This window comes from Blautia sp. AF14-40 (assembly GCF_003479665.1).
GTDB lineage: Bacteria > Bacillota > Clostridia > Lachnospirales > Lachnospiraceae > Fusicatenibacter > Fusicatenibacter saccharivorans.
Genome location: NZ_QUHK01000008.1, coordinates 1 through 57,250 on the forward strand (window position 1 = coordinate 1; position 57,250 = coordinate 57,250).

General features: G+C 48.2%; 60 protein-coding genes and 1 riboswitch (1 of these 61 cut by a window edge). Of the genes, 50 read left to right on the top strand and 10 right to left on the bottom strand.

The window, feature by feature from the left end:
• Positions 1–209: 209 nt before the first annotated feature.
• The 3 genes from tnpA (at position 210) to DWW13_RS19335 (ending at position 3,343) form a co-directional block, all read left to right on the top strand.
• Positions 210–638: an IS200/IS605 family transposase gene (gene tnpA, locus DWW13_RS07760; RefSeq protein WP_118719776.1), complete on the top strand. Its 429-nt coding sequence runs from the start codon at positions 210–212 to the stop codon at positions 636–638.
• Positions 639–1,033: 395 nt separating this feature from the next.
• Positions 1,034–2,614, top strand: a complete 1,581-nt coding sequence (locus DWW13_RS07765) for an ATP-binding cassette domain-containing protein (protein ID WP_117812755.1) — start codon at positions 1,034–1,036, stop codon at positions 2,612–2,614.
• Positions 2,615–2,719: 105 nt separating this feature from the next.
• Entirely contained in the window at positions 2,720–3,343 is a 624-nt protein-coding gene (locus tag DWW13_RS19335) for a prolyl oligopeptidase family serine peptidase (RefSeq protein ID WP_117812756.1), read from the top strand.
• A 38-nt stretch (positions 3,344–3,381) separates the two neighbouring features.
• On the opposite strand, the gene DWW13_RS20130 is transcribed toward DWW13_RS19335, so the two are convergent.
• On the bottom strand, positions 3,382–3,456 hold the full coding sequence (locus DWW13_RS20130) for a DUF6783 domain-containing protein (RefSeq protein ID WP_373141018.1): 75 nt from the start codon (positions 3,454–3,456) through the stop codon (positions 3,382–3,384).
• 51 nt (positions 3,457–3,507) lie between these two features.
• On the opposite strand from DWW13_RS20130, the gene DWW13_RS07775 reads away from it, so the two are divergent.
• From DWW13_RS07775 to DWW13_RS07785, 3 genes are all read left to right on the top strand, one after another.
• The gene (locus DWW13_RS07775) at positions 3,508–5,037 is read left to right on the top strand and encodes a spermidine synthase (protein ID WP_118719778.1); all 1,530 of its coding nucleotides are present in this window, start codon (positions 3,508–3,510) and stop codon (positions 5,035–5,037) included.
• A 142-nt stretch (positions 5,038–5,179) separates the two neighbouring features.
• Positions 5,180–6,403, top strand: a complete 1,224-nt coding sequence (locus DWW13_RS07780; RefSeq protein WP_118719780.1) for a M28 family metallopeptidase — start codon at positions 5,180–5,182, stop codon at positions 6,401–6,403.
• A 78-nt stretch (positions 6,404–6,481) separates the two neighbouring features.
• Positions 6,482–6,976 (top strand): GNAT family N-acetyltransferase, encoded by a 495-nt coding sequence (locus DWW13_RS07785; protein ID WP_055267834.1) that lies wholly within the window; start codon positions 6,482–6,484, stop codon positions 6,974–6,976.
• Here DWW13_RS07785 and DWW13_RS07790 read toward each other — a convergent pair.
• On the bottom strand, positions 6,945–7,832 hold the full coding sequence (locus DWW13_RS07790) for a LysR family transcriptional regulator (protein WP_117508979.1): 888 nt from the start codon (positions 7,830–7,832) through the stop codon (positions 6,945–6,947). The two genes, DWW13_RS07785 and DWW13_RS07790, sit on opposite strands and share 32 nt — an antisense overlap.
• Before the next feature lie 123 nt (positions 7,833–7,955).
• On the opposite strand from DWW13_RS07790, the gene DWW13_RS07795 reads away from it, so the two are divergent.
• The 4 genes from DWW13_RS07795 (at position 7,956) to DWW13_RS07810 (ending at position 12,023) form a co-directional block, all read left to right on the top strand.
• A complete protein-coding gene (locus tag DWW13_RS07795; RefSeq protein WP_118719782.1) occupies positions 7,956–9,323 on the top strand; it encodes an MATE family efflux transporter in 1,368 nt (455 codons plus the stop codon).
• 114 nt (positions 9,324–9,437) lie between these two features.
• Positions 9,438–9,722, top strand: a complete 285-nt coding sequence (locus DWW13_RS07800) for a hypothetical protein (RefSeq protein WP_118719784.1) — start codon at positions 9,438–9,440, stop codon at positions 9,720–9,722.
• An 87-nt stretch (positions 9,723–9,809) separates the two neighbouring features.
• Positions 9,810–10,655 (top strand): S8 family peptidase, encoded by an 846-nt coding sequence (locus tag DWW13_RS07805; protein WP_055227885.1) that lies wholly within the window; start codon positions 9,810–9,812, stop codon positions 10,653–10,655.
• Between the two features lie 165 nt (positions 10,656–10,820).
• A complete protein-coding gene (locus DWW13_RS07810; protein WP_055217983.1) occupies positions 10,821–12,023 on the top strand; it encodes an NADP-dependent isocitrate dehydrogenase in 1,203 nt (400 codons plus the stop codon).
• A 98-nt stretch (positions 12,024–12,121) separates the two neighbouring features.
• On the opposite strand, the gene DWW13_RS07815 is transcribed toward DWW13_RS07810, so the two are convergent.
• On the bottom strand, positions 12,122–14,047 hold the full coding sequence (locus tag DWW13_RS07815) for an ABC-F family ATP-binding cassette domain-containing protein (RefSeq protein WP_117812762.1): 1,926 nt from the start codon (positions 14,045–14,047) through the stop codon (positions 12,122–12,124).
• 154 nt (positions 14,048–14,201) lie between these two features.
• Between DWW13_RS07815 and DWW13_RS07820 the strand changes: the two genes are divergently transcribed.
• The 13 genes from DWW13_RS07820 to DWW13_RS07875 all read left to right on the top strand — a co-directional run bounded on the left by DWW13_RS07820 (position 14,202) and on the right by DWW13_RS07875 (position 26,671).
• Positions 14,202–14,858, top strand: coding sequence for a redox-sensing transcriptional repressor Rex (locus DWW13_RS07820; protein WP_022462574.1), 657 nt, complete (start codon positions 14,202–14,204; stop codon positions 14,856–14,858).
• Between the two features lie 89 nt (positions 14,859–14,947).
• Positions 14,948–16,456 carry an NAD(P)H-hydrate dehydratase gene (locus DWW13_RS07825; protein ID WP_118719786.1) on the top strand — a complete coding sequence of 503 codons (1,509 nt, stop codon included), beginning with the start codon at positions 14,948–14,950 and terminating at the stop codon, positions 16,454–16,456.
• Positions 16,457–16,507: 51 nt separating this feature from the next.
• Positions 16,508–16,642, top strand: coding sequence for a hypothetical protein (locus DWW13_RS19740; RefSeq protein WP_256372507.1), 135 nt, complete (start codon positions 16,508–16,510; stop codon positions 16,640–16,642).
• Between the two features lie 6 nt (positions 16,643–16,648).
• Entirely contained in the window at positions 16,649–16,996 is a 348-nt protein-coding gene (locus DWW13_RS07830; protein WP_022462572.1) for a type II toxin-antitoxin system PemK/MazF family toxin, read from the top strand.
• Between the two features lie 137 nt (positions 16,997–17,133).
• Positions 17,134–17,862 (top strand): YebC/PmpR family DNA-binding transcriptional regulator, encoded by a 729-nt coding sequence (locus tag DWW13_RS07835; protein ID WP_022462571.1) that lies wholly within the window; start codon positions 17,134–17,136, stop codon positions 17,860–17,862.
• A gap of 83 nt (positions 17,863–17,945) precedes the next feature.
• Positions 17,946–18,605, top strand: a complete 660-nt coding sequence (locus DWW13_RS07840) for a ClpP family protease (protein ID WP_022462570.1) — start codon at positions 17,946–17,948, stop codon at positions 18,603–18,605.
• Positions 18,606–18,726: 121 nt separating this feature from the next.
• On the top strand, positions 18,727–19,593 hold the full coding sequence (locus DWW13_RS07845) for an undecaprenyl-diphosphate phosphatase (protein WP_022462569.1): 867 nt from the start codon (positions 18,727–18,729) through the stop codon (positions 19,591–19,593).
• 24 nt (positions 19,594–19,617) lie between these two features.
• Positions 19,618–22,158, top strand: coding sequence for an FtsK/SpoIIIE family DNA translocase (locus DWW13_RS07850; RefSeq protein WP_118719788.1), 2,541 nt, complete (start codon positions 19,618–19,620; stop codon positions 22,156–22,158).
• Positions 22,159–22,281: 123 nt separating this feature from the next.
• Positions 22,282–23,169, top strand: coding sequence for a sulfide/dihydroorotate dehydrogenase-like FAD/NAD-binding protein (locus DWW13_RS07855; RefSeq protein WP_055217977.1), 888 nt, complete (start codon positions 22,282–22,284; stop codon positions 23,167–23,169).
• Entirely contained in the window at positions 23,169–24,563 is a 1,395-nt protein-coding gene (gene gltA / locus DWW13_RS07860; protein ID WP_118719789.1) for an NADPH-dependent glutamate synthase, read from the top strand. Before DWW13_RS07855 ends, gltA begins: the two co-directional genes overlap by 1 nt.
• A gap of 105 nt (positions 24,564–24,668) precedes the next feature.
• Positions 24,669–25,148, top strand: coding sequence for a 23S rRNA (pseudouridine(1915)-N(3))-methyltransferase RlmH (gene rlmH, locus DWW13_RS07865; protein ID WP_117508974.1), 480 nt, complete (start codon positions 24,669–24,671; stop codon positions 25,146–25,148).
• 26 nt (positions 25,149–25,174) lie between these two features.
• Complete coding sequence (locus DWW13_RS07870) at positions 25,175–25,672, top strand: pyridoxamine 5'-phosphate oxidase family protein (RefSeq protein WP_022462564.1); 498 nt, start codon at positions 25,175–25,177, stop codon at positions 25,670–25,672.
• Positions 25,673–25,729: 57 nt separating this feature from the next.
• The gene (locus DWW13_RS07875; protein ID WP_118640595.1) at positions 25,730–26,671 is read left to right on the top strand and encodes a GTP-binding protein; all 942 of its coding nucleotides are present in this window, start codon (positions 25,730–25,732) and stop codon (positions 26,669–26,671) included.
• A gap of 64 nt (positions 26,672–26,735) precedes the next feature.
• Here DWW13_RS07875 and DWW13_RS07880 read toward each other — a convergent pair whose 3' ends face one another.
• A complete protein-coding gene (locus DWW13_RS07880; protein ID WP_118719790.1) occupies positions 26,736–27,197 on the bottom strand; it encodes a hypothetical protein in 462 nt (153 codons plus the stop codon).
• Between the two features lie 160 nt (positions 27,198–27,357).
• Between DWW13_RS07880 and DWW13_RS07885 the strand changes: the two genes are divergently transcribed.
• A complete protein-coding gene (locus tag DWW13_RS07885) occupies positions 27,358–28,053 on the top strand; it encodes a DNA alkylation repair protein (protein ID WP_118719791.1) in 696 nt (231 codons plus the stop codon).
• A 65-nt stretch (positions 28,054–28,118) separates the two neighbouring features.
• On the opposite strand, the gene DWW13_RS07890 is transcribed toward DWW13_RS07885, so the two are convergent.
• The gene (locus DWW13_RS07890; protein ID WP_055228190.1) at positions 28,119–28,397 is read right to left on the bottom strand and encodes a type II toxin-antitoxin system HicB family antitoxin; all 279 of its coding nucleotides are present in this window, start codon (positions 28,395–28,397) and stop codon (positions 28,119–28,121) included.
• 168 nt (positions 28,398–28,565) lie between these two features.
• Here DWW13_RS07890 and DWW13_RS07895 point away from each other — a divergent pair, with 168 nt between their 5' ends.
• From DWW13_RS07895 to DWW13_RS07955, 14 genes are all read left to right on the top strand, one after another.
• Positions 28,566–29,261, top strand: coding sequence for a YjjG family noncanonical pyrimidine nucleotidase (locus DWW13_RS07895; protein WP_055217965.1), 696 nt, complete (start codon positions 28,566–28,568; stop codon positions 29,259–29,261).
• A 7-nt stretch (positions 29,262–29,268) separates the two neighbouring features.
• Positions 29,269–30,249, top strand: a complete 981-nt coding sequence (locus DWW13_RS07900; RefSeq protein ID WP_022462559.1) for an alpha/beta fold hydrolase — start codon at positions 29,269–29,271, stop codon at positions 30,247–30,249.
• Positions 30,250–30,270: 21 nt separating this feature from the next.
• The gene (locus DWW13_RS07905) at positions 30,271–30,810 is read left to right on the top strand and encodes a DUF2284 domain-containing protein (protein WP_055217961.1); all 540 of its coding nucleotides are present in this window, start codon (positions 30,271–30,273) and stop codon (positions 30,808–30,810) included.
• 93 nt (positions 30,811–30,903) lie between these two features.
• Positions 30,904–31,620: a hypothetical protein gene (locus DWW13_RS07910; protein WP_118719792.1), complete on the top strand. Its 717-nt coding sequence runs from the start codon at positions 30,904–30,906 to the stop codon at positions 31,618–31,620.
• A gap of 130 nt (positions 31,621–31,750) precedes the next feature.
• Positions 31,751–32,044 (top strand): YabP/YqfC family sporulation protein, encoded by a 294-nt coding sequence (locus DWW13_RS07915; RefSeq protein WP_022462556.1) that lies wholly within the window; start codon positions 31,751–31,753, stop codon positions 32,042–32,044.
• Positions 32,045–32,089: 45 nt separating this feature from the next.
• The gene (locus DWW13_RS07920; protein WP_158579760.1) at positions 32,090–33,388 is read left to right on the top strand and encodes a sporulation protein YqfD; all 1,299 of its coding nucleotides are present in this window, start codon (positions 32,090–32,092) and stop codon (positions 33,386–33,388) included.
• Positions 33,375–34,406, top strand: coding sequence for a PhoH family protein (locus DWW13_RS07925; RefSeq protein ID WP_118719793.1), 1,032 nt, complete (start codon positions 33,375–33,377; stop codon positions 34,404–34,406). The genes DWW13_RS07920 and DWW13_RS07925 overlap by 14 nt, the downstream gene beginning before the upstream one ends.
• Positions 34,403–34,906, top strand: a complete 504-nt coding sequence (gene ybeY, locus DWW13_RS07930) for an rRNA maturation RNase YbeY (RefSeq protein ID WP_055228185.1) — start codon at positions 34,403–34,405, stop codon at positions 34,904–34,906. Before DWW13_RS07925 ends, ybeY begins: the two co-directional genes overlap by 4 nt.
• Before the next feature lie 50 nt (positions 34,907–34,956).
• Entirely contained in the window at positions 34,957–36,111 is a 1,155-nt protein-coding gene (locus DWW13_RS07935) for a DUF3048 domain-containing protein (RefSeq protein WP_117760303.1), read from the top strand.
• A 278-nt stretch (positions 36,112–36,389) separates the two neighbouring features.
• Positions 36,390–36,608: a DUF896 domain-containing protein gene (locus DWW13_RS18980; RefSeq protein ID WP_055267865.1), complete on the top strand. Its 219-nt coding sequence runs from the start codon at positions 36,390–36,392 to the stop codon at positions 36,606–36,608.
• A complete protein-coding gene (locus DWW13_RS07940) occupies positions 36,586–37,134 on the top strand; it encodes a 5-formyltetrahydrofolate cyclo-ligase (RefSeq protein ID WP_055228183.1) in 549 nt (182 codons plus the stop codon). Before DWW13_RS18980 ends, DWW13_RS07940 begins: the two co-directional genes overlap by 23 nt.
• Positions 37,135–37,174: 40 nt before the next feature.
• The gene (locus DWW13_RS07945; protein WP_117760579.1) at positions 37,175–38,419 is read left to right on the top strand and encodes a glutamate-5-semialdehyde dehydrogenase; all 1,245 of its coding nucleotides are present in this window, start codon (positions 37,175–37,177) and stop codon (positions 38,417–38,419) included.
• A gap of 396 nt (positions 38,420–38,815) precedes the next feature.
• Entirely contained in the window at positions 38,816–39,025 is a 210-nt protein-coding gene (locus tag DWW13_RS07950; protein ID WP_117761479.1) for a DUF6198 family protein, read from the top strand.
• A 100-nt stretch (positions 39,026–39,125) separates the two neighbouring features.
• Positions 39,126–39,225, top strand: a riboswitch (THF riboswitch).
• Between the two features lie 66 nt (positions 39,226–39,291).
• On the top strand, positions 39,292–39,894 hold the full coding sequence (locus DWW13_RS07955; protein WP_022461732.1) for a folate family ECF transporter S component: 603 nt from the start codon (positions 39,292–39,294) through the stop codon (positions 39,892–39,894).
• Between the two features lie 192 nt (positions 39,895–40,086).
• On the opposite strand, the gene DWW13_RS07965 is transcribed toward DWW13_RS07955, so the two are convergent.
• Together DWW13_RS07965 and arfA are read right to left on the bottom strand one after the other, a co-directional pair.
• Positions 40,087–41,043, bottom strand: a complete 957-nt coding sequence (locus tag DWW13_RS07965; RefSeq protein ID WP_117761480.1) for a glycoside hydrolase family 43 protein — start codon at positions 41,041–41,043, stop codon at positions 40,087–40,089.
• A gap of 80 nt (positions 41,044–41,123) precedes the next feature.
• Entirely contained in the window at positions 41,124–42,623 is a 1,500-nt protein-coding gene (arfA, locus tag DWW13_RS07970) for an arabinosylfuranosidase ArfA (RefSeq protein ID WP_117761481.1), read from the bottom strand.
• Between the two features lie 231 nt (positions 42,624–42,854).
• On the opposite strand from arfA, the gene DWW13_RS07975 reads away from it, so the two are divergent.
• The 12 genes from DWW13_RS07975 (at position 42,855) to DWW13_RS08030 (ending at position 55,073) form a co-directional block, all read left to right on the top strand.
• The gene (locus DWW13_RS07975; RefSeq protein WP_117761482.1) at positions 42,855–43,694 is read left to right on the top strand and encodes a helix-turn-helix domain-containing protein; all 840 of its coding nucleotides are present in this window, start codon (positions 42,855–42,857) and stop codon (positions 43,692–43,694) included.
• An 88-nt stretch (positions 43,695–43,782) separates the two neighbouring features.
• Entirely contained in the window at positions 43,783–45,105 is a 1,323-nt protein-coding gene (locus tag DWW13_RS07980) for a sodium-dependent transporter (RefSeq protein ID WP_055217929.1), read from the top strand.
• Between the two features lie 175 nt (positions 45,106–45,280).
• Positions 45,281–46,033, top strand: coding sequence for a Fe-S cluster assembly ATPase SufC (gene sufC / locus DWW13_RS07985; protein ID WP_055217927.1), 753 nt, complete (start codon positions 45,281–45,283; stop codon positions 46,031–46,033).
• Positions 46,034–46,063: 30 nt separating this feature from the next.
• Positions 46,064–47,470 (top strand): Fe-S cluster assembly protein SufB, encoded by a 1,407-nt coding sequence (gene sufB / locus DWW13_RS07990; RefSeq protein ID WP_117761483.1) that lies wholly within the window; start codon positions 46,064–46,066, stop codon positions 47,468–47,470.
• A gap of 13 nt (positions 47,471–47,483) precedes the next feature.
• Positions 47,484–48,542: a SufB/SufD family protein gene (locus DWW13_RS07995; protein WP_117761484.1), complete on the top strand. Its 1,059-nt coding sequence runs from the start codon at positions 47,484–47,486 to the stop codon at positions 48,540–48,542.
• Entirely contained in the window at positions 48,529–49,746 is a 1,218-nt protein-coding gene (locus tag DWW13_RS08000) for an aminotransferase class V-fold PLP-dependent enzyme (protein ID WP_117761485.1), read from the top strand. Before DWW13_RS07995 ends, DWW13_RS08000 begins: the two co-directional genes overlap by 14 nt.
• Positions 49,736–50,164, top strand: coding sequence for a Fe-S cluster assembly sulfur transfer protein SufU (gene sufU, locus DWW13_RS08005; RefSeq protein ID WP_055217922.1), 429 nt, complete (start codon positions 49,736–49,738; stop codon positions 50,162–50,164). The genes DWW13_RS08000 and sufU overlap by 11 nt, the downstream gene beginning before the upstream one ends.
• 197 nt (positions 50,165–50,361) lie before the next feature.
• Positions 50,362–51,663 carry a phosphopyruvate hydratase gene (gene eno, locus DWW13_RS08010; RefSeq protein ID WP_055217920.1) on the top strand — a complete coding sequence of 434 codons (1,302 nt, stop codon included), beginning with the start codon at positions 50,362–50,364 and terminating at the stop codon, positions 51,661–51,663.
• Positions 51,664–51,870: 207 nt separating this feature from the next.
• Entirely contained in the window at positions 51,871–52,545 is a 675-nt protein-coding gene (locus tag DWW13_RS08015) for an amino acid ABC transporter permease (RefSeq protein WP_022462789.1), read from the top strand.
• 3 nt (positions 52,546–52,548) lie between these two features.
• The gene (locus DWW13_RS08020) at positions 52,549–53,292 is read left to right on the top strand and encodes an amino acid ABC transporter ATP-binding protein (RefSeq protein ID WP_055267879.1); all 744 of its coding nucleotides are present in this window, start codon (positions 52,549–52,551) and stop codon (positions 53,290–53,292) included.
• Between the two features lie 122 nt (positions 53,293–53,414).
• Positions 53,415–54,272, top strand: coding sequence for a transporter substrate-binding domain-containing protein (locus DWW13_RS08025; RefSeq protein ID WP_117804988.1), 858 nt, complete (start codon positions 53,415–53,417; stop codon positions 54,270–54,272).
• A gap of 27 nt (positions 54,273–54,299) precedes the next feature.
• A complete protein-coding gene (locus DWW13_RS08030) occupies positions 54,300–55,073 on the top strand; it encodes a histidinol-phosphatase (protein WP_118719795.1) in 774 nt (257 codons plus the stop codon).
• A gap of 82 nt (positions 55,074–55,155) precedes the next feature.
• On the opposite strand, the gene DWW13_RS08035 is transcribed toward DWW13_RS08030, so the two are convergent.
• The 3 genes from DWW13_RS08035 to DWW13_RS08045 all read right to left on the bottom strand — a co-directional run.
• The gene (locus DWW13_RS08035) at positions 55,156–56,541 is read right to left on the bottom strand and encodes an MATE family efflux transporter (RefSeq protein ID WP_117761486.1); all 1,386 of its coding nucleotides are present in this window, start codon (positions 56,539–56,541) and stop codon (positions 55,156–55,158) included.
• A gap of 129 nt (positions 56,542–56,670) precedes the next feature.
• Entirely contained in the window at positions 56,671–57,150 is a 480-nt protein-coding gene (locus tag DWW13_RS08040) for a DUF6465 family protein (RefSeq protein WP_118719797.1), read from the bottom strand.
• Positions 57,151–57,235: 85 nt separating this feature from the next.
• Positions 57,236–57,250, bottom strand: partial view of an iron-containing alcohol dehydrogenase gene (locus DWW13_RS08045; RefSeq protein ID WP_118719799.1) — the 3' end only. It continues 1,188 nt past the right edge of the window; only the last 15 of its 1,203 coding nucleotides appear in the window; its start codon lies beyond the right edge, outside the window — the gene reads right to left on this strand; the stop codon is at positions 57,236–57,238.

Sequence of the window (57,250 nt, forward strand, 5' to 3'; positions counted from 1 at the left end):
TATATTTTTTCAATTGTCTACTTGACGGGGAGCGGTTCACTTAGTGCGACAGCCCCTTTTACTTAACTCTTAAATGAAAAGTCTAATCCCCCAGCTATGCTGGGGAGAATAGAGTAGTCGGAAGTGGTGAGGATAACAAAATAAAGCCTCCTGTGATAGAATGAGAATGGTGTCGCAAGCCAAACTCAAAATCAAAGGAGGCGGTCCAAATGGACAATAAAAGTTTATCACATACTCGTTGGAAATGCCAGTATCACATTGTGTTTATTCCTAAATACCGAAAGAAGGTATTGTATGGGAGAATACGCAGAGATGTCCGAGAGATAATAGCAACTTTATGCCAGTATAAAAATGTAGAGATAATTGCAGGAGCGGTATGTATAGATCATGTACATTTAAGCGTAGCAATTCCACCAAAACTCAGAGTATCAGATTTTATGGGGTATCTGAAAGGAAAAAGCACATTAGTGATTTATGACAGGCATCCTGAGTTGCAAAGTAAATGGGATAAAGCGTTTTGGGCTAGAGGATATTATGTTGAAACGATTGGCAATATAACAGATGAAGCAGTTCAAAAGTATATAAAAGAGCAAGCAGAAGAATCGAGACGAGAAGATTCGAGTAGTACCGCTTTATAGCGGGCCAGCAAAAGTGCTTGCGATACCGCCCTTTGGGGCGAATAGTAACAATAGCCCTTTGGAGGGCTAATAATAAACCACCAGTTGAACTGGTGGTTGCTAACTAGAAAAAAAGAAAGAACATGAACGTGTAAAGGTGAGGGAATGTATCTGAAATAATTTAAGCTGGAAAACACAATTGTATTTTGATAGGACCTGTTTGAAACAGGTTATTTTGTGTACGCTTAAATTAGATACTCAGACGATTCGTTATGTTCCGACACCAGTGCCATGCACGCTGTGTCTGTTTAGGATGCGGGTCTGTTTTGCGTACGCAAAGCGGGCTCGCTTTTTAAATACTCTAGGCAGAATTTTTTATACGTGAGAAAAAGAAAAACAGGCAGAAGGGAGTTTTTATGGCACAGATCAATGTCAGTAATCTAACTTTTGGGTATGAAGGAAGTTATGATACAATCTTTGAAAATGTATCGTTTTCAATCGACACCAGCTGGAAGCTTGGTTTTGTGGGAAGAAACGGAAAGGGAAAGACAACGTTTCTTCAGTTACTCCTGGGAAAATACGAATACCAGGGAGCGATCACCCGCTCGGTTGTCTTCGATTATTTTCCGTATCCGGTGAAACAAAAAGATCTGGAACGGACAGCAGCGGAGCTGATGGAAGACTGGAAAGCGGGAGTAGAGAGCTGGAGAGTTCTTTGTGAATTGGAAAAACTGGATATGGACGCAGAACTTTTGTACAGACCATTTGGTACGTTAAGCTTTGGGGAGCGGACCAGGGTTATGCTTGCAGTCCTTTTTTCCGGTGAAAATGATTTTCTGCTGATCGATGAACCCACCAACCATTTGGATCAGGACGCCAGAGAGATTATCAAAAAATATCTGGCGTCAAAAAAAGGATTTATTCTGGTATCCCACGACAGGGATCTGCTGGATGCCTGCATCGATCATGTGCTGGTTTTAAACCGGGCCTCGATCGAAGTACAGAGCGGCAATTTTTCCAGCTGGTGGGAAAACAAGGAAAAAGCAGATCATTTTGCCAGAATGGAACATGAAAAACGTGTAAAAGAAATTGGAAAACTAAAGGCAGCCGCCGATTGTTCTTCGCGCTGGGCAGAAAAAAATGAAAATACCAAGATTGGATATGATCCAGCCAAAGAACATGACAGATCGATATCGACACGATCGTATATCGGAGCAAAGACGAAGAAAATGCAGTCGCGCGTCAAAGCGTACGAGGAGAGAATGGACCGGGAGATCGAGAAAAAGGAAGGGCTGTTAAAAGATATCGAAACGGTAAAAGATTTAAAGATTATGCCGCTTTCCCATTACAAAGAACGGCTGATCGAATGCAGGGATTTTTCCTTAAAATACCGGGATGGAAAAGAGAATGTGATCACCGGATTGAATTTTGAACTGAAACAAGGAGACCGTGTTTTTCTGAAAGGAAAAAATGGCTGTGGAAAATCCAGCCTGATCAAGTATATTCTGACGCAGAACCTGCAAAATTCTTCCAATGGCGGAATCGAAAAGCGGAAAATTACGATGTCCGGATGCGAAAATCTTTCCGGCGAAAATATAATGGCAACGGGTACCTGTTCGATTGCCTCAAATCTCGTTATTTCCTATATCAACCAGGATACCTCGCATCTGTCCGGAACGCTGAAAGAATTTGCCAAAAAGCAGGAAATTGATGAGCCAATGCTCCTTTCCATGTTGCGCAGCCTGGATCTGGACAGAGAACAGTTTGTAAAAAACATGGAGGAATTTTCCGAGGGACAGAAGAAAAAAGTATTGATTGCTGCCAGCCTTTTAACACCTGCGCATCTCTATCTGTGGGATGAACCGCTGAATTATATTGATGTATTTTCACGGATGCAGATTGAGAAACTGATTGCGCAGTTCCAGCCAACGATGCTGATCGTGGAGCATGATGCAAGGTTTGCCAAAAAGCTGGCAACGAAAGTGGTAGAGCTTTGACCAGAAGAATAAACGGAAAGGTTATGACTGAAAAAAAACGAGACTTCTTATGGAGGTCTCGTTTTGCTATGATTAAAAATAGTAAAAAAAGGAGGAATTCACATTATGACAAAAAGAAAAATAATGCTGATTACGGTTTGCTTTGCTATTTTTGCTATATCGCTTCTGCTATCCAGACAGTTTTTTAAAAGCGCTGGAAAAAGGAATATGGATGTTCCGGCAGCGGGATCTGAACAGATAGAGGATTCAAAGGATACAGAAGAAAAAAGAAACACAGAAGAAATGACAGAGCTGGAAGAAACAGAAAGAACAGCAGCATCAGAAGGGGCAGCAGAACCGGAAAAAGTATATAGTAACGGCTATTCCGGCGGAGGAGAAACGCTGGCGCTGATCCTGGGAAAAAAGCCGGAACTGTTTACTGCAGCGCTCATGTGCAGCTCCAAATGGGATGGAGCATATGAACCGGTGACAGAGGCAAAAACACCGGTCTATTTTGTGATTGGCGAAAGTGATGAATATTATGGATCAGAACCGTTTAAAGAAGCGTATCAGATTTTATATGAGCTGTATGCAGAGCAGGGTTTAGCAAAATCCGAAATAGACAATTTGCTGGTACTGGATATAAAAGAGAAAAATTACTTTGCAGGAACGAAAGTGACTTATCAGCACGGAGGCGGTTATCTGTTCTGTCGGGATGAAAAAATTATGGGATGGCTGTTTGGACATTAAGAGTCATGGAAAAATATATTGCAAAATTCCAAAGAAGTCTATAGTATGATAGTAGAGCGCGTTTGAAAAATCATTTCCGCATTCTGTGCGTTCCATTTTGCGGTATGTTTCACTCTTTTGCCGGCATGATGGCAGCAAAAAGATAAAATAAAAAAGGAGTCGACATGGAAAGAAAAAATCGTGGCATCTTAAAAAACAAGTTATTTTTGTATCTGACAGAATTTTTTTCCGGAATGTCTGTGATGGCGGTAGAACTTGGTGCGAGCAGGCTGCTTGCCCCGTATTTTAGTTCTTCACAGATTGTATGGACGATCATCATCGGAACCATCATGATTGCTATGGCACTGGGAAATATCTATGGAGGCAGAACGGCGGACAAGTCGCCCAATCCGGACAAGCTCTATGGACGTATCATCGTAGCTGCTTTATGGATTGCGTTAATTCCCGTGGTCGGAAAATATATCATTGTTGGCATTTCTGCGGTTCTGATTTTTTCCGTAAATAACAATTTTCTGATCCTGGCTGCGTTTGTGGCCTGTATGGTAATTTTTGTGTTCCCGTTATTTTTACTGGGTACGGTAACTCCGTCGCTGGTCAAATATTCGGTGAGCAATCTGGATGATAACGGAAAAACGGTTGGAACATCGATCACTTTTCTGATCTTTGCGGGAATTTTACTTGCGTTATCCATCGTGTATTTTGTGATGGAAAAAGCAGGGAAAAAGAAAGTGATTGCATCGGTACTTATTTTCGCGTTCTGCTGTGGAACAGGTTATTCCGATTCCTTCGCATTCTGGGAAAACAACCTGACATATGAGGGAGAGTCTGTATACAACTATCTTCAGGTGTACGAAAATGATGAGAGAGTAGCATTGTCTACCAATGTTCTGTTTGGCGTACAGTCTGTCTATATGAAACAGGATGAACTGACCGGAATGTACTATGATTATGCGATGGCGGCGCCGCTTATGCTCAAAGACAAGCCGACAGATCAGATGGATGTGCTGATCCTTGGCATGGGTACGGGAACCTACGCCACACAGTGTAAGAAATATTTTGGGAACATGAACATTGAGGGTGTAGAGATTGATGAAAAGATCACGGATCTCTCGCGGAAATATTTTTCACTTTCCGAGGATATTCCGGTGACTACTTACGATGGAAGAGCGTTTTTAAATGCATCGCAGAAAACGTATGATGTGATTATGGTCGATGCATATCAGGATATCACAATTCCATTCCAGATGTCCTCCAAAGAGTTCTTTGAACTGGTCAAATCACATCTGAAGGACGATGGCGTTATGGTGGTAAACATGAATATGCGTGGAATGAAGGAAGGAAACATCAATCAGTACCTTTCGGATACGATTGGAAGTGTCTTTGATACAGCGGTTACAGTGGATGTGGCAGGATCGTCCAACCGGGAACTCTTTGCGTCGGACAATCCGGACATCGTAAAGAATCTGACGAAACATACGGGGGAACTTACAAACGCAAACCTGAAAAATATGATGCAGGAAGTTACGTCAAATCTTACAGAATATCAGAAAGGAAATTATATCCTCACAGATGACCAGGCGCCGGTGGAGCTGCTTGGCATGCAGGTGATCGATGAGCTGATCAAGGATGAAGTCCAATACTATAAAGATATCTATAAAGAGCAGGGAATCAAAGGACTGATCGAGTCTCTCTGAGCTCTGGAAAAAACATAAATCATGGGAATGAGAAAGAGGAACAGATACACCATCACAGTTTTAAAAAAAAGTTGTACGAAATAACATGGTTATGTTAGCAAATGATATACAGAAAAAATGGTTATAAAGGAGAACTAAAAATATGAAGCTACAATCTATTTTTGACCAGACAGATTTTGTACATGCAAGCGGTACAAAAGAAGAATTGCAGGTTGCAAACTATTTAAAGGAGCAGTGTGAAACATTAGGAGTCCCGGCAAAACTGGAAGGTTTCCGCGTTGCGATGGGCGAAATCGAAGAGGCACATTTGTATGCAGACGGGATGGAAATTTCATGCAAAGCTCTCACATGCTGCGGAAGCGGAAGTGTCGAAGGCGAACTCTACTATATGCCGGGAACCGATCCGGTTTCCGTTGCCGGTGCAAAAGATAAAATTGTGCTGATGGATACGCAGGGAATCGGATTTTTTGCGTACCAGGATTTGATGAAAGCAGGCGCGAAAGCGATTCTGTTCCAATATGGAAACAGCTATTACCCACATACAGACATTGATCAGAGAGATCTTCGGGAAGCCGTTGTCGGAGAGAAAAAGAAAGTGCTCTGCGCTATGATTCACTCCGCACAGGCAGTAGAACTTGTGAAAAATAAAGTAAAACAGATCCGTCTGGAAATCCGGCAGAAGGAATACGATGGAGAATCCCATAATGTGATTGCAGAATTGCCGGGAAAAAGAGAAGAATGGATCGTTTTAAGCGCGCATTATGATACGACATCGCTTTCGCATGGTGCATATGACAACATGAGCGGATGCGCAGGGCTTCTTGGAATCATGGAGCAGATGAAAGGGAAAGAGCTGAATTATGGTCTTCGGTTTGTATTCTGCGGAAGCGAAGAAAGAGGACTTTTAGGATCGAAAGCGTATGTCAGAGATCATGAAAAAGAACTGAGACAAACAGTACTGAACATCAATCTGGACATGATCGGAACGTATATGGGAAAATTTATCGCCTGTGTATCGGCAGAAGAAAAGCTTACCCATTACATCAGCTATATGGCTGCAGAAGTTGGATTTCCAATTGCGGCAGAAAACGGCGTCTATTCCAGTGATTCCACACCATTTGCCGATCATGGGGTTCCGGCTGTTTCGTTTGCGCGTATTGCCAACGGAAATGTCGCCCCGATTCACTGCCGCTACGATGTCAAAGATGTGATGTCGATGGAGCAGCTGCAAAAAGATATTGATTTCCTGACAGTATTTACCGGAAGATTCGCAAACGCAGCGGTCTGCCCGGTGGCAAGAGAAATACCGGAAACGATTCGGAAACAATTGGATGAATATTTGTTTCGCAAGAGAAAAGAAGCCTGATATACTTCGATCACGGATATGAGCAGCGAGACGAATTGCAAATAGGAAAAAGAACGACAGTGGCAGGAGAGAGAAACCATGAAAAAAATAGAACTGGTAGAAATCAGGCAGGTAAACGATGCCCTTGCAGAAATGGTTGCGCTGTTTCGAGTAGAACTGCGTTCCTATAAAGGAATTGCATCAAAACCGAACGTGGAAGACGGACGGGAAGAAATGAAGGAATACCTTTTAGCAGGATTTCCAGTGTTTGCCGCCACGGTGCATGGCGAATACGCAGGTTATGTTGTCTGTCGTATTGAGAGCGAGGTGGTGTGGGTGGAATCCATCTTTGTCAGAGAAGAGTACCGCCGGCAGGGAGTTGCTGCCGCACTGCATGGCAAGGCAGAAGAAATTGCAGCTTCTTATGGAAACGATACGGTTTACAACTATGTCCATCCCAATAACCACAGGATGATTGAATTTTTGGGAAAGCGTGGTTACACCGTTCTGAATCTAATTGAGATTCGTAAACCGTATCTGAATGAAAAACTGACGCAGACGATTACGGTTGGGGAACATGAATTTGATTATTGAGGGAGTCATTTTCATCCCACAATTCCAGAAAAGCCCGAAGTTCAGACGGAAGGCGCCCCTTGCGCCAGGCAAGCAGGATTTCGGTTGTAAGGTCTGCATCTGTGATGGTGCAGGCCTTTAATTTATGGGTAAGATTCAGCATGGAGGCCGGCAGAAGAGCGATGCCAAGGCCTTTTTCTGCCATTGTCATTGCCGTGCGGGCGTCCTCGCAGGTGAGATAGATATCGCAGAACAGACCCGCCTGCTCGAAAGCGGAGAGCATGTATTTCCGGTAGCGGTTCGACAGAATCAGCGGCTGCTCGGCAAGTTCCGTAAGCGAAAGGGTTTCACGCCCGGCAAAAAGCGGGTGAGAAGGGAGTGCCATGGCGGTGATGCTCTCTTTTAAAAGGGTCTTCGTCTCGCAACCATTTAAAACGATTGGCGTGCGGAGCGTGGTGAGATCCACCATGTGATTTTCGAGCTGGTCTTTTAAAGCAAAGGTAGAACCCTCGTGGACATCAAAATGGATGTGCGGGTATTTCCGGGAAAATCGCAGGAGATAGTCGGCGAGCAGCGAAACGGTGGATGGCGTCATGCCGATGTGGAGTGTCGCAGACTGACTGGATTTTACGACTTCGCGCCTGGTGAGATCCGCAAGCATCAGAAGCGTTCCTGCCTGTTCATACAGTGTTTTTCCTGCCTCGGTCAGGGTGATTTTCTTTGTACCGCGGATGAGAAGAGGCACCTGAAGCTCTTCCTCCAGCATTTTGATCTGATAACTTAACGGCGGCTGTGTCATATGCAGCACCCGTGCCGCCCCGCTGATGGTTCCCGCGTCCACGATGGCGCGGAAGTATTCGAGTTGTCGAAGTTCCATAAAAATCCTCCTGAAAAAACTATATAAAAATTATTCAATTTCAATATAAAAACAATAATTTACATATAGAATACGCCATGCTATACTGAAAAGCAAGTGAAAAAGAAGGGAATGAGGGAACAAATGAAACGAATTGATTTCGAACATGGAACCGTAACCGGAAACATCTTCGGGGCAGCGCTCCCGATGCTGGTTGCTCAGATTTTGAGTCTGCTGTACAATATTGTAGACCGCGTCTACATCGCGCGGATCCCGGAGGTAGGAACGGCGGCACTCGGTGCAGTCGGTCTGTGCTTTCCGCTGATCGTTATCATCACAGCATTCAGCAACTTGTTTGGAAGCGGCGGCGCTCCGCTGTTTTCGATTGAGCGTGGAAAGAATGATCAAAAAAAGGCGGAACGTATTATGAATACGTCGTATTCCATGGTATGTGTCTGTGCTGTCATACTGATGGTGATCGGCTTTTTGTTTGCCCGTCCACTGCTGTCACTGTTCGGTGCATCGGCAGATGCGATGGTATACGCGTATCCTTATATGATGATTTATCTGATCGGAACTTTGCCGTCGATGGTGGCAACCGGCATGAACCCGTTCATCAACGCGCAGGGCTACTCGACCGTTGGTATGCTTTCCGTCACGATCGGAGCGGTCGCAAACCTGCTGCTTGACCCGCTGTTTATCTTTGTATTTGGTTTTGGTGTGCAGGGGGCTGCGATTGCAACTGTGATTTCCCAGACACTTTCCGCAGTGTTCGTTCTGTATTTCCTGACCCGGAAATCGGAACTGAAAGTGCGCTTTGTGCGGAAAGATGAAATTTCTGAGTGTGCAGGCTATGCGAAAAATATTGTCAGTCTCGGTACCGCCGGATTTATCATGCAGCTGACCAACAGCCTTGTCACGATCTGCTGTAACAATGTACTTTCTGTGACCGGCGGTGATATTTACATCTCTGTTATGACGATCGTATCGAGCGTGCGTCAGCTCGTCGAGACACCGATCTATGCAATGAATGAGGGAACTTCTCCAATTTTGAGCTATAATTACGGTGCACGCCGTCCGGCCCGCGTGCGCAAGGCGATGTGTGTCATGAGTGCGATGATCCTCGGCTATACCGCAGTGATGTGGAGCGTGATTGTTCTGGCGCCGCATGCGCTGATCGGTATTTTCAGTTCGGATGCGGTACTGACCGCAGATGCGGTTCCGGCTCTGAAGCAGTACTTTGCAGCATTCATTTTCATGGATCTGCAGTACATTGGACAGACCGTATTCAAATCTCTGAATAAAAAGAAACAGGCGATCTTTTTCTCCCTGCTCCGAAAAGTCTTCATTGTTGTACCGCTCACCTATCTGATGCCGTACGTACTCCACATGGGAACGGACGGTGTCTTCCTTGCCGAACCGGTATCAAACGTAATCGGCGGAAGTCTCTGCTTTATCACCATGCTGATTCTGGTTCTGCCGGAATTGAAGCGAATGGAGCAGCAGAAGTAATGTTTTTGAAAAGTTTCTGAAAAAAGGACAGGAAGATCTTTACCGAAACGGTTTTGGCAGATATCTTCCTGTTTTTTATTGCCATACATACAATATGATGCCTCGGACAATCTGATGCGCATTGGAGTCCCGGCGCTCCGCATTCTGTCGGTCGCCTATCTGCTTTCGATTCCAGGTCTGATCTATCAGGCGGCGTTGCAGGGACTTTCCCTTGGAAAAGAAAGTATGTACATATCCATGATACGCCAGGCAATTCTGCCGCTGGTGTTTGCGTTCCTTTTCAAAGGGATTGAGAACCTGAATCTGATCTGGGGTGCCTTTATCCTGGCTGAGCTCTGCGGCATCCCGCTTGCAGTGGTTCTCTGGAAACAAAAAGGCGAAAAGCAGATTCGGTTTTAGAATAGAAAGGAAAAACAAAAAGGCTGTTCTTTGTGAAAGGCAGCCCTTTTTGCATACCATAAAATAAGAATACACAGGGGCTTATGGATGAAAGAGCAGGAAAATCTGACAGGAAAAGGAATTACAGCCGCCGTGCTGGATACAGGGATTTTTCCCCATATGGATTTTGACGGCCGGATTGTAGCCTTCCGGGATCTTGTGTACGGGCGGGAGACGCCTTACGATGACAATGGACACGGAACGCATGTCTGTGGTATCCTTGGCGGAAGTGGAAGAGCGTCCGGCGGAAAATACCAGGGTGCGGCACCGGGATGCCGGTTTGTCGTAGTGAAGATTCTGGACCGAAGGGGAAATGGAAGAAAGCAGGATATCCTCGCGGCGATTGACTGGGTGTGCAAAGAGCGAATAAGACTTAATATCCGCATTTTAAATATTTCAGTGGGAACAACAGAGCAGGAAAAAACGGTGGATGATCTGCTAGTACAGGCGGTGGAGCGCGCCTGGGATGACGGGATCACTGTTGTGACAGCGGCCGGAAATCTGGGACCCGCTCCGGGCAGTATTACGGCGCCGGGGAGCAGCAGAAAAGTGATCACCGTGGGAGCGGGCGATCTGCTGGAGCCAAGAAGAGGAATCTCCGGATGCGGCCCGACACGGGACTGCGTCTGCAAACCGGATCTTGTCGCGCCTGGAAAACGTCTCATTTCCTGCGCGCCTGGAAGAAGCAGGAAGGAATATGTGGTGAAGAGCGGCACCTCGATGGCGGCACCGCGGGTGTCCGGAGCCGTGGCTTTGGCACTTGAACGGGTTCCGGATCTTACAAATGTCCAGGCGAAAATGCTGCTTTGCGAATCGGCGAGAGACCTTGGCCTTCCGCGCAACCGTCAGGGGCATGGGATGCTTCAAACAGACCGTTTTCTGTCTCTTCTGTGAGGCACTGTGCGGCAGCATAAAAAAAGAAAAATGAAGGAAAACACCTCTCATCCTGCAAAAATTGTGTGAATTTATGGGAAAATACCAAAAAATCAGGCGAATTTTGACTTGACAAGCTATAGGATACTTTATACAATAAACGGGAATAGAAAAAGGAGGCCTACTATGGAAAAAATTCAGATGACCACTCCTCTGGTAGAGATGGATGGAGATGAGATGACCAGAATTCTCTGGAAAATGATCAAAGATGAGCTGCTTCTCCCGTTTATTGACCTGAAAACGGAATATTACGATCTGGGACTGGAACACAGAAACGAGACGAACGATCAGGTAACCGTAGATTCCGCAAACGCTACCAAGAAATACGGTGTAGCAGTCAAATGTGCCACCATTACGCCGAATGCAGCGCGTATGACCGAGTACAATCTGAAAGAAATGTGGAAGAGCCCGAACGGAACGATCCGTGCCATGCTCGACGGAACCGTTTTCCGTACCCCGATTGTCGTAAAAGGCATCGAGCCGTGCGTGCGCAACTGGAAAAAACCGATCACGATTGCCCGTCATGCATACGGAGATGTCTATAAAAATGCAGAAATGCGCATTCCGGGACCGGGAAAAGCAGAGCTGGTTTATACGGCTGAGGACGGCACCGAGACAAGAGAGCTGATCCACAACTTCACCGGCGCCGGTGTCATTCAGGGCATGCACAATCTGGATAACTCCATAGAAAGCTTTGCGAGAAGCTGTTTCGAGTACGCACTGTCCACGAAACAGGATCTGTGGTTTGCAAGCAAGGATACGATTTCCAAGAAGTATGATCACCGCTTCAAGGATATCTTCCAGGAGATCTTCGATGCAGAGTACAAAGAGAAATTTGCAGAAGCAGGCATTACCTACTTCTACACTCTGATCGACGACGCCGTTGCCCGCATCATGAAAGCAGAGGGCGGCTTTATCTGGGCCTGCAAGAACTACGACGGCGATGTCATGAGCGACATGGTATCCTCCGCCTTCGGTTCCCTTGCGATGATGACTTCTGTTCTCGTATCCCCGCACGGATATTACGAGTACGAGGCTGCGCACGGAACCGTACAGCGCCACTATTACCGTCACTTAAAAGGTGAGGAGACATCCACCAACTCCGTGGCCACCATTTTTGCATGGACCGGCGCACTCAGAAAACGCGGGGAAATGGATGGAAACGCAGAACTTTCCGCATTTGCAGACCGTCTGGAAAAAGCAACGATCGCAACGATCGAGAGCGGAAAAATGACAAAAGACCTTGCGCTGATCACCACCATGGAAAATCCGACCGTATTAAACAGCCGTGATTTCATCCTGGCCATCCGCGAGGAGCTGGAGAAATAATTAAACGAAGCAAAAAAGAAAGCCGATCCGGCATTCCCGCAAAAAGGGATGCGCCGGACCGGCTTTTTCTGTTTTGAATTTTCCGGGGAAAACCAGGCCTATTCGGCAAGCTCTTCCCATTTTTCATACAGCTCTTCGAGTTCCGCGGCAATCTCTGCTTTCTCTTTGCTTAATTTCACACACTCTGCCACATTCGTTGCGACTTCCGGTTTCGACATTTCCTCATCAATTTCCGAATCGCGTGTCTCAAGCTCTTCAATTCGTTTCTCCGTCTTTTTCAGCTCGTTTTCTTTCTTGCGGAGACGTGCCTGTTCTTCTTTCTGCGCTTTCCAGTCCAGCTTTGTGGAGGAGGCTTCGGAAGGAGCCGCTGTTTCTTCCGGAGCGGCGGCATCGGCAGCAGGAGCATAGATGCGGGTCAGCTCTTCTTTTTTCTCCAGATAGTAATCGTAATTTCCGATATAGTTGACGAGTGTTTGTCCCGTCAGCTCCAGAATCCGGGTTGCAGTCTGATTGATAAAGTAACGGTCGTGGGAAACGTACAGTACCGTTCCAGTGTAATCCTTCAGCGCGTTTTCCAGAATCTCCTTTGATACGATATCGAGGTGGTTGGTCGGCTCGTCGAGGATCAGGAAGTTGGCGTTCGAGAGCATCAGCTTGGCAAGAGAAATTCGTCCGCGCTCACCGCCGCTCAAGGTATGAATCGGTTGGAAGACATCGTCGTTTGTAAACAGGAAGGCGGCCAGCACATTTCGGATTTCGGTGTTTGTCAGATACGGATACGCGTCGGAAATCTCCTGGAAAATGGTCTTTTCCATGTGGAGCACCTGATGCTCCTGATCGTAGTAACCGATCTGTACACGGCTTCCAAGTGTAAAAGAGCCGGCATCCGGGCGGATGACTTCGTTTAAGATCTTTAAGATCGTCGTTTTTCCCGTTCCGTTGTTTCCGATGATTGCGACGCGCTCCCCGCGCTTGATTTCGAAATTCAGATCCTGGAAAAGCGTCTGTCCCGGGAAGGCTTTGGAGAGGTGCTCGACGGTCAGCACATCGTTTCCGCTTGTGATGCGCGGTTCCAGACGGATCCGCATATCGGAGCGTACTTCGGTCGGCTTTTCCAGCACATCCATTTTGTCCAGCATTTTTTCACGGCTCTCGGCGCGTTTGATGGATTTCTCGCGGTTGAAAGATTTCAGCTTTGCAATGACTTCTTCCTGATGGTGGATTTCCTGCTGCTGGTTGACCCAGGCATGGTAAGCGGCTTCACGGAGCATTGCTTTTTTTTGACTGTAGGCGGTATAGTTTCCCTCAAAAGTTGTTACTTTTTTATTGTCCACTTCAACGACTTTTGTGACAACGCGGTCGAGAAAGTAACGGTCATGGGAGACGATCAGGACGGCTCCGCTGTAATTTAAAAGATACGTTTCGAGCCAGGAGATCGAGTCCATATCGAGGTGGTTGGTCGGCTCGTCGAGCAGAATGATGTCCGGTTTGGTGAGCAGCAGTTTACCAAGTGCCACGCGGGTCTTCTGACCGCCGGAGAGGGAGTCCACCTGTTTTTCAAAATCGCTCTCGGAAAAGCCAAGACCTTTTAAAACACCGACGACTTCACTGCGGTACGCGTATCCGTTTTCCAGTTCAAAGGTATGGGAGAGGCGGGTGTAGGTGGAAAGAAGTTCATCCAGCTCTGCACCGGATTTTGTATTCATATCACTTTCCATCTGACGGAGGCGTTCCTCCATATCGATCAGATTCTGTTTCGCGGTCAGCACTTCCTGGTAAATGGAAAGGTGTCCGGTCAGATCCTGATGCTGGGCGAGATAGCCCATCGTCTTTCCTTTGGAGAGGATGACCTCTCCCTCATCGGCCCTCATTTCGCCGATGATGATTTTTAACAGCGTCGATTTTCCGGCACCGTTGATGCCGACCAGTGCGGTTTTTTCGCGTTCTTCTATATGAAAAGATGCATTTTTGATAATTTCCGTTGTCCCGAATGCTTTCGAGATATTCTGACATGCAAGAATCATGTGGTTCCTCCAGATAACATATTTCTGTATTTTGACATAATACACCATCCTTATTATAGAGAGTAATACACAAAATTTCAAGAAATCTTTGACAATTTTCTATCAACCATATATAATATGAATATATGCAGGTGTAAATAAGGAGGAATTTATCTTGGAAGAAAAAGGAATTTCGCGGGCAGTTATCAAAAGACTTCCTAGATATTATCGTTACCTGGGCGAATTGCTGGAGGACGGAGTAGAACGGATCTCTTCCGGTGAGCTGAGCGAGCGGATGAAAGTGACAGCTTCCCAGATTCGCCAGGATTTAAATAATTTCGGCGGCTTCGGCCAGCAGGGGTATGGTTATAACGTGCGGTATCTGTACAGCGAGATTGGAAAAATTTTAGGTCTGGACAGAGTCCACAATATGATTTTTGTCGGAGCCGGAAATCTGGGACAGGCGCTTGCTAATTATGCGGCCTTTGAAAGAAGCGGATTCAAAACGGTCGGTATTTTTGACGTCAACCCGGTATTAAAAGGAATCTCCGTGCGCGGAATTGAAATCCGCATGGCGGACGAGCTTCCGGAATTTATCAAGGAACACCATGTAGAGATTGCGGCTTTGACACTGCCAAAAGCAAAAGCGGTAGAGATGGCAGAGATTCTCGTGGACAACGGTGTAAAAGCAATCTGGAATTTTGCACATACCGATCTAAACTTAAAACTTCCGAAAGATGTGATCGTCGAGAACGTCCATCTTTCCGAAAGTCTGATGCGTCTCTCCTACAATCTGACCAGATATGAGGCGGAGCATCCAAAGAACAATTAAGAAACCAAAACAAAAGCAGGAGAGTCTTCGGGAAACCGGAGACTTTTTCTGTTCACTTTCCGGATAAGGCAGGAAAAGGAGGAAAAGCGATGAAACGGATTCTTACAGCAGCACAGATGAAGCAGGCAGACCGCAATACGATCGAAACCATGGGGGTACCGTCCCTGGTACTGATGGAGCGCGCAGCGCTGTCCTGCGTGGAGGAGCTTCAAAATGGAACATGGGATACAGGAAAAGTCCTTGCTGTGTGCGGTCCCGGAAATAATGGAGGGGACGGTGCGGCAATTGCACGGATTTTAAAGACGAAAGGGGTGGATGCGGAACTGTTCTGTCTTGGAAATCCGGAAAAATACAGTGAAGGCATGAGAGCACAGAAGAAAATTGCGGAAAATTATGGGGTCCGTGAGGTTAAGAATCCGGATTTCCGGGAATATACTGTTATCATAGATGCCATCTTTGGAATTGGCGTATCCCGTCCGCTGGCAGGGGAGTACCGGAGGGCAGTGGAAGCAATCTGCGCAAGCGGTGTTCCTGTTCTTGCCGTGGACATCCCTTCGGGGATCCACACGGATACCGGAGAGGTCCTTGATGCGGCGGTGAAAGCCAGAGCCACGGTGACATTTGCCTGTGCAAAGCCAGGGCTTCTCTTTGATCCCGGAAAACGATATGCCGGAGAGGTCCTGATCCGTGATATCGGAATCGGCTTTGATGCAGGAGAAGAGGAGACGCCCTGGTACGGTTCAGTGGAAAAAGAAGATCTGGACCGGTTTCTTACCCGCACGCCGATGGGAAATAAGGGAACCTTCGGAAAGGTGCTGGTACTTGCCGGTTCCGGTGCCATGTGCGGAGCCGCTGTTTTGTGTGCCAGGGCAGTCCTTGCATCCGGTGCCGGCATGGTAAAGGTTGTGACAGAGGAAAGAAACCGTACGCCGCTTTTCTGTGCCCTGCCGGAAGCAATGGCGGATTTCTGGAAGGAGGATGAGCCGCTTCCGGAAGAAGCCCTGCTGCAGGATCTCGCCTGGGCGGACGCTGTTGTTGCGGGACCGGGACTTTCCAAAAGCCGGACGGCAAAAGAACTGCTCGTTTTTACGGTGCAGCACACAGAAGTTCCTCTTGTTCTGGATGCAGATGCGCTGAACCTGATTGCAGAAGATGCAGAGATTCTTTCGGGCTGCCGGGCAGAAAAAATTTTAACGCCTCATGTAGGAGAGCTTGCACGGCTGCTGCACATGACCATTGCAGAATGCCAGCGTGACCCGGCAGGAAGCGCCGGAAGGGCAGCCGAAAAATACCAGGCCTGCTGTGTACGAAAGGATTCCGTAACCGTGACAGCAGAGGAAGGGCGTGAGCAGTATTACATAAACACAAGCGGAAGCAGTGCGCTTGCGACGGCGGGAAGCGGCGATGTGCTCGCGGGAATCACAGGCGCCTTTGCAGCAAAACGTCAGTGTGAAAAAAACGAGAAAAAAATCAGCCTTGCCAAAACAGCGGCACTGGCGGCATATGCGCATGGAAAGGCGGGAGAGGCTGCGGAAGAAAAAAGCAGTGCTTCCTATGTAACAGCATCCGAGATTATCAGAGGATTGCAGTCAATCTGAGCAAAGCAGATCAGAATCACGGGTTCCCAAAAGGACTCTGGGCGGACTTTTTTGAAGCGCCGGATGAAATTTGTGAATACCTCCGGAAAAACAGGCAATATTAAATACATGGAAACGATTTTAAAAGGCGTAAAACGCCGGATCGTTATCGTATGGGAAAGCAAAACGGAAAGAATCGGAGAGTGAGCACAAGTGGTAATCAAGCGTGGCGATGTATATTATGCCGACCTGCGGCCCGTTGTGGGAAGTGAGCAGGGCGGTGTCCGTCCGGTGCTGATCATTCAGAATGACATCGGCAACCGGCACAGTCCGACGGTGATCTGTGCGGCGATTACATCGAGGATGAATAAGGCGAAGCTGCCGACGCACATTGAGATCGAAGCGTCCGCCTATGGGATTGTACGGGATTCTGTTATTTTACTGGAACAGCTTCGGACGATCGATAAGAGAAGGCTGAAAGATAAAATCTGTCATCTGACGCCGGAACAGCTGGCCCTTGTGAACGAAGCACTGAAAATCAGCCTGGATCTGCCTACATAAGGGGTATTTTTGGCGCGGTTCACGGTTGACGAATGAGAAAGATCGTGCTATATTCTATATTATATGGGCTTCTGCCGTTTTTCGGGGAAACCTTTTTACAGAAAAGTAATACTTTAAATAAAGGAGACAAAAGAGGTATGTCAGGACATTCAAAATTTGCCAATATTAAGCATAAGAAAGAAAAAAACGACGCAAAAAAAGGTAAAATCTTTACCATCATCGGCCGTGAGATCGTAATCGCTGTCAAAGAGGGCGGACCGGATCCGGCAAACAACAGCAAGCTGCGTGACGTTATCGCAAAAGCAAAAGCAAACAACATGCCGAACGATACCATCGACCGCGGTATTAAAAAAGCTGCCGGAGATGCAAACGCAGACAACTACGAGCGTATCACCTACGAAGGTTATGGCCCGAATGGTATCGCGATCATCGTAGAGACTCTGACCGACAACAAGAACCGTACCGCAGCAAACGTAAGAAGCGCTTTCACCAAAGGAAACGGAAGCGTTGGAACACCGGGATGCGTATCCTACATGTTCGACAAAAAAGGCCAGATCATCATCGACAAAGAAGAGTGCGAAATGGATGCTGACGATCTGATGATGCTTGCTCTGGATGCAGGCGCAGAAGACTTCGCAGACGAAGAGGACAGCTACGAAATCATCACCGATCCGGATGACTTCTCCGCAGTACGTGAGGCTCTGGAGAAAGACGGTATCGCCATGGCAGAGGCAGACGTTACCATGATCCCACAGACCTACGTAGAGCTGACCGATCCGCAGGCATTAAAAGACCTGAACCGTACCCTGGATCTGCTGGATGACGACGACGACGTACAGTACGTATATACCAACCTGGACGAGTAATTTCACTGGAAATTACATAGAATCATAAGAATCTGCGCATACTGATGAAGCTATTTTGGAATAGCAGAAAAGAGGAAATCCGTATGGCAGAATCACAGAAAAACCAGACAGAAAAAGAAAATATTGTAGAACTGAAGACCAACATTTATCTGCTGTCCATCATCGGCGAGGTGGAGGGGCATGAATCACTCGGCGAGCGCACGAAAGCGACGCGCTATGAGCACATTCTCCCTGCTCTTGCCCGTGCCGAGGAGGACAAAAGTATTGATGGTCTTCTGATTCTCCTGAATACCGTAGGCGGAGATGTGGAGGCCGGTCTTGCAATTGCAGAGATGATTGCGTCCATGCGAAAGCCTGCGGTATCGCTCGTTTTAGGGGGTGGTCATTCGATCGGTGTCCCGCTCGCCGTTGCAGCAGACTATTCGCTGATCGTGCCGAGTGCCACCATGGTCATTCACCCGGTGCGTACAAACGGCATGTTCATCGGTGTTGCACAGACGTACCGTAATATGGAAAAGACGCAGGATCGGATCACAGGTTTTGTATCGGCCCATTCTAAAATCACCAAGGAACGGCTCGAGGAGCTGATGCTCGATACGAAAATGCTGGTCAAGGATGTCGGAACAATGCTGGACGGCCCGCAGGCAGTGGAAGAAGGCCTGATCGACGAGGTCGGCGGCATTGCCCGCGCGCTCGAAAAGCTGAATGAGCTGATGAAAAAGGCAGCAGGGACAGAAAATTGACTTCACGGCGCGGCTTGTGTTTCAGGGGATTTTGTGTTAGAATGAGTTCGCTGTGAAAATTCGAACGGAAGTTTTGTCCGGACTTTCACAAAAGAGAAAAATAAGGGAACAGGATAAAAAAATGACAGTAATAGAAGCTTTATTTCTGGGCCTGATCCAGGGAATCACGGAATTCCTGCCGATCAGCAGCTCCGCACATCTGATTATCTTCCGTCACTTTATGAAGATCGAAGATACGCAGACGGTGTTTTTCAATGTGCTTTTGCACTTTGGCTCCATGATTGCAATTCTGCTCACATTTTCGAAGGAATGGAAACGTCTCTTCCTCGCGCTGTGCGGAATCATAATCGATCTGTTTCATAATTTAAAGGAACACTTTTCCAGTCAGCATCAGGAGAGAAAGCAGTACCGGAAGGTACTCGGCAGCAACTACCGTATGCTTGCTTTCCTGCTGATTCTGACCACCATCCCGACTGCTGTAATCGGCGGCATGATTCAGAGCCTTGTCACACTGACCTCCTCGAATCTGCTGGCACCTGGCGTTGGTCTGTATCTGACGGCGATTCTGCTTGTGGTGGCAGATATGCTTCCGGAGGGAGAAAAAACGCAGAAAAATTTGAAGCCGAAAGATGCACTGATTGCCGGATTCTTCCAAGGCTTTTCCACGATTCCGGGTCTTTCCCGTCTTGGTTCGACTATTTCTGCGTGTGTGATCGGCGGCATGACCCGTTCGTACGCTGTGAAATACTCTCTGATTGTGAGTGTTCCGGCGATTATCGGGGCAACGATCGTTGAAATTGCGACCATGGGAAAAAATAAAATTGTTTTTCATCCGGTATATCTGGTCGGCGTTTTCATGGCGGCACTTGCCGGTTACTTTACGATCCGCATTCTGATGCGTGTGGTGAAAAAACGGAAACTGAAATATTTTGCTTTGTACTGTCTTCTTGTCGGGACATTCTCCATTGCAGGATATTTTCTGCTGTAATACGAGAAAGGGGAGAAGTTCTGCATGGCAAATACAACAAAGGGAAGCGGGAAGACAAAGAAAAAAACTTCTGCTTCCGGAACAGCAAAAAAGAAACAGACCCAAACAACGGCCAGAAAAACAACGGCGAAAAAGAGCAGTACCGCAAAACGTACCTCCGGCACAAGGAAAAACACAGTCCGTGAGCCGATGGACGAGGGAGTGCGCGCAGAAATTATTCTGCTTTCCGTGCTTGCTGTTTCGATTCTGCTGATGCTCAGTAATTTCGGTATGGGCGGCGTGATCGGACAGGCTGTCTGCGACTTCTTTTTCGGCCTTTTCGGCGTGACAGAGTGGGCAGCACCGGTTCTGATCTTCTTTGGAACAGCATTTTACATAGCAAACAGACAGAACTTTTTAATTGTGCGGAAAACCGGGGGAGCGATCAGCTGCTTCGTCTTTTTCTGCGCTTTTATGCAGCTTCTGGCGTCCGGCTATACGAGAGATACGACATTTCTGGATTACTATTTTGACAGCGCCTACGATCATCTCGGCGGAGGAATCTTAGGAGGGTCTGTCGTGAAAATTCTCGGCATGGGATTCGGCCAGATCGGTGCGTGGGTGATTATTGTGATCGCCATCGTGATTTCCGTGATCGTGATGACGCAGAAGCCGATTCTCGCGCCGATCCATGAAAAGACGAATGACCACCGCCGGATGGCGGAGGAGCGCCGCCAGGAGCGTCTGGCGCGCCAAGCTGCGATGGAGGAAGAGGAAGGAAAAGAGCTGATTCTTGAGCCAGTGGAGGAACCGAAAAAAGCCGGGAAGAAAAAGAAATCCCGCCTTCTTTCTCATGTGGAATCGAAGGCTGATTTAAACGAAAACGACGATACCCATCAGATGGAGACGCCGGAGCTTTCGATTCACCGTGGTTCTGTGCCGGCTGAAGAGCCGGAAAAGACAGGACCGGAGATGACACGGCAAGCTGCAGAAGAGGCGAAAAAAGAGAAAACGTCTGCGGATCATACGAGAAATCCGCGGTCTTCCTGTGAAGAGATCGAGGCGGATATAGACGGCATTCGTCAGGAAATCGGGAAAAAAGCAGAGGAAAAGCGGCCGGAGTACAAAACACCGCCGATGAATCTTCTGAAAAAAGGGATGCGCGGTGCCATGGGCGATTCCGATGCGCATTTGCGGGAAGTAGCGCGGAAACTGGAGGAGACGCTGGACAGCTTCGGTGTCAAAGTTACAGTCAATAACGTAAGCTGCGGACCGACCGTCACACGGTATGAGCTGATGCCGGAACAGGGCGTGAAAGTAAGCCGGATTGTCGGATTGACCGACGATATCAAGCTGAGTCTTGCAGCAGCAGATGTCCGCATTGAGGCACCGATCCCGGGAAAATCCGCAGTCGGAATCGAGGTTCCAAATAAGACGAACACGGCCGTGATGCTGCGTGATCTTCTTGAAACACCGGAGTTTAAGAACTTTTCTTCGAATCTGGCCTTTGCTGTCGGAAAAGACATCGCCGGTCAGGCGGTCATCGCAGATATCGCGAAAATGCCTCATCTTCTGATCGCCGGTGCGACCGGTTCCGGTAAATCGGTCTGCATCAACACACTGATTATGAGTATTATTTATAAGGCAAAACCGGAAGACGTCAAACTGATCATGATCGACCCGAAGGTCGTTGAGCTTTCTGTTTATAACGGCATTCCGCACCTTTTTATTCCTGTTGTCACAGACCCGAAAAAGGCTTCCGGAGCTCTGAACTGGGCGGTTGCGGAGATGACAGACCGTTATAACAAATTTGCGGAATTCAACGTGCGCGATATGAAAGGCTACAATGCAAAAGTTGCCGAGCTGCCGCCGGATGAAAACGGCAAAAAACCGGAAAAACTGCCGCAGATCGTCATTATCGTGGATGAGCTTGCCGACCTGATGATGGTTGCGCCGGGAGAAGTGGAGGATGCGATCTGCCGTCTGGCACAGCTTGCCCGTGCGGCCGGCATCCATCTGATTATTGCAACACAGAGACCTTCCGTCAATGTCATCACTGGTCTTATCAAGGCAAATATGCCGTCCCGTATTGCATTCTCGGTTTCTTCCAGCGTAGATTCCCGTACGATCCTCGACATGGGAGGTGCGGAAAAACTGCTTGGAAAAGGCGATATGCTCTACAAGCCGCAGGATTACCAGAAACCGGCCCGTCTGCAGGGATCCTTTGTTTCGGATAAAGAGGTCAGCGATGTCGTTGCCTACTTAAAAGATCACTACGGCGAGAACGCTTATGATCCGGATATCGAAAAACGGATTCACACCGTAAGCCTGGATGGCGGTTCTGCCGCAGGCGGCGGAGATAACCGCGATAATTACTTCGTGGAAGCCGGAAAATTTATCATCGAAAAAGATAAGGCATCGATCGGCATGCTCCAGAGAGTGCTGAAAATCGGTTTCAACCGCGCGGCCAGAATCATGGACCAGCTCGCGGATGCCGGTGTCGTAGGACCGGAGGAAGGAACCAAGCCGAGAAAAGTTCTGATGTCCATGGAACAGTTCGAAAATTATCTGGAGGAACACGGATGATGGGAAAAGATGTTGTCCGTTGTTTACAAATAACCGGAAACGTGATAAAGTATTAACATAAAATGCGCGAAAATCCAAGTCGTGCTTTTGTTAAAATATTTCTAACAAGATTAGGAGGATATTATGTACAAGATTCAAGAAGCGGAAATGCTCGCGAATAATATCTACCGTATGGTAGTAGAAGCACCGCGAGTAGCACAGCACTGCCTCCCTGGACAGTTTGTTATTGTCAAGGCAGATGAAGAAGGAGAAAGAATTCCTCTGACCATTTGTGATTACGATAGAGAAGCAGGAACTATCACCATCGTATTCATGCCGATCGGAGAATCTACCAAAAAAATGAAAGATCTCAAAGCGGGAGATGCTTTCATGGATTTCGTAGGACCTCTGGGGCAGCCGTCCGAGTTCTGCAGCGAAGATATCGAAGAACTGAAGAAAAAACGGATCGTATTCGTAGCCGGCGGTGTTGGAACTGCACCGGTTTACCCGCAGTTAAAATGGCTGCATGAGCATGGAATCACTGCTGACGCCATTGTCGGAGCAAAGACAAAAGATCTCGTTATTCTCGAGAAAGAAATGTCTGCTGTCAGCAATCTGTACATAACCACAGACGATGGTTCTTACGTAAGAAAAGGTATGGGTACCGATGTACTCCGCGACCTTGTACAGAACCAGGGCAAACAGTATGATGTCTGTGTTGCCATCGGACCGATGATCATGATGAAATTCGTATGTCTTCTGACAAAAGAACTGAACATCCCGACCGTTGTCAGCATGAACCCGATCATGGTAGACGGAACCGGTATGTGCGGTGCCTGTCGTCTAATGGTAGGCAATGAAGTAAAATTTGCCTGCGTAGACGGACCGGAGTTTGACGGTCATCTGGTAGACTTCGACCTGGCTATGAAACGTCAGCAGATGTATAAGACAGAAGAGGGAAGAGCTCTCTTAAGATACCAGGAAGGCGCAACCCATCACGGTGGATGCGGCCAGTGCGGAGGTGACAAATAATGGCAAAGGGATTAAACAGAGTACCGGTACGTGAGCAGGAGCCGAAGGTACGTGCCACAAATTTTGACGAGGTATGTCTTGGATACAACAAAGACGAAGCAGTAGAAGAAGCACAGCGCTGCCTGGGCTGTAAAAATGCAAAATGTATCACAGGATGCCCGGTTAATATCAACATTCCGGCATTCATTGCACAGGTAAAAGAAGGAAACTTCGAGGAAGCATACAAAATTATCGGTGAGTCCAGTGCACTCCCGGCAGTCTGCGGCCGTGTATGTCCGCAGGAGAGCCAGTGCGAGGGCAAATGTGTCCGCGGAATCAAAGGCGACGCTGTTTCCATCGGTAAACTGGAGCGTTTCGTTGCTGACTGGGCAAAAGAAAACGGTATCAAACCGGTTCCGGCAACAGAGAAAAACGGCCACAAGATCGCGGTTATCGGTTCCGGCCCTGCAGGTCTTACCTGCGCAGGAGACCTTGCAAAACTTGGCTACGATGTAACCATCTTCGAGGCACTTCACAAAGCCGGCGGTGTATTAAGCTACGGTATTCCGGAGTTCCGTCTTCCGAAAGACAAAGTAGTTGCCGCTGAAATCGAGAACGTAAAATCTCTCGGTGTTAAAATTGAGACCAACGTTATCATCGGAAAATCCGTTACCATCGACGAGTTGTTAAAAGACGAAGGATTTGAAGCAGTCTTCATCGGTTCCGGTGCAGGCCTTCCGATGTTCATGGGAATCCCGGGTGAGAACGCAAACGGCGTATTCTCCGCAAACGAGTTCCTGACCAGAAACAACCTGATGAAAGCATTCCGCGATGATTACGATACCCCGATCGCACACGGCAAGAAAGTTGCTGTAGTCGGCGGCGGCAACGTAGCTATGGACGCTGCAAGAACCGCACTTCGTCTCGGCGCAGAGGTACACGTTATTTACCGTCGTTCTGAGGCAGAGCTTCCGGCCCGTGCAGAGGAAGTTCATCATGCAAAAGAGGAAGGTATCATCTTCGACCTTCTGACCAACCCGGTAGAAATTCTGACCGACGACAAAGACTGGGTAACCGGTATCCGCTGCATCCGTATGGAGCTTGGCGAGCCGGACGCTTCCGGAAGAAGAAGACCGGTTGAGATTCCAGGATCTGAGTTCGAAATTGAAGTAGACGAAGTTATCATGTCTCTTGGTACTTCCCCGAACCCGCTGATTTCTTCCACCACCTACGGTCTGGATGTCAACAGAAGAAAATGTATCGTAGCTGAGGAAGAAACCGGAAAGACCAGCAAAGAGGGCGTTTACGCCGGCGGTGACGCTGTAACAGGTGCAGCAACCGTTATCCTTGCTATGGGTGCCGGAAAAGCCGGAGCTAAAGGAATTGATGAGTATATCAAAAGCAAAAATGCATAAGGCATTGCTTTTCTAAACTAAAAGCCATATAGACGCGGACAAGAAGTGATCTATATGGCTTTTGGTGTTTTTGACAGATATCCGAAAGGGTTTTAAGATTACAGAATGAAAATTACAGTATTGACAGTAGGAAAAATCAAAGAAAAATATCTACGGGATGCGATTGCCGAGTATTCCAAGCGCCTCAGCCGCTATGCAAAGCTGGAAATTATCGAGGTGGCGGATGAAAAGACACCGGACAACGCGAGTGAAACCGTAGAGACAAATATCAAAAACAAAGAAGCAGAGCGCCTTCTCAAATATATCCGGGATGACGCTTATCTGATTACATTGGAAATTAAGGGAAAACAGCTCACATCCGAGGAGCTGGCCCAGAAAATAGATACGCTCGGCGTGCAGGGAACGAGCCATATTATTTTTGTGATCGGTGGTTCCTTAGGGCTTGGCGAGGAAGTTCTGAAGCGTTCGAACTATGCGCTCAGTTTTTCGAAAATGACATTTCCGCATCAGTTGATGCGGGTTATTCTGCTGGAACAGATTTACCGGAGCTACCGCATTAACTGCGGGGAGCCATATCATAAATAGCTGCGAATAAGAGAGGTGTGATTGCGATGCGTGAAATGCGTTTAAAAAAGCGGGAGATTACAGATCCTGAAATTTTAAGAGAAATTCTGGAAAGCTGCGAGGTTGTGCGGATCGGGGCGATGGATGAGGAAGGCATGTTTATCGTGCCGATGAATTATGGATATGATGTCCGGGAAGAAGATGGAACTCTTCACGTCTGTCTGTACCTGCATGGGGCAAAAGAAGGGCGGAAGGCGGCTGCATTTGCAGCGGATCCGCGCGTGGCGGTGGAGATGGATTACAACCATGAAGTGATTACAGGTGACTATACGTGTGCGTATTCCTATGCGTACCGCAGTATCATGGGAAACGGAACCATCACGGAGGTGACAGATCCGGAGGTAAAGAAGAAAGGCCTGGAAAAAATCATGGCGCATATCGCACCGGAGGCGAAGATCGCTTTTCTGCCGGAGATGGTGGAGCGCGTTGCCGTATGGCGCATAGACATCGATACATTTACCGGCAAAGAGCGCAGACGAAAATAGAGTGTTCGAAGCTCCGCAGGCTGCAGACGGAAAAAGACAGCAGAAAGGACAGCAGAAATGATTAAAATTGATCTGATTACAGGCTTCCTTGGCTCAGGGAAGACGACTTTTTTGAAACAGTACGCAAAGTATCTGATGGCACAGGGAAAGAACATCGGCATCCTGGAGAATGATTTTGGGGCAGTCAATGTGGATATGCTGCTTCTACAGGAACTGCGCGGAGATCAGTGCGAGCTGGAGATGATTTCCGGCGGATGCGACAAAGAGACACACCGCAGACGGTTCCGCACGAAACTGATCTCGATGGGCATGAGCGGCTACGACCGCATTCTCGTGGAACCGTCGGGGATTTACGATGTGGATGAGTTCTTTGACACGCTGTACGACGAGCCGCTGAACCGCTGGTATGAGGCGGGAAGCGTCATCACGATTCTGGATGCCGGGCTCGATGAGAAGCTGTCGGAGGAAGAAGAGTATCTGCTGGCTTCCGAGGCGGCGAACGCTGGTAAAATCGTGCTGAGCAAAGTACAGAATGTTTCGGAGGAAAAGAAAGAAGAAACGATTGCCCATCTGAACCGCACGCTCGAGCAGGCAGGCTGCAGAAGACAGTTTTCTGATGCAGAAATTTTACAGAAAAACTGGGATGATCTGACAGAGGATGATTTCAAAATGCTCTCCGAATGCAGTTACCGTTCGGAGGATTATCGGAAGCTGGATTTCGGCGAGCAGCAGACATTTGATTCGCTCTGCTTTCTGGAGCCGAAGATTACGGAAGAAGCGCTGAAAAAGGCAGCAGAAGCAATCTTTGCGGATCCATCATGCGGCAATGTATTCCGGATCAAAGGAATTGTAAAGACGGGCGAAACTGTGTGGAGCGAAATCAATGCGACGCGGGAACAGATGACATTCCAGGCAGTGCCGGAGAGCCAGGAAGTGCTGATTGTAATCGGCGCGGGGCTTTCGAAAGAGCGGATTAGTGGAATTCTCGGAATTGAGTAAAAAATGGAGCATGACGGAAAGGGGTATTTTCCATCATGCTCCTGCTGGCTGGGCTAAATAGCAGTTACTGTAAAATGCGCTGCCGTTCTGACAGTGTGGGGAACGGAATGATTTTGGAATCCCGTGCATCATCCGGTGTACAAAGAGCAGTCAACGGCTGCGGCTGATTTTCCATGGTCTGGAAGGAGAGAATGCCATCTTTCCATAAAACGACATCATCCGGTGAATGGACGGCAAAATAGCGGTGCAGCACATCGAAAAGAGAGGATGGAACTGCCGCAAGATCGTGCTCGGGATCGCTGGAATATAGAAAGATCCGGCTTCCCGGAAAACGACGGGAATGGATACCGGCAGAGGGAGCGGTAAAATCCGGGTTTTCGGTAAAATATAAGGATCTTTCTGCAGGTCCGGAAAACGGAATAGACAGCGTTGTGGAAACAACTGGCGCTTCTTCTGCAAGGGCTGGCCGCTTCTGAAATTTGCACAGGAATGACATATTTTGAAAAAATGTATATTTCTTTCTCATAAGACTCACCTTTCAGCCGGAAAAGATCTGGCATTTAGCAGGGTGGATGTTATCGTTTACTTTAATTATATCTTATCAGAAGTGCAGAAATAACAGGGTTAAACATTTGTAAAAAGCGTGTAAAACATCTTAAAGAGAAAGAAAAGAGAGGGGGAATCATATGGAACAGGAAGTAATGCAGGCCATTCGGGCAGAACTGGAAAGCAATATAGATGCAAAATACCGGGAATTTCACAGCTCTCTTGTTCCGGGACAGAACTGTCGGATTCTTGGTGTCCGCATTCCGGTTTCGCGACGGATTGCAAAAGCGATAGCAAGAGACCACTATGAAGTTTATACCGAACAGTTTAATCCGGAAGTCTACGAGGAGCTTCTGATCCGCGGAATGATGATCGGCTACGGAAAGCTGACCCGTGAAGAACAGACGGCAGAACTGGACCGCTTCGTGCCGATGATCAACAGCTGGGGAATCTGTGACAGCTCCTGTGCAACGTGCCATTTTATGAAGAAAGACCAGGAGTATTGGTATGGATATCTGCAGAAATGGCTGAAAAGCAGCCGGGAATATGAAATCCGGTTTGGTGTTGTGTGTCTGCTGGACTTTTTTATCAACGAAGCGTATATCGATGCTGTGCTGGAGGAGATGAAAAAGATTCATCACGATGGCTATTACGTAAAAATGGCCGTCGCCTGGGCAGTATCAATCTGTTATATTCATTTTCCGGAAAAGACACAGAAACTGCTGAAAGAAAACAGTCTCGATGACTGGACACATAACAAAACAATTCAGAAAATCAGAGAGTCGCTGAGGATCAGCAAAGAAAAAAAAGAGATGCTGAAAACCTGGAAGAGATAAAAAGAAAACCGTATCGCCGCGTTTCGAATATCGCAGCAATACGGTTTTCTTTCTCTTTTTTGAACTTATTCGTCCCATCCCTCAAAAAGCCGGATGTTGACGGCAATATTTCTTGCAATTTCACCTTCGCTTTTCCCGAGATCTGCCACATCCGATACCGGCGGAAAATCAGGTTCTTCTTCCGTCAGTTCCAGAGAGATCCAGTCATAGGCGGAGTGAATGGCATCTTCCAGCGCCTCGTCGAGGGTATCCCCTTTTGCATAGCAGCAGGCGAGATCTGGAAAATAACCTTCGTAGGTTCCCTGTTCGGTTTTATGAAAAACGGCTGGATAAGTAAATTTCATAGTGTTTCTTCCTTCTTCCTTTTCTTTTTCACGGAAATTCTTTTTTATCGTAGCACTTTTTCTCAAAAGATACAATGCCTAAAATACAATTGATCGTATTTGTAATCTATGCTAGAATGAAAAACAGATAATTGGAAAATACAAATGAAACCAAGGGAGGATTTCTCTTTGATAAAAGTAATTTTGTGGGACATCGACGGAACACTTCTGAATTTTAAGATGTCGGAACGATATGCAATTGAGTACTGTTTCAACAAGTTTCATATGGGAACCTGCACGGACGAAATGCTGCAGCGCTACAGCGTGATCAACCGCGGTTACTGGGAGCGGCTGGAGACGGGAGAGCTTACGAGAGAACAGGTGATGCTTGGACGATTCCATGAATTTTTTGAATCGGAAGGACTGCCGACGGATCAGGTAAAGGTATTCAATGATGAATATCAGATCCGCCTCGGCGATAAGGCTTTCTTCTGCGATCACGGAGATGAACTGGTAAAACAGCTGAAAGCTACCGTAAAACAGTATGCAGTAACAAATGGAACCACTGTTGCACAGGAGCGTAAACTCCGCTTTTCCGGGCTTGATCAGCTTCTGGACGGCGTTTTTATCTCGGAACAGGTCGGTGTGGACAAGCCGCAGAAGGCTTTTTTTGATGCGGTATGGAACGAAATCGGAAGTTATGCACCGGATGAGGTTGTGATCGTCGGCGACTCCCTCACAAGTGATATCCGCGGCGGAAAAAATGCAGGAATCCTGACCTGCTGGTACAACCCGGATCATCTTCCGAACAAAATTGAAGTTACACCGGACTGTACCATCGACAATCTTCAGGATATCCTTTCGTATCTGGATGAAAGCAGGTGATTTGCTAATGAGAACACGCGTATTACAGGAAAAAAATTATGCGGAGCGGATGCAGAATGGTGTGGAGCCGTACCTCGCCGCTCATGCAGAAGAATTTTACTGGGAAAGGGAGAGCGGTCATCCGATTCATGTTCTTCGTTACCGCGCATTCCGCCCGAGAGGTGTTGTTGTAATCTCACACGGTTTTACGGAAAATGCAGAGAAATATAAAGAGATCGTGTATTATTTTATCAAAGAGCATTTTCATGTTTATCTGCCGGAACACTGCGGCCACGGAAAGAGCTACCGTCTGGTGGAGGATCCGTCGCTTGTTTATGTCGATTCCTACCATCGTTATGTAGAAGATCTGCTCTTTGTTGCACGAAAAGCAAAAGCAGAGGCATGCGGTCTTCCGCTCGTTCTCTATTCTCACTCGATGGGCGGAGGAATCGCAGCAGCAGCGGCCGCCAAAGCGCCGCATCTGTTCCGGAAAGTGGTCTTGAGTTCGCCGATGATCCGTCCGCTGACCGGAAAAGTGCCGTTCGCCGATGCAAAACGGATCGCAGCTTTTGCCTGTGCCACAGAACGAGGCACACAGTATGTGGTAGGACAGAAACCATACCAGGGAATCGAAAGCTTTAAACAAAGTTCGTCCCTCTCCCGTCCGCGCTTTCTCTATTACCAGCAGAAGCGGGAAAAAGAGCCGCTGTATCACCTAAATGCCGCTTCTTACGGATGGCTCCATGCCGCCGCACATCTGTACCGCGATCTGATGCGGAGCGGATGGAAACGGATCGAGGCTCCTGTCCTTTTATTTCAGGCGGAGAACGATCATCTTGTGTCCAACCGTGCCCAGGAGCGGATGATCCGGAAAATGGCAGAACGCCGTCCCGGTATGGCAAAAATGGTAAAAGTACCGGGCGCAAAGCATGAATTGTTTGGAACCAGAGGGCGCATGCTCCAGACGTACTGGAATATGGTATTTGCTTTTCTGGAAAAAGATCTGTAACAAAAGAGAAGGGATGACAAAATGACACAGACAGAAATCGAAGAATATATTACCCAGTTTCCTATCTATCAGTATGCATTTGTAAAACCGGAGGACATCGAATTCAATGACCGGGTCCGCCAGATCTGCAAAAAGGAGTGCTCCCGCTACGGAGCCTCCTGGTCCTGCCCGCCGGCGGTCGGCACTGTTGAAGTCTGTAAGGAGCGTTGCATGAACTACGATCACGTTCTGTTCTTCTCCAGCATCGCAGAAGTGGACAACATCATGGATATGGATGAGACATTAAAAACAAAATCGGAGCACGAAAAAATCACACGCGAAATCGAGCAGCATTTAAAAGACAAAACCCTGCTCACCTTCGCCCTTTCCTCCGATTCCTGCCAGCTCTGTGATAAATGTACCTACCCGAGAGGCGGCTGCCGCCATCTTGAACTGATGCATCCATGCATCGAGAGCCACGGCATCGTTGTTGCAAACCTGATTGAAAAAAACATGATGGATTATTACCTCGGCGAGCATATGGTCATATGGTTCAGCATGATTTTCTATAAAGAATCGTAATCTGTGATGTAATTTTCCATTCTTTCAAACGTATTTATAATAGAGGATTTCGCTGTAAGAAATTCAGAAAATACATAAGAGGGGGAATGAAATATGCTGAGAAAGGCAGGAAATTTTCTCAGGTATCTGTTCGGTATTCTGATGATGCTGGCGGGAGCCGGTTACTGGAAAGAGGAGAAGGCATATGCATTGTCACTGCTGCTGCTTGGAATCTTTTTGCTTCCGGTTACCTGGAATACGATAAAGAAACGGTTTCATGTGGCGAAAGCACTTCCTGTGCTGCTTCCTGTGTTGCTGCTGGTTTCCGCCTGTGCGCTGACACCTGTGACGTACAGCAGTAAGGAAACACAGAAGGCATCTGCAGAGTCTGTTTCCGTCAGCGTTACGGCAGCGCCGACGAAAAAAGCGACGCCGACCCCGACTGAAACATCAACACCAACGCCGACAGCAACACCGACCGAAACACCAACGCCGACCGCTACCCCGACTCCGACTGCTACCCCAACTCCAACGGCTGACCCGACCGAGACGCCGACACCTGAGCCAACCATAGAAGCTGCGGCGGAAGAAACCGTTGAAACGCAGGCAGCGGAAGAAACGCAGCCGGCAGTGACTGCTGAAGAACCACAGGTAACGGAAGTTCCGCAGGAATCGGATCCGTATGGAGGACAGCTCGTGTGGATTTCAGAGACCGGATCGAAGTACCATAACAAAAATAACTGCGGCAGAATGAATCCGGATCGGGCATATCAGATGACGAGAGAAAATGCAGAAGCCCAGGGATATGAACCCTGCAAAAAATGTTTTTAAAAAAGAGAAATGAAACCCCGCAGCCTGATCGGGCAGGAAACCCCAGCGGCTGCGGGGTATTTTTGTGCTTTTTTCTGCATAAAATAGCGATAGAACAAAAAGCAGACCCGCAAAGCGGAGGAGGTTTTGGATGCGAAAAAAGAAAAAGCAGAAAAAATCACTCCATCCGCCGGGCGGGGAGCTGCTTTCGGCGATGCAGGTTCCGTCAGATCTTGCTTTTGGCGAGCCGGTTGTGACGTTTTATGGCGGGAGAGAAGTGCAGATTGAAAATTACCGCAGGATTCTGGAATATAATGCGTGCCGCCTCTGTGTGCTTACGCAATACGGCAGGCTGCTCCTTGTGGGAGAGGGAATCCGGATTGTTTCGTATTCCGGGGAGGAGATGCGGGTGGAAGGGAGAATCGATCAAGTGACGTTTCAATAAGTGTAATGATTCCAATCATTCCAATGCTGAAAAGGGGGTGTGCGTTTGCAGCAGGGAAAGGCTTTCTGGAAAGGCACTGTGCGGATTCGTGTGACGGGCCGTGAACCGGAGCGTTTTTTCAATCTGTGCGGGCACCATAACATCACGCTGTGGGACGTGACAGAATATCAGGGCTGCTTTGAGATGAGCCTTCTGCCGGAAGATTTCTTCCGTCTCCTGCCGATCCGCCGCAAGAGCGGTGTGCGCATCCGAATACAGAAAAAACAGGGACTGCCTTTCTTTTACCGGCGAAGTTTAAAAAGAAAGGCGTTTTTTATTGGCATTTTTCTCTGTCTGGCGGGACTTTATATACTGTCGCAGTTTATCTGGAATATTCATGTGGAAGGAAACTACGCGAACAGTACGCAGACGATTTTAAATAGCCTGGATGCGGCCGGGATTCATCATGGAATCTGGAAAAAACGAGTGGACTGCAGCCAAACCGCATCGTATCTGCGGGAGCAGTTTCCTAATCTGACCTGGGTGTCCGCAAAAATAGAAGGGACGCAGCTTGTCCTTGCGGTAAAAGAAAACGTAGACGGCTATGTGATCGAAGAAAAAGCAGATGATCCGCAGAATCTTGTGGCGAAAAAAGAAGGGACGGTCGTGCGTATTATCACACGGAACGGCATTCCGCAGGTGCTCCCCGGTGATACATGTCAAGCGGGAGACATTCTTGTAAAGGGCGAGATTCCGCTTGTGAATGACAGTGGGGAAACGTATGATTATTCTTATGTTCACGCAGACGCGGATATTGACCTTGAGACGACGTGGTACTATTATGATACCTTTCCGCTTTCCCATACGGTACGGACATATCAGAAAGCAGAGAAAAAAACGCCGGTATTCCAGATTTCTGCTTACCGATTTTTCCTTGGAAATCTGCTGCCGGAGAATTTTGTGGAGAGTTTGCGGAGCATGACCGGAACGGCGGATCAGAAAACAGAGAAAAGGGAAAATGGAGCAGACGAGGAAGTATCCCTTCAGCAACTTTATCTGACAGAAAACTTTGCCCTTCCGTTTTATTTCGGCTACCGTCAGAAATTTCCTTTTGAAGTTCAGAAAGAAACTTACTCAGAACACGAGGCAAAAGAAAAAGCCTCGCAGAATTATCAGAAATTCCACAGAAATTTATCAGAAAAAGGACTTCAAATATCGGAGAATCATGTTACAATAGAACTTAACGATACGTCATGTATCACAAAAGGGACACTTCGCGTGATAGAACGGGCCGTAGAAGCACAGCCCTGCGAAATGCAGAAGATGTCGGATGGAAAGGAAACAATGGTAGATGAACAGCAATAACAACATGATAGAACTGCAGATGGAACTGCCCATCGAACATGAAAAGAAAGTATTCGGCCAGTTTGATGAACACATCAAAATCCTGGAGAGATCCCTGGCGGTTACGCTGATCTCCCGGGACGGCGTTTTAAAAATTGTAGGCCCGGCATCGAATGCAGCGCGCGCAAAGAAATGTCTGACACAGCTTCTGGAGCTCTCACGCCGCGGAAATGATATCACCACACAGAACGTCAATTATGCAATCTCACTTGTTATGGAGGACAGCGGAAGCAGCCTTGCGGAAATCGACAGCGACTGCATCTGCCACACGGTCGCAGGCCGTCCGGTCAAACCGAAGACACTCGGTCAGAAAGCGTACGTGGATGCGATTCGGGAAAAGATGATCGTCTTCGGCGTCGGCCCTGCCGGAACCGGAAAAACATACCTTGCAATGGCGATGGCGATCACCGCGTTCCGAAACGATGAAGTAGGACGTATTATCCTGACGCGTCCGGCGATTGAGGCGGGTGAAAAACTCGGTTTCTTGCCTGGAGATCTGCAAAGCAAAATTGACCCGTATCTGCGGCCGCTCTACGACGCGCTGTATCAGATCATGGGAGCAGAGAGCTTCCAGAAAAACATGGAAAAAGGCCTGATTGAGGTTGCGCCGCTCGCGTACATGCGAGGCCGTACGCTCGACAATGCGTTTATTATCCTTGATGAGGCACAGAATACGACACCGGCGCAGATGAAGATGTTCCTGACCCGTATCGGTTTCGGTTCCAAAGTCATCGTAACCGGAGATGCCTCTCAGAAGGACCTTCCTTCCGGTACACGCTCCGGCCTTGATGTGGCAATGCAGGTACTGAAAAAAGTAGACGGAATTTCCTTCTGCGAGCTGACGAGCAAGGACGTTGTCCGTCATCCGCTGGTGCAGAAGATTGTACAGGCTTACGATGAATATGAAAAGAAAGCAAAGCCGGAAAATCACAGCGGCAGAGCAAAAAGTACGACGAGAAAACGGAGGGAAAATAAATGACACTGACGTTTGAAAATGAACAGGATTTTGACCTTGGATTTGATCCGGAAGAGGTTGCAGCAGCGGTAATCAATGGTGTGCTGGATCAGGAAGCGTGCCCGTATGAGGCAGAAGTAGAACTGATTCTGACCGATCCGGAAAATATCCGCACCATGAACCGGGAGCACAGAAACATTGACCGGGAGACAGACGTGCTTTCTTTCCCGATGGTAGATTATCCTTCTCCGGCTTCGTTCGATTTTCTGGAGACGGAAGAGGGAGATGACTGTTTTAACCCGGACAGCGGTGAGCTGATGCTGGGTGATATCGTAATTTCTGTTGCGCGCGCAAGAGCGCAGGCGGAGGAATACGGTCATTCTTTAAGACGCGAATTTGCTTTTCTTGTTGCACACAGTATGCTGCATCTTCTGGGTTATGATCATATGACACCGGAGGAAGCAGCCGTGATGGAGGCAAAGCAGGAAGAGGTGCTGCAGCGTCTCGGTATCACAAGAGACTGATTGAGAGCAGAAAAGGAGGGGTCTTTATCAAAAAGAGAGGGTTTTACACATTGGGGATTGCTCTGCTGGGAAGCATGATGCTGTTCGGATGCCGGAAAATTGGGGAAACGGCACCGGAAACTGCATCGGCAGGAACTTCTTATGTCTCAGAAGAGACAGCAGGGGAAAGCAAGACAGAAACGAAAGCTACGGAACCACCGGCCCCGACCGAAGATCCGGCACCGGAACCGCTGGTTCCGGAAGCGATTGAGCCGACACCCGCGGAGGATGCGCTGCCGGAAGGTATGGTGAAAAGTTATCTGACAGGAGAACCTGTCGCCGAAGTACAGGGAAGAAGGCGCCCGGTGGCGGTTATGCTGAGCAATATCATCAGCGCCTGCCCGCAGAGCGGTATCAGCCGTGCGGGAGTGATCTATGAAGCGCCGGTCGAAGGCGGCATTACGCGCCTGATGGGGCTGTTTGAAAACTATGATGATCTCGAAAAGATCGGATCGGTGCGGAGTTGCCGCGAATATTATGTGTATCTGGCAGCGGGATTTGACGCTCTGTATTACCACTATGGACAGGCGGCGTATGCGATTCCGCTGCTCGAATCGGATCACATAGACAATGTGAATGGCATGGAGTATTCGGAACAGGTGTATTACCGGACGTCGGATCGTCCGTCGCCGCACAATGCGTATTTGGACGCGGCCGGGATTGCAGCGGGAATCGATCTCTGCGGCTACCGGACATCTTACAAAGACGGTTATGACGGATTTTTCCAGTTTGCATCCGAGACAGAACCGGAAACGCTGGAACAGGGACGAAATGCCGCCTATGTGGCACCGGGCGGATATTTCCACAATAATCCATGGTTTTCGTACGATGAGGCGAGCGGCACGTATTTGCGTTATCAGTTCGGGGAACCGCAGATCGATGAGATGACACAGGAACAGCTTGCGGTGAAGAACATTATCGTGCAGTACTGTTCCTGGAAAAAGTATGATGACAATGCGGAATATCTCGATATTGATGTGGTAAACGGCGGAATGGGAACGTATATCACAAGCGGAAAGGCCATCGACGTGACATGGAGCAAGGATGATCCGTGGGGTGTCACAAAGTACCGGGACAGCAATGGAGAGAAGATTAAACTGAATCTTGGAAAAACATGGGTTCTGATTGTTTTAGATAATTATGCAGATGAGACTGAAATCCGGTGATAAAGCTGGATTTCAGGATTTTTCTCAGATCGGCTGGACAGATCCTGTGTTTTGCGGTAAGATAAAAAGAAAATCCGGTCATTTAACCGAATCAAGCAAGTCCCTCGCTTCTAAAGCGGTGGGATGAATTGTTAAAAGAAACATAACGGTAGTGGCAGGCGGAGAGAAATCGGTATCCTCCACTGACATGAGGCGAGTCACAGTCGAACTATTTTCGACATGTCAGACTCTGTGAAAATACCGACTGTGAGTTGAAACAAAGGAGAAAAATACAGAAAATGGAAATTAATATACAGAGAATCAACGAACTTGCCCGCAAGGCGAAAGCAGAGGGGCTGACACCGGCGGAGAAAGAAGAGCAGCAGAAGCTGCGGAGAGAATATATTGCAGCCGTGAAAATGAACCTCCGTACCCAGCTCGACAATATTGATGTGCAGGAGAAAGACGGAACAATCGTAAATCTGGGGGAGCGCTATGGAAGCAAAAGGAAACATTAGAAAAGAAGTTTTTGCCCGAAGAAGAGCAGCCACACAGGAAGAAATTCAGGAAAAGAGCCGTATGATTTATGAAAAAATCACGGCTCTGCCGGAGTTTCTGGATGCGGACTGCTTTTTTGCGTATATGGACTTCAAAAAAGAAGTCATGACACGGGATCTGATCGAGAAGGCCCTGCAAATGGGAAAGACGGTCGCTGTGCCGCGCGTGGAAGGCGATGATATGGTTTATTATGAGATCAAAGATTTCTCCACGCTGAAATCCGGCTATTTTGGCATTATGGAGCCGGACGGCGGAAAGGTCTGCACGCGGGAAGAGGGCTTTCTGCTGGTACCCGGTGTGGCCTTTGATCCGGCGCGCCACAGAGTAGGATATGGAAAAGGATTTTATGACCGCTTTCTTGCCGCACATCCAGGGTTTACAACGGTTGCAGCGGCGTTTGAGTTTCAGCTGTTTGATGCGGTGCCGTTTGAAGAGACGGATGTTCTGCCGCAGATGCTGGTGACAGAGCAGAAGATTTACCGTTAAGCCAATTACGATAAGACAACACGAGGAGGAGACGAGTATGATGAAGCTGGAAGAAATCGGAACGAGAGCCCGCCAGGCGGAGCCTGTGCTTCGAATCATGGAGACGGAGAAGAAAAACCGTGTGCTGAAAAAAGCAGCGGAAAACCTTGTGGCAGACGCCGAAACGATTATCGCGGCCAATGCGCTGGATATGGAGCATGGAAAAGAAAAAGGCATGTCTCAGGGACTTCTGGACCGGCTCTTTCTGGACAAAAGCCGGATTGAAGCAATGGCAGAAGGCATGTGTCAGGTATCCGAACTGGACGACCCAATCGGGGAAGTGCTGGGAATGAAAAAACGCCCGAACGGTCTTCTGATCGGACAGAAACGTGTTCCGCTCGGTGTTGTCGGCATCATCTACGAGGCACGCCCAAATGTGACGGCGGATGCATTTGCACTCTGCTTCAAAACGGGAAATGTCGTGATTTTAAAAGGCGGAAGCGATGCAATCCACTCGAATACGGCGATTGTTGCCTCTCTTCGGAAAACACTGAAAGAGGAGCAGGTGCCGGAAGACGCCCTGCTTCTGATCGAAGATACCTCCCGCGAGACGACGGCGCAGTTTATGAAGATGAACCGCTATGTCGATGTTCTGATTCCGCGCGGCGGTGCCGGACTGATCCGCGCTGTCGTGGAAAACAGCACGATTCCTGTCATTGAGACAGGAACCGGAAACTGTCATATCTACGTGGATGAGACAGCCGATCTTTCCATGGCAGTGGATATTATTCTGAACGCAAAAACACAGCGCGTCGGCGTATGTAATGCGTGTGAATCGATTGTGGTACACGAAAATGTACGTGAAAAACTGCTCCCGGTTCTGGAGGAACGATTAAAAGAAAAACATGTGGAAATGCGCGCAGACGAAAAGGCAAGAGAATACATGCCGGAAGCAGAAGAAGCGACAGAAGAGGACTGGGGAAAAGAGTATCTCGACTATATCGTATCCATTAAAACGGTTTCCTCTATCGACGAAGCGATCGCGCACATCAACCGCTACAACACAAAACACTCCGAAGCAATCATCACCAACAACTACACCCACGCCCAGAAATTCCTGGACGAAATCGATGCAGCTGTAGTCTACGTCAACGCCTCCACCCGCTTCACCGACGGCTTCGAATTCGGCTACGGCGCCGAAATCGGAATCAGCACCCAAAAACTTCACGCCAGAGGCCCAATGGGACTGCTGGCGCTGACGTCGATTAAAAATATCGTATACGGAACGGGACAGATCCGAAAATAAAAGAAGAAAGATCTTGTGTCAAAGGGCAACCCAATTGATCCTCAAAAGGGCAAAACAGTTGATCCAGTGACCGAGTGCTAATCACCCATCACCCGATCACTGACCAACTCCCAACTGTCCCTTTTCCGGATCAACAGCCCAGACACAAGCCGAATCATTCATAAAACACAAAATGAAGACCTTGTAATCATAAAAATGTGGTTATGAGGTCTTTTTTTACGTTAATATCAAATTATACATAGATAAAAAGGCTTAAATACTGGGTTTTTGGGATGTGCAATTTTGAGATTTTCCGATAAAATTCGAGTTTCATCTGCTTTCGTTTGTTCCTAATCATTTTCATTCGCCCTCTTCAAATATAGAGTCAATCTTTAAGTCGAAAAAGTCTGCACGAAAGTGCCGTATTCCAGAATTAAAATCGACTTCGATGTGACCTGCCTTATGGTAACCGCATTGCTCACCTTCTTCGGACTTGGAAGAATCGAAGGTCTTGGAATCGGAACGGTAGCAGCTGCTTTTACGATGGGAAAAGGTATTGTGCTGATGGGAAAACTGCTGGATAAAAAGTTTGCGTTTGTCTCCGTTTTATCACCGGAAAGACCGTAAAATGCAGGGCTGATATTTGATCGTAAAAAATTAGAAAAAAATGTAAAATCCTCTTGAAATCAAGGGGATTTTACTATATAATGAGCAGGACAAAAACAACTGCAGAGTAAGTTCATATGCGTAAAGTGCTCCCGGGATAGAGAGTAGCCAGGGAGACGAAAAGAGAAAATCTTGCGGTATATGAATTGCATCTCGCTGCAACAGAAGATAGAGACAAGAGATTATCTCCTATTGTAGTCAGATATCTGTAAAGGAGGTAATTTTTTATGCAGAAAAATGCAAATGAAACAGCAAAAGAAACAAAAAACATGTTTCTGCAGTCAGCAAAAGAGCTGAAAGCAGTCACAACCCTCGCAGCCTGTGCCATGTTCGCAGCGCTGGCGATGATTCTGAACCAGGTAGCATCGATTGATATCGGACCTTATGTCCGCATTGGATTTTCCGGAATCCCGAACCGCCTTGTCGATTACCTGTTCGGACCAGTGACAGGATGTCTTTTCTCCGGCATTCTTGATGTCGTAAAATATTTCCTGAAACCGAGCGGCCCGTTCTTCTTCGGATTCACCTTTAATGCGATGCTGGCATCTTTTATGTATGGATGCTTCTACTATCGCAAAAAACTGACCATCAAACGTGTGCTTGCAGCCAAGTTCATCGTTATGCTGACTGTCAACGTACTGCTGAACACCCTGTGGATCAGCATGCTGTATGGAAAAGGAATCATGGTGCTTCTTCCGGCACGTGCCTTAAAGAACCTGATTATGTGGCCGATCGATTCCATCATTTTCTATAGCCTGACGAAGTTGATCGAGCAGACCGGCGTCTTCCGCATGTTCCATGCAAGAACCGCTGCACAGGCACAGAGATAAAGAAAAATTCAGACACCATCAAAACGATACATTTACCAATCTGCAGAAAAGGTACTGTCCGCCAGAACAAAAAGGAAGCGGATGGGTTTTGTCGGAAAAGAAAAGCGAAAAAGAACTGCGGCAGGAACTTCCCCAAAAGGAAGCCTGCCGCAGTTCTTTTTGTATGAAAATCCCATCAGGCGGACAGCGATTTTACTGATATCCGTGATCTGACCAGTCATGGTTTTTGATCCGCTCGTAATCCTCCTCTGTAATCGGAAGAATCGTTCCATGCTTGTAGCCGTATGGGAACGAGAAGGAAGCATCAGAACGAACAAATTTTCCGGAAGCAAGGCTGTCTGCAACAAACGGCACATATCCCTGGCCGGCACCCGGAACGCCGTAGTAGTCAAGGAACAGACACCATCTGCTGTCATCAAGCTGTACTGCGGTCGGAGCCTCATAGAGACCGCTCTCTACATCTTTCATGCTCTCATCGAAGCTTTCCATCCGCACATACGGGCCGGCCGCATGGTCGGAGCGGAGCAGAATAATTTTCGCCGGATTGCTTTCACTCTTTACGAAAAGATAATAAACCCCATTCTCTTCATAGATCGCCGAATCAATCACGCCGCTGTCCTCTTTTTCGTACAGAACCTGCGGAGCTGAAAAATGAACAAAATCCTTCGTTGTGCTGTAATAGATTTTTTTGGGACCGTAATCGTTTGCTGCAGGGGAAGAAGACCAGTGCAGAACGTACTCACCGTTTTCTTTATCGTAAATCAGATCCGGTGCCCAGAGGCAGCCGAAGTCATCATCACCGATTTTTACAAGACGCTGGTCGCTCCAGTTTACGAGATCCTCTGATTCCCAGACGGAGAAATACTTGCTGCCGTTTCTGCCGATCTCATCCCAGGAATTGTGATACTGATTCCGCATACCGTAAGAAAGACTCAGGTCAGTGGCGAAAATATAATATTTCCCGGTTTCTATGCTGTGAGTGATAGTAAAGTCGCGTACACCCTTATCTCCATAATACGCCCAGAGAACAGGAGCGCCTTCGTTGACAGCTTCCCAGTGGAAACCATCGCGGCTGATGCCGAAATAAACCTGTTCGCCGTCCGGTGTTGTTTTTTCCCGAAAATGAACAAATAAATATGCCTGTGCCATAAAATAAAACTCCTTTATGCATATGTTTGGATGAAAAATTCAGATGTTCTGTTTTTCAGGCCATACCTTATACGGTTCCATTATTTTGTAAGACGGATCACATTCCAGCTGTGTTTTCCAAGAACGGTGTGCATTTTTCCATTCTCCAGTTTGGTGGCATCGGAATGGGTCGGAGTAACGTGGTTCGGATCTGCTTCGGTGTTGACCGCTTTCATATCGTCGTTTGTCAGCACGATGTGCTCAGCCAGACGGCATCCTTCGAACTGACGCAGATCGCAGGAAACCTCCATATCCTCATCCAGGCTCTTATTGACTGCAAAAATGGTCAGTGCATCGTTTTCCTCATCCCAGATGCAGACAGAATCGAGATACGGAGCTTCGCCGTACGTTTTGCTCTCGTAAACCGGTGTCAGAACCTGTGTATTTAAGACGGTTCCGCGGCCGTATACGCTTGCATGCATGTATGGATAGAAGATCGTCTGACGCCATGCACCGGTATCGGATGTCATGATCGGAGCGATAACGTTGACAAGCTGTGCGAGGCAGGCAATCTTGACACGGTCTGCGTGGCGCAGGAGTGTGATCAGCATGCTTCCGACGAGAAGTGCATCCTCAAAGTTGTAAACATCCTCAAGCTGATGCGGTGCGCGTACCCATTTCTCCAGCTTCTGATCCTGCTCATTGCTGTGATACCATACGTTCCACTCATCGAAGGAAAGGTTAATCTGCTTTTTGCCGTGTTTTTTCGCTTTGACTGCATCACAGATCGCAACTACACCGGAGATGAAATCATCCATGCCCTTGGAGCTTGCCAGGAAATCGACAGTATCATTTGCATAATTTCCGTAGTACTGGTGTAAAGAAAGGTAATCCACCTCATCATAGCATTCGTCCAGAACCGTATATTCCCAGGAACCGAAGGTTGGCATCGTAAGATTGGAGCTTCCGCAGGCAACAGTTTCGATCGTCGGATCCATGAATTTCATTAGACGGGAAGTCTCTGCTGCAATACGTCCGTACTCAGAAGCGGTCTTATGTCCCATCTGCCACGGTCCGTCCATCTCGTTGCCGAGGCACCAGAGTTTGATGTTGTGTGGATCTTTGTAACCGTGGGATTTTCTCAGATCACTGTAGTAGGTGCCGCCCTTGAAGTTGCAGTACTCCAGCACATTTTTTGCATCTTCCGGTCCGCGGGTTCCGAGATTGACGGCCATCATGATGTCACTGCCGGCTTTTTTCGACCAGTCCGCAAACTCATTCAGACCGAATTCGTTTGTCTCAATCACGCCCCAGGCAAGATCCGGTTTTGCAGGCCGTTTGTCTTTCGGACCTACGCTGTCTTCCCAGTGATAGCCCGAGACAAAGTTTCCGCCCGGGTAACGGACGATCGGTACCTGAAGCTCTTTGACAAGATCCAGGGTATCTTTTCGGAAGCCCTGCTCGTCGGAGAGAGCACTTCCTTCCTGATAGATGCCTTCGTAAACGGCGCGTCCCAGGTGCTCGATAAAGGAACCGAAGATTCGTTTGTCAACTTTTCCGGTAAGAAAATATTTGTCAATGATAATCTCTGCTTTTTTCATACTTAAAAATCCTCCTGTTAAAAGAAATGTTCGTTTTCAGACACGATCCAGAAAAACAAAGGATCACCGGCGTGTCTATGATTTTATTCCACCGTTTCGCTTTCGCTTTGGATAGTTTCAATTTTAGCAGGAAGATAGAAAAAAACCAGAGATTTTTGTCCGGCAAATTTGACTTTTTTTCCGGTTTTGCGGTAAAATAGGGAGAAGAAAAGAAAAGGGGAAACGAGAAGAATGGAATTTTCAGTTCATATTTGTGAATATAATAGATCCAACGCCGATTATGAGACGATATATCGGCCGGAGGGCAGCGGGGACTATCTGTTTCTGTTGTTTAAAACGCCGATGAAGGTGTATGACAGAACTGCGTTTTTCATTGCACAGGAAAATGCCTGCCTTTTTTACACGCCGGATCACGAGCAGCATTATCAGGCTGTTCAGAAGTTTCGCAACAGCTATGTCCATTTCTGGTGCGGTAAGAATCTGGGTGAAACGTATGGAATTCCGCAGAATGCTGTTTTTTATCCACAGAATACGGAAGCAATTGATGAGCTGATTCGCCTTTTGCAGAGGGAATATATTGTGAAAGATCCATACGCAGTGGAATATGAGGAAGCACTGGTTCGTCAGATGATGATTACGGCATCGCGCGGTATGCGGCTGTACCAGAAAGCGGCAGAGGAGCCGGCCGGACTGTATCAGGAATTCCAGGAGCTGCGCCTTAAGATGTTGAGCCATTATGAGAAAGGCTGGACGACAGAAAAGCTTTGCCAGATGGCCAATATGGAAAAAAGCCAGTTTTATTCTTATTATAAACAGTTTTTCAGCAGCACCCCGCACAGCGATCTGATTGAAGTACGGCTCGACAAGGCGAAAAATCTTTTGACAAATCAGGCACTTTCCATCGGACAGACCGCGGAAATCTGCGGTTTTTCCAATCTGTCTCATTTCAGCCGCTATTTCAAACGCCACTGCGGATGTTCTCCGCGGGAATGGCAGCAGCAAGGCGGAAAAAGCATAAAATATAAAGTGAAGTTGCAGGAAGATGAGAAATGCTATAGCTTTTCCCAATAGCTTATGATAAAATATTCAGAAGATGTTGGAGTCAAAAGGTACTTTGGCCATGATATCTTCAGAAAAAGTAAGAAAAAGGGAGAGCAGTATGAAAAAGAGAGAGTCATTTAACAGTCGGTGGGGATTTATCCTGGCCTGCATCGGCTCTGCAGTTGGAATGGGCAACATCTGGATGTTCCCTACCCGGGTTTCCTTGTACGGAGGAGGTTCCTTTCTGATTCCGTATTTCCTGTTCGTTGCACTGATCGGCTTTACCGGTGTGAGCGGGGAGATGAGTTTTGGCCGTGCCACAAGATCCGGTCCGGTTGATGCGTTCGGTTTTGCATGTGAAACGAAAGGAAAACGAAAAGCCGGAGAGGCGCTTGGTCTGATTCCGGTGCTGGGTTCCCTGGCAATGGCGATCGGTTATACGGTTGTCATGGGGTGGATTTTCAGGTACATGATCGGAACCTTTACCGGAAAGACACTGTCAGCTGTGAGCGTAGAGGATTTTGCCGGAGCGTTTGAATCCATGGCATCTGCGTTTGGAAACAATTTCTGGCAGATCGTAGCTCTTGTGGTTGCGATGGTCATTCTGGCATTTGGTGTTGGTAAGGGAATTGAGAAGGTCAATAAGGTGCTGATGCCTGTTTTCTTTCTCCTGTTTGTTGCACTTGGTATCTATGTTGCCTTTCAGCCCGGTGCAGCGGATGGATACCGTTATATTTTCCGTGTGGAACCAAAAGCACTTGCAGATCCGAAGACCTGGATTTTTGCACTTGGTCAGGCATTCTTTTCCCTGTCTGTAGCCGGAAACGGAACACTGATCTATGGTTCCTATTTGTCAGATGGAGAAAATATTCCGGCCGCCGCCGGAAGAGTAGCATTTTTTGATACGCTCGCTGCTATGCTTGCTGCGCTGGTTATTATCCCGGCGATGGCAACTACGGGAGCACAGTTAAATACAGGAGGACCTGGACTTCTGTTCATTTTCCTTCCGAATTTGATAAAGTCTATGCCGGGTGGCGCGCTGATCGCAATCGTTTTCTTTGTCGCTGTCTTTTTTGCCGGCCTTACCTCTCTGATTAACCTGTACGAAGCACCGATTGCAACGGTACAGGAAAAATTTCATCTCGGAAGAGTAGCAGCCTGCGGTGTGATCGGGGTTATCGGTGTGGTCGTATCTCTTCTGATCCAGGGCATTGTATCCCAGTGGATGGATGTTCTGTCGATCTACATCTGCCCGCTCGGCGCCGGCCTTGCCGGAGTCATGTTCTTCTGGATCTGCGGAAAGAAGTATGTGCAGTCCCAGGTAGACAAGGGAAGAAGCAGCAAATTCACGGATCTGTATTATCCGATCTGCAAATATATCTACGTGCCGATCTGTGTGCTGGTTCTGATTCTCGGAATCGTGCTGGGCGGAATCGGCTGAAACGATGTTGATAGAAAACGCGCCTGTCGTGCGGAAAAAAAATCCGGCGGCAGGTGCGTTTTTTGATAAAATTTTTCAAATATATAAATCCGATTGAAATACTCGGAAAAAAGATCTACAATCGGAGGCGAAAACAGAGATTTTAACCTCGAAGCAAAATAAGGAGGATATCAATATGGGAAAAAATCTTTTAACAGTGAAAGATTTAACGGTAAATGTAGAAGAAAAAGAGATCCTGCACGGCGTCAATCTTACGATTGGAAAAGGGGAGACGCATGTGCTGCTTGGACCGAATGGTACCGGAAAGTCGACGCTTGGCAATACGCTGCTCGGCAATCCGAAATATAACGTGACACGCGGCGAAATCTGGTTCCAGGGAAAGAACATCACAGAAGAGCCGGTCAATGAACGCGCCAAAATGGGACTGTTTCTCTCGTTTCAGAATCCGCTTGAGGTGCCTGGCGTAACCTTAAGCTCTTTTATCCGCAGCGCCGTCGAGTTAAAGACCGGCAAACGGATGCGTCTGTTTGAGTTCCGGAAAGAACTGGAAAAAGCAATGGAAGTTCTGCAGATGGATCCGTCGTATGCAGACCGTGATCTGAATGTCGGATTTTCCGGCGGTGAGAAAAAGAAAGCCGAGATCTTGCAGCTTCTGATGCTCGAGCCGTCCCTTACCATTCTCGATGAGACCGACTCCGGCCTGGATGTCGATGCGGTCCGCACCGTTTCTGCCGGAATTGAGGCATACCGCAGAAAATGCGGAGGAAGTCTTCTGATCATCACGCACAGCACGAAGATTCTGGAATCACTGATGGTGGATCAGACCCACATCATGGTGGAAGGTGAAATCGTCAAAACCGGCGATGCATCTCTTGTAGAGGAGATCAACCGGGACGGATTTGGAAAATACGAAAAGTCACTGGCGTAAAACCGAAGGTACAGAAAGGATGAAAACGCTGTGAGAGAAAAAAGTTATGTAGAGGATATTGACCGAAGCATCTATGATTTCAAAGACGATGAAAAGGATGCCTATAAAGTAAAAGCCGGCCTGACGCCGGAAATTGTACAGAAAATTTCGGATGAGAAGAAAGACCCTGCCTGGATGCAGCTGTTCCGTCTGCGTTCTTTACAGATCTACAACCAGATGCCGATTCCGGATTGGGGTCCGTCGATTGAGGGTCTGAACATGGATGACATCGTAACGTATGTCCGCCCGAATACGAAAATGAAAGCAAAGTGGTCCGATGTGCCGGATGACATCAAAAATACGTTTGAGCGTCTTGGCATCCCGCAGGCAGAGCGGAAATCACTCGCCGGCGTGGGCGCACAGTATGATTCGGAGCTGGTCTATCACAACGTCCGCGCGGAAGTTGCGGCGCAGGGTGTTGTCTATACCGATATGGAGAGTGCGCTGCATGGTGAGTACGCGGATATGGTGCGGAAACACTTTATGAAACTGGTGAAACCGACCGACCACAAATTTGCCGCACTGCACGGAGCCGTCTGGTCCGGCGGTTCGTTTGTCTATGTGCCGAAGGGGGTTTCCGTGGAAATCCCGCTGCAGTCGTATTTCCGCCTGAATGCGCCGGGCGCAGGCCAGTTCGAGCATACGCTGATTATTGTCGATGAGGACGCGGACCTTCACTTTATCGAGGGCTGTTCCGCACCGAAATACAATGTGGCCAACCTCCATGCCGGATGTGTGGAGCTGTTTGTCGGAAAGAATGCAAGACTCCGTTATTCTACGATTGAAAACTGGTCGAAGAATATGTACAACCTGAACACGAAGCGCGCGCAGGTCGAGGAGGGCGGAAAAATCGAGTGGGTTTCCGGTTCATTCGGCTCCCACGTTTCCTACCTGTACCCGATGAGCGTGCTGAAAGGAAGAGGCGCAAAGATGGAATTTACCGGCATCACGTTTGCCGGTAAGGGCCAGAATCTCGATACCGGAGCGAAGGTTGTCCACAGCGCGCCGGATACGAGTTCCTATATTAACACGAAATCGATCTCGAAGGACGGCGGCATCAGCACCTTCCGTTCGTCAGTCTCTGTAACAAAAGCGGCAAAGAACACGAAATCAGCCGTTTCCTGCCAGTCTCTGATGCTCGATGATATCTCCCGGTCGGACACGATTCCGGCGATGGATATCCGTACAAAAGATGCGAACATCGGCCATGAAGCACAGATCGGAAGCATCAGCGATGAAGCCGTCTTTTATCTGATGTCGCGCGGCATGACGGAAGAGGATGCGAGAGCGTGCATCGTCAGCGGATTCGCGGATGATGTTTCAAAAGAACTGCCGCTGGAGTACGCGGTGGAGATGAACAATCTGATCCGCCTCGAGATGAAGGGCAGCATTGGATAAGGAGGCCAGACACATGGAAGAACAGAACAGCATGAAAATCAACCAGCTTCCATCGAAAACATGGTACTGGCTGGGATTAAATGATACAAAAGTAAAATGGGCGGCGGGTGCGCCGTGTGAAATCTGCGCGGAAGAGCCGTCTGCGGATGATGAGATAACGGGTTTTCCGGAAGCTATGAATACCGGGGCAGGAAAAGAGACGGATGTCCTTTTTGCACCGGAGCAGACGAAAAACTGGAATGTCTCTGCAAAGGAGGGGCAGACGAAACAGGTCACGCTTTCCATCGGACAGGGAAAAGAGACGGTTTCATCCGGAAAGATCCGCGCGGTGGCAGAAGAGGGAGCTTCCCTTACCGTTTTCGAGGTATTTGAACCGGCACAGGCAGCGGGACAGCTCGCGGTGCGGACAGAACTTTACGCGAAAAAAGACAGCCGCATCCGGCTCGTGCAGGTGATGATGCGCGGTGAGGGACAGGAGCTTTTAAATGATGTCGGATGCATCTGCGAGGAAAATGGTGCACTGGATCTTTTACAGGTCGTTGTCGGAAAAGGCGATGTCTATGACGGTATCTGGACCGAACTGCAGAAGGATCACGCATCACTGCAGGCAGAAATCGGCTATCTTCTGCAGAATCAGCAGAAATTTGATGTCAATCTGAATGTGCGCCACTTCGGAAAAGTAACCGAGAGCACGATCCAGGCAGACGGAACGCTGATGGATGCGGCGGAAAAGATCTTCCGCGGCACAATCGACTTTGTGCGCGGTTCGGCAGATTCCGTCGGAGCAGAGACAGAACAGGTATTGCTGCTCGGCGATGATGTAGTCAACAAGACGATTCCTGTGATCCTCTGTGCAGAGGAAAACGTACAGGGAAGCCACGGCGCGGCAATCGGAGAACTCGATGAAGAGACACTGTTTTACTTCGGTGCGCGCGGCATGGACCGTACACAGGCAGAAAATACGATGGCGCGGGCGAAACTGGAAGCAAAAATCCAGAAGATCGGCGATGCGGACATCGAACAGAAAGTAAAAACACAGCTTGCGGAGGTGCTTGACCGTGACAACAGATAACATCAGAAAAAATTTCCCGCTTCTGCAGCAAATGGACACGATCTATCTGGACAACGCGGCGACGGCACAGCGCCCGTCATGCGTTCTTGTTGCAGTACAGGAATTTTACGAACAGAAAAATGCAAATCCTCTGCGAGGATTCTATCCTTTAAGCCTGGAGGCGACGGAGAGCTATCAGGAGGCAAGAAAGACCGTACAGGAGTTTATTCATGCAGAAGAGCCGGAGGAGATTATTTTTACCCGGAATACAACGGAAAGCCTGAACCTTGTGGCATACAGCTATGGCCTGAACTTTTTAAAGGAAGGCGACGAGATCGCTGTAACAATCATGGAGCATCACAGCAATCTGCTTCCGTGGCAGATGGTGTCGCGTATGACTGGGGCAAAGCTCCATTATCTGGAATGTACCAGTGAGGGCGAGCTGACCGATGAGGAGCTCCAAAAGGGCATTAATGAGAGAACACGTCTTGTGGCTGTTGCGCAGGTATCGAATGTGCTCGGCTGCGTGAATCCGATCCAGAAAATCACGGAGATGGCGCACCGCGTGGGAGCCGTTGTCGTTGTGGACGGCGCCCAGAGCGTTCCGCATATGCCGGTCGACGTACAGGCGCTGGATGCAGATTTTCTCGCCTTTTCCGGCCATAAGCTGATGGGCCCGATGGGAATCGGCTGTCTGTATGGAAAACGGGAACTGCTGGAAAAAATGCCGCCGTTTTTAACCGGAGGCGAGATGATCGATTCCGTTTACCGCGACGGAGCCGTTTTTGCACCGGTTCCGCAGAAATTTGAGGCGGGAACGGTAAATGCAGCCGGTGCGGTGGGGCTGGCCGCAGCGATCCGGTATCTGCAGGAAAAAGGATTTGATTATATCCAGAAAAAAGAGCTGGAACTGACGCAACGTGCTATGGAAGGACTCGGCGCGCTGCCGTACGTTCATATCCTCGGTTCCAAAGATCCGGCCAACCACACGGGCATCGTTTCGTTTACGATTGACGGCGTGCATCCGCACGATGTGAGCGAAATTCTTTCTTCTGACGGCATCGATGTGCGGGCAGGCCACCACTGTGCACAGCCGCTTCTGGAATATCTTGGCGTCCGAAGTTCGACAAGAGCCAGCATGATGTTTTATAATACACCGGAAGAGATTGATGCACTGATCGAAAGTGTATCCACAATCAGAAGGAGAATGGGCTATGGAGAGTAGAGGATTTTATAACGAAATTTTGACGGAGCACAATCTGCGTCCGGAATTCAAGCATGATCTGCCGGATGCGGACATCGTACTCGAGGGCGTCAACCCAAGCTGCGGCGATGATATCTGGCTGAAATTAAAAGTCGACGGCGATGTGATCACGGACGGTGCGTTCGTGGGCGACGGCTGTGCGATTTCGCAGGCATCGGCGGACATTATGCTCGGCATGATCATCGGAAAGACGAAGGACGAGGCACTGCGCCTGGGAAATCTGTTTCTGCGCATGATCAAAGGAGAAGCATCCGACGAGGAGATTGACGAACTCGAGGAGGCTGGTGCACTGAAGGACATCTCCCACATGCCGGCAAGAGTGAAATGTGCAGTGCTTGGATGGCATACGCTGGAAGAGGCATTTAAACAGGAAAAATAAGAACAGAAAAACTTTTTGCATTTCTGAGAAAAAGTATCACTTTACCCACTTGCAATTTTTAAAAAATTAGTTATAATGAATTATAGTTAGTAAAGGCTAACCAAAGTGAATCAATCATTGTTATCTCCCGTCTGCGGATCCTGGACACTTCGCAGGCGGGAAACTCCAGAAACAAACGAGAAAGGAGCACACGAAAAGTGAAGAGCCTGAAAATTGAGGAAGTAAAAGGAAGAGAAATTCTGGATTCCAGAGGAAACCCAACCGTAGAAGCTGAGGTTGTTCTTGCAGGAGGCGTTGTAGGACGCGGCATGGCACCAAGCGGCGCATCTACCGGTGAGTTTGAGGCACTGGAATTACGAGATGGAGATAAAGCAAGATACCTTGGAAAAGGTGTGCAGAAAGCAGTAGAAAACATCAACACCGTCATCAACGATACCTTAAAAGGTATGGATGCATCCGATACCTACGCTGTAGATAAAGCTATGATCGATGCGGACGGAACAAAGGATAAATCCCGCCTGGGTGCAAACGCCATTCTGGCTGTATCCATTGCCTGCGCAAGAGCAGCAGCAAACGCACTTGAGATTCCGCTGTACCGCTTCTTCGGCGGCGTTTCCGGAAATCGTCTGCCGGTTCCGATGATGAACATCATCAACGGCGGATGCCACGCACTTTCTTCCGGCCTGGATGTACAGGAGTTCATGATCATGCCGGTTGGAGCATCTTCTTTCAAAGAGTGCTTAAGATGGTGCGCTGAGGTCTTCCATGCACTGGCTGCCATCTTAAAAGAGCGCGGACTGGCAACATCGGTTGGAGATGAAGGCGGTTTTGCACCGGCTCTGAAATCCGATGAAGAAGCCATCGAGACCATTCTTGAGGCAGTGAAAAAAGCAGGCTACGAGCCAGGCAGAGACTTCAAGATCGCGATGGATGCTGCTTCCTCCGAGTGGAAGACAGGAACCAAGGGTGAATACAAACTGCCGAAAGCCGGCACTGTATTTACTTCCAAAGAGCTGATCGCTCACTGGAAAGCACTGGTAGAGAAATATCCGATCATCTCCATCGAGGATGCTCTGGATGAAGAAGACTGGGAAGGCTGGAAAGAGCTGACCGCAGAGCTTGGCGGAAAAGTACAGCTTGTCGGTGACGACCTGTTTGTAACCAATACTGAGCGTCTGGCAAAAGGTATCTCCCTTGGCTGCGGAAATTCCATCCTGATCAAACTGAACCAGATCGGTTCTGTATCTGAGACCCTTGAGGCAATCAAAATGGCTCACAAAGCAGGCTACACCGCAATTTCCTCCCACCGTTCCGGTGAGACCGAGGATACCACCATCGCAGACCTGGCTGTTGCCCTGAACACCTGCCAGATCAAGACCGGTGCACCGAGCCGTACCGAGCGTGTTGCAAAATACAACCAGCTTCTCCGAATCGAAGAAGAACTTGGAACGGCCGCTGTATACCCTGGTGCAAGAGCATTTAATGTGACACAGGACTAAGCAGTAAATAACATAATACCATAAAAAAAGACAAGATCCTTCCTCTTAAAACCAACCATAAATAAGTGTCCCCGGGGCCGTTGAAAAACGTGTTTCCCGGGGATTCTTGCATGCGGGGGAGGGGTATATGAAAAAACACTTGACTTGAAGCGGACTTGAAGTGTTATCCTATCTAGGAAAATGTAAAAATAAGGGGGATATATCGAAATGAGCGAAAGATTATGGAATATTCTTCTGGATTCTTTCTGGAAAATCTTTCTGCCGGGCCTTAAGGTGACGATTCCGCTTACTGTAATCTCGTTTTCCATTGCACTTGTAATTGCGACGGCAATGGCTATGGTACAGTTTGCAAACATCAAAGGCCTTCGTCAGATTGCACGTTTCTATATCTGGATTTTCCGCGGAACCCCGCTTCTGGTCCAGCTTTTCGTTGTGTTTTACGGACTTCCGCGCGCCGGTATTCTGATCGATCCGTTTCCGGCGGCAGTTCTCGTCTTTTCCCTGAATGAGGGCGCCTACAGTGCCGAGACGATGCGTGCGGCCCTGGAAGCCGTTCCGGCAGGCCAGCTCGAAGCCGGCTACTGTGTCGGCATGTCGTATCTGCAGATCATGCGGAGAATTATCCTTCCGCAGGCGATGCGCACCGCTTTCCCGCCGCTTTCCAACTCTCTGATCGCCATGGTAAAGGATACTTCCCTTGCCGCAAATATCACCGTAACGGAGATGTTTATGGTAACGCAGCGGATTGTAGCGCGCACCCATGAGCCGCTGGCACTGTATATTGAAGTAGGACTGATCTACCTGCTGTTCTCCACTGTGCTCACGAAGCTGCAGGGAATCGGAGAGAAGAAACTGAGTACATATCAGAAAAAAGGGGAATAAGCCATGCTGGAAATTAAAGGATTAAAGAAAGCGTTCGGCAGCCTGGAAGTATTAAAAGGTGTAGATTTAAAAGTAAAACAGGGCGATGTTGTTGCAATCCTCGGTCCGAGTGGTTCGGGAAAAACGACGATGCTGCGCTGTGTCAACTTTCTGGAGCATGCGGACGGCGGCAGCCTGATCTTTGACGGGAAAGAATATCCGTTCCACAACATCAGCAAAAAAGATATCGCGGCGATCCGTCAGAAAACCGCATTTGTATTTCAGAACTATAACCTGTTCCTGAACAAAACAGCCCTTCATAACGTAACCGAGGGCCTGATCATCGGCAGAAAAATGCCAAAAACCAGGGCGGAGGAAAAAGCGCGTGCAGCGCTTGAAAAAGTAGGCATGCTGGACCGTGCGGACTACTATCCGCATCAGCTTTCCGGCGGACAGCAGCAGAGGGTGGCAATCGCCCGTGCACTGGCAACCGATCCGGAAATTATCTATTTTGATGAGCCGACCTCAGCACTCGACCCGGAGCTGACCGGCGAGGTGCTTGGTGTTATGCGCCAGCTTGCCAAAGAGGGAATGACGATGCTCGTTGTCACGCATGAGATGGGCTTTGCAAGAAACGTTTCGAACAAAGTTGTCTTTATGGAAAACGGCGTTGTCGTTGAGGAAGGTCCGTCGAAGGAATTTTTCGCAAATCCGCGGGAAGAGCGGACGAGAACATTTTTGCAGAATATTGAACAGCATTACGAGTAAGGTATCCCGCAAAGCGGCAAATCCTGTCCGGAGCACGGAATCCGGACAGTTTGCAATAAAGAAAACAGAAGAAGCAAAGGCAGCTTCTTCCAGAACAAAACAAAAAAGGAGTGGCGAATATTATGAAAAAGAAAATGGCAGCAGTATTTCTGGCAGGTATCCTGACATCATCCTTTTTACTGACCGGATGCGGAAACAGCACGGCAGATAACAGCAGTGCTTCTTCCTCTTCATCAGCATCTTCTGCAAGTGCGTCTGGGGATCTTTTAGAGCAGATCCAGAGCAAGGGTGAGATCGTTGTGGCAATGGAAGGAACCTGGGCACCGTGGACGTATCACGATGAGGACGACAACCTGGTCGGCTATGACGTAGAAGTGGCACAGCAGATCGCAGAGAAACTCGGCGTGAAAGCAACCTTTGTAGAGGGTGAGTGGGACGGCCTTCTTGCAGGAATCGATTCCGGCCGGTACGATATCATGGTAAACGGCGTAGATATCACAGAGGAGCGCGCTGAGAAATACAGCTTTTCCGATCCATACGCATACAACCGCACCGCTGTTATCGTAAACTCTGCTAACGATGAAATCCAGTCCATGGAGGATCTCGACGGAAAGAGCACCGCGAACACCATTTCCAGTACGTATGCAGAAGTTGCCGAGAAATATGGCGCAGCCGTTACCGGTGTTGACGATCTGGAGCAGACTTTCGAGCTTCTCTTAAGCGGCCGTATCGATGCAACTCTGAACGCAGAGGTAACGTATTACGATTATATGAAAGCACACCCGGATGCAGAGATCAAAATTGCATGTCTCGATCCGGAATCCACAAAAGTCGGTATTCCGATGAAAAAAGGCGATGAGACCAAGACGCTGCTTGAGGCAGTCAACAAAGCACTTGGCGAGCTCGCAGAAGACGGAACACTGACAGAGCTTTCGGAAAAATATTTTGGAACGGATATCTCCAAAGAAGCAGCAGAATAAGATACAAAATAAAGAAGGTTACAGATCATGATTGCAAATTACCATACCCATACATGGCGGTGCCGCCATGCGGACGGAACGGAGCGGGAGTATGTGGAGCGCGCGATTGAGGGCGGCCTTAAAATTCTCGGTTTTTCCGACCATTCGCCTTATCCGTTCCCGGACGGCTACGATTCCGGCATGCGGATGCGGCTCGATCAGGTGGAAGGCTATGTAGATACCGTGCTGGCATTGAAAAAAGAGTATGACAAGGATATTGAAATCCATCTCGGACTCGAAACAGAGTATTTCCCGAGATTCTGGGATCAGCTGATTGATTTTTTGTCGGACTATCCGTTTGAGTACTTTGTGCTTGGCCAGCACAGCCTGGGAAATGAGATCGAAAAGATTCTCTACAGCGGCCATGGAACAACAGACGGAAACTACCTGAAACAGTATGTGGACCAGTGCCTGGCAGGCATCGATACCGGAAAATACCTGTATCTGGCACACCCGGATCTCTTTTTATTCAACGGCGACGAAGCAGTGTTCGACCGGGAATACCGGAGACTCTGCCGTGAGGTGAAAAAGAGAAACATTCCGCTGGAGATCAATTTCCTTGGTCTGATGGAAGAAAGATGGTATCCGAACGAGAAGTTCTGGAAGATCGCCGGCGAAGAAGGAAACACCGCCGTTTTCGGCTGTGATGCCCATACGTCGAAAGCCGTCTGGAATCCGGAGACGGAACAGAAGGCACTGCAGCTGGCAGCAAAATACGGTCTGAAAGTACAGGAAACCGTTCCGATGCCGAAGACATTTTAACAGAAGCAGAAAAAGCTGTTCTTTTCTGGTGAGAGTTTTGAAAACTCCGCGGAAAAGAACAGCTTTTTTGATATGAGATTTTTTATGCTTTTTTTGTGTGCATCAGCCGTACCGCCTCTTCCCGCTGTTTCAGAATCTTCTGAATCGAAGTCCAGTAAACAATCATTGAGACAACCGGCCCGATCAGGTCGGAAATAGGTTCCACGTAGAAGATGTTTTCCAGTGCAAAGAACCGCGGCAGAAGAAACAGAGCGGTAAAGTAGACGAATTTCCGGAAGAAGGAGAGTGCAAACGAATAGCGCACGCAGCCCATTGCAGTAAAGCCGTCTACAATCTCGTACTGAATGCCGAGCGGAATGACTGAGAGTGTCGAAATATGGATCGCGCGGACCACCATCGAGACGATCTGCGGATCGGAAGTAAAAAGCTGCGCAAACAGTGTTCCGGCGGCATTGGAGACGAGGAACATCAAGGTCGTAAATCCGGCACAGAGTGCGATGATGGTTTTCTGTGCCTCAAGAATACGCCTGGAATTTCCAGCTCCATAATTGTATGCGAGGATTGACTGCGTTCCGCCGCTGATTCCGCCGAGCGGTATCGTAATAATCAGCATAAAGCTCTGAACGATCGTTGCACAGGTGATGAAGCTGTCTCCCTGTCCGGCGGGTGCATATTGCTGCAGGACGGCGTTCATCGCAATGATCATCACATTGTCGATGGCAATGATTAGAAACGGAGTAAAACCGACTGTCAGAATGCGTTTCATGATCGCAAATGAATACCCGCCGAAGGTGATGCGGATCGGAATCGTCTTTCCGAACAGAATATGCAGCACATACAGACAGCTTGCGATCTGGGAGAGCACGGTTGCAATTGCTGCGCCGCGCACGCCGAGATGCAGAACGAAGATAAACACAGGGTCCAGCAGCAGATTCAGGACGGCGCCTAGCAGAACAGATTTCATTCCCTCACTGGCAAAGCCCTGGCAGATCACAAACTGGTTCAGGCCGGTCGATAAAAGCGCAAACACAGAGCCGGAAACGTAGATCATAAAATAGGCTCTGGCGTAAGGATACGTAACGGTGCTGGCTCCGAATGCCATCAGCATCGGGCGGGTTAAAAAAAGCGCCGCGGCTGTCAGAACGAGGGATAGGGAAACAAGCATCAGAAACGCATTAGCCAGGATGCGGGATGCCTCTTTTTCATTTTTCTCTCCGAGCCGGATGCCGAGCAGCGGTGCGCCGCCGACCCCGATGAGGGAGGAGAACGCGCCGATCATGGTGAGAATGGGACCGCAGACGCCGACACCCGCGAGCGCCAGATCACCGACAGAGGCAATGTGGCCGATGTACATACGGTCTACAATGCTGTACAGAACACTCACGAACTGTGCCAGCATGCTCGGAAAAGCAATACGGGGAACCAGTTTTCCGATCGGGTCGGTTCCGAGATGGTTTACAGTTTTCATAGAAAAATACCTTGTCGTTTTTTTGGTTTGGGAACAGACAGCAAAAAACATGCCCGAAACAAAATCCGGAAGACTTTGTTTCGGACATGCCGCTTTTGGTCTGTTCTGATAGATCAGCTGACAGAAAAATTATTCAGCAAGAGTGGTCAGATCTACTTTGAAATCGTCAGATCCCTGTCCGTCTACGGTGTAGTAAGCGGCTCTCTGCTCTGCGTTCAGGTAGATTTTGATCTCGCCTTTTAATCCGTTTGCTTTTACTTCTTTTTTGATGACTGCTTCGAGGTCTTTCATAGATACTTTTGTCTCGAAGATCTCAAGAACGGTATCAGATACTTTTGTCATTTTACGTGGGGTTTTGGTTGCTTCTGCCATGGTTTCCGTGGTCTCCTTTTTTACTGTTTTTTTAATGGTTTCTTTTTTGGTTGCTTTTTTCGGCTCTTTTGCAGCTTCTGCTTTTCCTTCTGCTGCTTCTGTATGTAAGGTTTTTTCAGTCGTTGGTTTTACTTCTTTTGCCGGTGCCGCTGTCTTTACAACGGTTTCCGCTGTTTTTGCAGCTTCTGCAGCCTGCTGTTTCGCTTTGGCCATTTTTTTCATGGTTCTTTTATTCATTTTATTCACTCCTCTATGCGATATCTCTAATAAATTACCATGTTTTTTGCGTTCTGTCAAATTTAAATTCGAGAAAACAGCGGCTTTAGGATTGTACACG

Excerpts from the sequence above, each read along its gene's own strand:
- DWW13_RS07900 (WP_022462559.1), top strand. The coding sequence starts at position 29,269 with ATGAGAACACGCGTATTACAGGAAAAAAATTATGCGGAGCGGATGCAG.
- gltA (WP_118719789.1), top strand. The coding sequence starts at position 23,169 with ATGGCAAAGGGATTAAACAGAGTACCGGTACGTGAGCAGGAGCCGAAG.
- DWW13_RS08020 (WP_055267879.1), top strand. The coding sequence starts at position 52,549 with ATGCTGGAAATTAAAGGATTAAAGAAAGCGTTCGGCAGCCTGGAAGTA.
- DWW13_RS07840 (WP_022462570.1), top strand. The coding sequence starts at position 17,946 with ATGGCAGAATCACAGAAAAACCAGACAGAAAAAGAAAATATTGTAGAA.
- DWW13_RS07940 (WP_055228183.1), top strand. The coding sequence starts at position 36,586 with ATGGAAGCAAAAGGAAACATTAGAAAAGAAGTTTTTGCCCGAAGAAGA.
- ybeY (WP_055228185.1), top strand. The coding sequence starts at position 34,403 with ATGACACTGACGTTTGAAAATGAACAGGATTTTGACCTTGGATTTGAT.
- DWW13_RS07875 (WP_118640595.1), top strand. The coding sequence starts at position 25,730 with ATGATTAAAATTGATCTGATTACAGGCTTCCTTGGCTCAGGGAAGACG.
- DWW13_RS07785 (WP_055267834.1), top strand. The coding sequence starts at position 6,482 with ATGAAAAAAATAGAACTGGTAGAAATCAGGCAGGTAAACGATGCCCTT.
- DWW13_RS07775 (WP_118719778.1), top strand. The coding sequence starts at position 3,508 with ATGGAAAGAAAAAATCGTGGCATCTTAAAAAACAAGTTATTTTTGTAT.
- DWW13_RS07800 (WP_118719784.1), top strand. The coding sequence starts at position 9,438 with ATGCGCATTGGAGTCCCGGCGCTCCGCATTCTGTCGGTCGCCTATCTG.
- tnpA (WP_118719776.1), top strand. The coding sequence starts at position 210 with ATGGACAATAAAAGTTTATCACATACTCGTTGGAAATGCCAGTATCAC.
- DWW13_RS07835 (WP_022462571.1), top strand. The coding sequence starts at position 17,134 with ATGTCAGGACATTCAAAATTTGCCAATATTAAGCATAAGAAAGAAAAA.
- DWW13_RS08040 (WP_118719797.1), bottom strand. The coding sequence starts at position 57,150 with ATGAATAAAAGAACCATGAAAAAAATGGCCAAAGCGAAACAGCAGGCT.
- DWW13_RS07765 (WP_117812755.1), top strand. The coding sequence starts at position 1,034 with ATGGCACAGATCAATGTCAGTAATCTAACTTTTGGGTATGAAGGAAGT.
- DWW13_RS07845 (WP_022462569.1), top strand. The coding sequence starts at position 18,727 with ATGACAGTAATAGAAGCTTTATTTCTGGGCCTGATCCAGGGAATCACG.
- DWW13_RS07975 (WP_117761482.1), top strand. The coding sequence starts at position 42,855 with ATGGAATTTTCAGTTCATATTTGTGAATATAATAGATCCAACGCCGAT.
- sufC (WP_055217927.1), top strand. The coding sequence starts at position 45,281 with ATGGGAAAAAATCTTTTAACAGTGAAAGATTTAACGGTAAATGTAGAA.
- DWW13_RS07815 (WP_117812762.1), bottom strand. The coding sequence starts at position 14,047 with ATGATTCTTGCATGTCAGAATATCTCGAAAGCATTCGGGACAACGGAA.
- DWW13_RS07790 (WP_117508979.1), bottom strand. The coding sequence starts at position 7,832 with ATGGAACTTCGACAACTCGAATACTTCCGCGCCATCGTGGACGCGGGA.
- DWW13_RS18980 (WP_055267865.1), top strand. The coding sequence starts at position 36,390 with ATGGAAATTAATATACAGAGAATCAACGAACTTGCCCGCAAGGCGAAA.
- sufU (WP_055217922.1), top strand. The coding sequence starts at position 49,736 with ATGGAGAGTAGAGGATTTTATAACGAAATTTTGACGGAGCACAATCTG.
- DWW13_RS07780 (WP_118719780.1), top strand. The coding sequence starts at position 5,180 with ATGAAGCTACAATCTATTTTTGACCAGACAGATTTTGTACATGCAAGC.
- DWW13_RS07980 (WP_055217929.1), top strand. The coding sequence starts at position 43,783 with ATGAAAAAGAGAGAGTCATTTAACAGTCGGTGGGGATTTATCCTGGCC.
- DWW13_RS07880 (WP_118719790.1), bottom strand. The coding sequence starts at position 27,197 with ATGAGAAAGAAATATACATTTTTTCAAAATATGTCATTCCTGTGCAAA.
- DWW13_RS07795 (WP_118719782.1), top strand. The coding sequence starts at position 7,956 with ATGAAACGAATTGATTTCGAACATGGAACCGTAACCGGAAACATCTTC.
- DWW13_RS07855 (WP_055217977.1), top strand. The coding sequence starts at position 22,282 with ATGTACAAGATTCAAGAAGCGGAAATGCTCGCGAATAATATCTACCGT.
- DWW13_RS07995 (WP_117761484.1), top strand. The coding sequence starts at position 47,484 with ATGGAAGAACAGAACAGCATGAAAATCAACCAGCTTCCATCGAAAACA.
- arfA (WP_117761481.1), bottom strand. The coding sequence starts at position 42,623 with ATGAAAAAAGCAGAGATTATCATTGACAAATATTTTCTTACCGGAAAA.
- DWW13_RS07890 (WP_055228190.1), bottom strand. The coding sequence starts at position 28,397 with ATGAAATTTACTTATCCAGCCGTTTTTCATAAAACCGAACAGGGAACC.
- DWW13_RS07925 (WP_118719793.1), top strand. The coding sequence starts at position 33,375 with ATGAACAGCAATAACAACATGATAGAACTGCAGATGGAACTGCCCATC.
- DWW13_RS08025 (WP_117804988.1), top strand. The coding sequence starts at position 53,415 with ATGAAAAAGAAAATGGCAGCAGTATTTCTGGCAGGTATCCTGACATCA.
- DWW13_RS07910 (WP_118719792.1), top strand. The coding sequence starts at position 30,904 with ATGCTGAGAAAGGCAGGAAATTTTCTCAGGTATCTGTTCGGTATTCTG.
- DWW13_RS08035 (WP_117761486.1), bottom strand. The coding sequence starts at position 56,541 with ATGAAAACTGTAAACCATCTCGGAACCGACCCGATCGGAAAACTGGTT.
- DWW13_RS07885 (WP_118719791.1), top strand. The coding sequence starts at position 27,358 with ATGGAACAGGAAGTAATGCAGGCCATTCGGGCAGAACTGGAAAGCAAT.
- DWW13_RS19335 (WP_117812756.1), top strand. The coding sequence starts at position 2,720 with ATGACAAAAAGAAAAATAATGCTGATTACGGTTTGCTTTGCTATTTTT.
- DWW13_RS07955 (WP_022461732.1), top strand. The coding sequence starts at position 39,292 with ATGCAGAAAAATGCAAATGAAACAGCAAAAGAAACAAAAAACATGTTT.
- DWW13_RS07850 (WP_118719788.1), top strand. The coding sequence starts at position 19,618 with ATGGCAAATACAACAAAGGGAAGCGGGAAGACAAAGAAAAAAACTTCT.
- DWW13_RS07915 (WP_022462556.1), top strand. The coding sequence starts at position 31,751 with ATGCGAAAAAAGAAAAAGCAGAAAAAATCACTCCATCCGCCGGGCGGG.
- DWW13_RS07945 (WP_117760579.1), top strand. The coding sequence starts at position 37,175 with ATGAAGCTGGAAGAAATCGGAACGAGAGCCCGCCAGGCGGAGCCTGTG.
- DWW13_RS07825 (WP_118719786.1), top strand. The coding sequence starts at position 14,948 with ATGAAACGGATTCTTACAGCAGCACAGATGAAGCAGGCAGACCGCAAT.
- DWW13_RS07805 (WP_055227885.1), top strand. The coding sequence starts at position 9,810 with ATGAAAGAGCAGGAAAATCTGACAGGAAAAGGAATTACAGCCGCCGTG.
- DWW13_RS08015 (WP_022462789.1), top strand. The coding sequence starts at position 51,871 with ATGAGCGAAAGATTATGGAATATTCTTCTGGATTCTTTCTGGAAAATC.
- DWW13_RS07965 (WP_117761480.1), bottom strand. The coding sequence starts at position 41,043 with ATGGCACAGGCATATTTATTTGTTCATTTTCGGGAAAAAACAACACCG.
- rlmH (WP_117508974.1), top strand. The coding sequence starts at position 24,669 with ATGAAAATTACAGTATTGACAGTAGGAAAAATCAAAGAAAAATATCTA.
- DWW13_RS07905 (WP_055217961.1), top strand. The coding sequence starts at position 30,271 with ATGACACAGACAGAAATCGAAGAATATATTACCCAGTTTCCTATCTAT.
- DWW13_RS08030 (WP_118719795.1), top strand. The coding sequence starts at position 54,300 with ATGATTGCAAATTACCATACCCATACATGGCGGTGCCGCCATGCGGAC.
- DWW13_RS07810 (WP_055217983.1), top strand. The coding sequence starts at position 10,821 with ATGGAAAAAATTCAGATGACCACTCCTCTGGTAGAGATGGATGGAGAT.
- DWW13_RS07870 (WP_022462564.1), top strand. The coding sequence starts at position 25,175 with ATGCGTGAAATGCGTTTAAAAAAGCGGGAGATTACAGATCCTGAAATT.